A 57,671-nucleotide genomic window follows, 5' to 3' on the forward strand; every position below is an offset into this window, starting at 1 on the left:
GGCGACGGGAATGCGGTCGGCGCCGTCGGCGGCCAGGACGTCGAGGTAGGTCGTGGCCGCGTGCCGGGTCCAGGCCAGCAGCCCCTCGTGCGCGGGCGCCACCCACCCGCCCATGACGCGGGTGCCGCGATCCCCTCGCGCTGGCAGGTGGGCGCAGGCCTCGTCGACCGTCCACCCCTGGTGTTCGACCAGGTCGAGCACGGCCGTCAGGGGGCCCGGGGGCGAGTGGGCGAAGTAGGGCCGCCTGCCCGGGACGGCCCGGCCGAAGTCCTGCTCGGATCCGGTGCGCAGACGGGTGGGGCAGCGGCGGGCGTCGGGGCGCACGGCGTCGCTGTGGACACGGATGACGGGTGCGAGGTCGGCGGTGCCGGTGGTCCAGGGGGCCATATCTCCTCCTGGTCGCGAGTGTGGCACGTTTCGGAAATGCTGGCTGAGGGCCTGTGGACAACGGGGGACGGCCTTCCTTCGGGTTGGTAGAAAAGCCTCAGAGTTCACATGTGCTCCAAGACAACTATTCAGGCGTCCCCCATGCCATTTCGCCCGCGCGCGGCCCTGAGCGCGGCGGTGGCGGCGCCGACCCTCGCTGCCTGCGCTCCGCCCGGCGGCGTCCCGTGGGACTCCGTCGAGGACGTTCTCCACGACGCCGCCACGGACACGGCTCCGGCCGTCCCGGCCGTCGACCCGCCCGACCCGCGCTCCGGGGAGCCGCGCGGGCGGGGCCTTCTCCTGTTGAATGACGTGCATGATCGTGCGTCGAGTACAGCCCGAAGAGATGAGCGCCGTCAGCGAACTGCGCGTGACCGCCTACCTCGCCGACGGCCTGTTGGAGGCCAGCCCGGAGTACGCGGAGACGCTCCGGCTCCTGGGCGCGGACGGGACCGGGGAGGTCCTGGTGGCCGTGGACGGGGACACCCTCCTGGGGACGATCATGTTCGAGCCGTGGTCGCCCGACAGCGAGGTCGCGCGCGGCGCGGACGAGGCGGAGATCCGCGCGTTCGCCGTGGCCCCGCAGTCTCGCGGGCTCGGAGTGGGCCGCGCCCTGGTCAACGCCCTCGTGGAGCGGGCCAGGGAGGAGGGCGTGGTCCGGATCGTGCTGTCCACCCTGCCGCGGATGCGGGCCGCCCAGTTCGTCTACCGTGCCCGCGGGTTCACCCGGGTCCCGGAACGGGACTGGACACCCGTGCCGGGCGTCGACCTCCAGGTCTTCGAGCTGGAGCTCAAGGAGTAGGGTGCGCGGCCCGGTCCTGGCGGCCCGGGCCGCGCACCCGTCGGCTCCCGCCGTTCAGCAGCCGACCGGGCGCACCCGGCGGGCGGCCTCGGCCAGCGGTTCGCCCAGGGCGCCGTCGGCGAGACGGTCCAGCACGGCCCCGGCCGCCGGGTGACCTGTCAGCCACATCGTGCGCGTGAGCTGTTCGGCGCACGCCGCGTACCGGTCCCGGTCGCGGTCGGGGAGCGGGCTCCCGGCCTCGACCAGGATCGCGTAGCTGTCCAGGACGGCCCACACCACCTGGTGGGACGTGGGCACCTCGGTGTGCGTGCCGCGCAGGCGGCGCGCCCACCCGCCGAGCACCGGATGGTGCACGTACATGCGCAGCACCGGCGTCAGGTCGATGCCCAGCCCGGCCAGGGTCGCGGCGACCAGGTGGCGCCGGTGCCACGCCCGCGGATCGGCGGAGGCCTCCAGCAGTTCCCGGGCGGCGGTGTGCGGGTCGCGGGTGGTCAGCCACCGCGCCATGAGCTCCTCGGTGTCGACCGGGCGCCCCTGCTCCAGGAGCGTGAGGACGTGGTCGGCCCCCATGTCCCGCACGGGGGGCGTGAGCGGGACCTCGGCGCCCGAACGGCGCAGCTGCCGCACGACGAAGTGGTCCCCCAGCGGAGTCACGCGGTAGGAGTCCCCGCCGGTCCGTTCGACCGCTCCCAGTCCGACCAGCGCGTCCAGCACCGAGCGCACGTCGTCGCAGGGGCGGCCCGGGCACGGACCCAGCGCGACCCCGGCGCCGAACACCTCGACGAGCCGGTCCGGTGTGCGGGGCCGCCCGCTGACGAACAGGTCGGTCAGGATGAGGAAGGCCGTCATCCCGCGCGCTCCCGTCATCGCGAGCAGGGCGTCCGCCCACGCGTCGGCCGCCGCACCGGGCGTGCCCCGTTCCCAGGCGCGGGCGGCGCGACCGCGCAGCACGCGGGTGTAGGTGGTGCGCAGGAGCCCGGCCTCGCGGGCCACCCGCAGGACGCGGGGCACCGCGTCCGGAGGGATCCGCAGGACGTCGGCCGCGGTGTCGGTGTCGGGCCCGGTGAGGGCGTCGTGCGGGCGGTCCGGGTCCAGGGGCCGCCCCCCACCGACCCACGCTGTGAGCCTGGCCGCCTCGGACAGGGGGCGACACGGCCGTGCGGCGGCGTCCAGGTCGGCCGCGCGGGCGGGGGCGATCGGCGGGAGCGGTTCGGCCTCGCCGCCGTCTCCGACCCCGAGGCGGTCCAGGAGCGGCAGGGCGGCCTCGTCGATCGGATCGGCGGTCGCGGGTGGTCCGCCGGGGGTGAGGTCGACCGCCGAGATCGCCGCGCGCAGCCTGCGCGGACTCTCGCAGGAGAGCAGCCCGCCCCGTTCGACGAGGTGGTCGCACCAGGTCAGCCAGGTGTCCCTGAGGTTGTCGGGCACACGGTCCCAGTCGCGGACGGTGCCGGCGATGTCGTGGACGTCGGCGGTGGTCCAGTCCCCGGGGTCGGGCGCCCCCGCGTCCCGATGGGCGCCCAGGAGGAAGACCAGGGCGTTGACGTCCACGTCGACCGGGGGATCCAGGCCCCGGGCCCAGTCCAGACACTCGTCTACGGCGGACAGGATGCGTTCGGTCATGCTCAGCTCACCGACAGTGGAACCCTGGGACGGCACCAGGCTATATCCGTCGGCCCCCGTCGCGGGGAAGAACGGGAGAATCAGATCCGCCTGCGGCTCCCGACCCGTCCGCCCGACGCCCGTCCGCGCGTTCTCCGCCACGGCGGCGCGTTTTCCCGGGCTGCGCGGACGCACACGGTCAGGCACGCGAGGTTTGCCCGCACTCCCTGAGAGTACATATCCGAGCAAACGCGATATTCGCGTGTATTTCACGCGTGCTCTCGCCCCCAGGAGGACACCAGCGTGGCAAGGAGCGCCGACAACGCACGACCACTCAGCGGCGACGACACCCGGGCCCGGGGAGAATGGCCCGAGACGCTGGACGTCGAGGACCTGCTCGCCCTGGGGTGGCGCCCCACCCCCTTCCGCGAGTTCGTCCTCAAGGTGCACAGCAGGTGCAACCTCGCCTGCGACTACTGCTACATGTACGAGATGGCCGACCAGGGGTGGCGCGACCGGCCCCGCCGGATGGCCCGCCCCGTCGTCGAACGCGTGGCCGAGCGCGTCGCCGAGCACGCCCGGGCCCACGGCCGCTCCAGGGTCGACGTCATCCTGCACGGCGGCGAACCCCTGCTCGTCGGCCTCGACCACCTGCGCCACACCGCCCAGGCCCTGCGCAAGGCCAACGAACCCGACGTCCACGTCGACCTGCGCCTCCAGACCAACGGCGTCCTGCTCGACACCCACTTCCTCGACCTGTTCGACGAACTCGGCGTGCGCGTCGGGGTCAGCGTCGACGGCGCCGAGGACGACCACGACCGGCACCGCCGCCGCGCCAACGGACGCGGCACCCACGCCGAGGTCCGGGCCGGGCTCGAACTGCTCGGCTCCCCGCGCTACCGCCACCTGATGACCGGCCTCCTGGCCACCGTCGACCTGGAGTCGGACCCCGTGACCACCTACGAGGCGCTCCTGGAGTTCGACCCGCCCACCGTCGACCTCCTCCTGCCCCACGGCAACTGGGACGCCCCGCCGCCCGGGTGGACACCGGACGGCACCGCCTACGGCGCCTGGCTCACCGCCGCCTTCGACCGCTGGTACCACGCCCCCGAACGCGAGACCAACATCCGCCTCTTCACCGAGATCATCCGCCTCGTCCTGGGCGCCCCCTCACGCACCGAGAGCATCGGCCTCTCACCGGCCGCCCTCGTGGTCGTGGAGACCGACGGCTCCATCGAACAGGTCGACAGCCTCCGGTCCGCCTACGACGGCGCCGCCGCCACCCCCCTGCACACCCTCACCCACGCCTTCGACGAGGCCCTGTACCTGCCGTCCGTCGCCGCGCGCCAGATCGGCGCCCGCGCCCTGAGCCCCACGTGCGCGGACTGCTCACTGGCACGCGTGTGCGGCGGGGGCCTGTACCCGCACCGGTACCGGAGCGGGCGCGGGTTCCTCAACCCCTCGGTGTACTGCCAGGACCTCTTCCGACTCATCACGCACGTCCGGACGGCGGTGGCCGCGGACGTCGACCGCCTACGGGAAGGACGCTGAATGCCACCCGGGGCCCCGCTCCCGGACGCCGTCCTGGACGCGCTCGCCCGGGGCGGGGGCGGTCACGCGGCCACCGGACTCCTGCGCCGCACCCAGTACGCCAAGCACCTCCTGCTCGTGCGCCGCGTCCTGGACGCCGCCCTCGCCCGGCGCCACCCCGACGCGCCGCGCGCCCGAGCCGCCTACGACCTGCTCGCGTCCGCGGAGGAGGCCGACCCGGGCGCGGTGTCCGCGGTCCTGCGCCACCCGGCCGTCGGCGTGTGGGCCCGGCGCACGGTCCTGGCCCTGGACGACCGCCGCGACGAGAACCCCCGGGTGCGCGCGCTGTCGGCGCTGTCGGCCGCCGCCGCGCTGCGGGCCGGGCTGACCGCACGGGTCGAGGTGCCCCTGTTCGGCCCGACCGCGCCGCTGCCCGCCCTCGGCCGCGCCCTGGTCGGCCGGGGGGAGGGGGACGGGGCCGTCGTCGAGACGGAGGCCGGTCGGGCGCGGCTGTCGCGCGGGAACGTCCACGTGGAGGTCCCGCCCGACCCGCACGAGGACGCGCCGGGCTGGCACGCGCTGCGTCGGATGACGGCCGAGCACGCGGGGCGGCGGATCGACCTGGTTCTGGACGACCAGGACCCGGACCGGCTGCCCGGCGCCGGACTGCTCGCGCGTCGGCTGACGGGGGAGGAGGCCGCCCGGTGGCGGGAGAGCCTGCGCGAGGCGTGGGAACTCCTGGTGACCGACCACTGGACCATCGCCGAGGAGACCGCCGACACCGTCGTCGCGCTGACCCCCATGACCGCGCCCGGCGGGGCGCACACGAGCGCGACGGCCCAGCACGCCTTCGGCAACCTCGGGATGTCCGACCCGCCCAGCCCCGTGCTGTTCGCGCTCACCTTCGCGCACGAGGTGCAGCACGCCAAGCTCATGGCCCTGCTCGACCTGGTCCCCCTCACCCTGCCCGACGACGGGAGCACCTACTACGCGCCCTGGCGGCCGGACCCCAGGCCCGTGTCCGGGCTGCTCCAAGGGGTGTACGCCCACCTGGGGGTGGCCGGGTTCTGGCGCCGCCACCGCGGCACGGCCTCGGGAGCGGAGGCGCGCCGCGCGCACGCCGACTTCGCGCACTGGCGGGCGGCGGCCCACGAGGCCGCGCGCACGGCGGCCGGATCGGGGCGGCTCACCCCCGAGGGGGCGCGCTTCCTCGCCGCGACCGCCCGGACCCTGGCCTCCTGGATGGCGGAGGACGTGCCCGAGGACGCCGTCGCGGCGGCCGACGCCGCCGCCCACCGCCACCTGGACCGGTGGCACGCCCGGAACCGGGCCCGGGCGAACGCCGGACACGCCGCCCCGGGCCGCTCTCCGACGGTGTGAACGCGGTCGGGCGCCCGGCCTCACAGCAGCGGCGGGTCGAAGTCCGTGACCAGCCGACTCCCCTGGTGCGCGGCCATCGTGTAGTGGTGCTCCCGGCCCAGCGTCCGCACCAGGGCCGTCAGGGTGGTCTCCGCCAGGGTGTCCGCCTCCGCCGCCCCGTCCTCGGTCCGCAGGTCCAGCGCGAGGTTGGCCGCACACGCCAGCGTGTTGTGGTGGTCGTCGCCCAGCAGCGCGCGAAGCCTGCGCAGCGTCCCGCGGCCCAGGCGCACGGCGTTCTTCGTCTCGCCCAGCGCCGACAGGTCGCTGGCCAGGTTGGTCGCCACCCCCAGCGAGTAGTGGTGGTCGCGGCCCAGCTTGTCGTCCAGGGCCGCCAGCGCCGACTCGTTCATCGACCGCGCCCGCGAGGCGTCGCCCAGCAGCCGGTACAGCAGGGCCACGTTGCTCGTGCACCCGTGGTTGTAGGGGTGCTCGGGCCCGTACGCCCGCACGTACCGCAGGTCGGTGTCCTCGCCCAGCTCCAGCGCCCCCGTCAGCTCTCCGGTCACCCGCCAGATGTTGGTCAGGCACATGGCCGCGGCCAACGTCTCCGGGTGGTCGATCCCGTACAGCCGCAGGTACCGCGAGTGCACGTCCAGGGCCAGTTCGAGCGCCTCCTCGAACTCGCCGGACATGCGGCGGGCGATCGCCAGGTCCATCTGGGTGCGCAGCGTCCGCGGATGCTCGACACCCAGCTGCTCCCGGCCGTAGGACAGGGCGTCCTCGCCCAGGTCGCAGGCCTCGGTGAAGTCCCCCGACAGACGGACCGACAGCGCCAGTCCGTGCCAGAACGACAGCAGTACGGGCGATCCGGGCGCGGCGCTGCGCCGCTTGTACAGCATGTACGCGCGTTCGTGCCGCGCCTGGGCCCCGGCGAAGTCGCTGGTCAGCGCGTAGTCGATGCCGAGGTTGTGCAGCGCGCGCAGGGTCGCGGACTCGTTGGGGCCCAGCGTCTCCTCGTGCAGCCGGAGGGTCTCCTCGTCGTGCTCGCGGGCCTTCCAGAAGTCTCCGCGCGCACGGTAGTCGGCGCCCAGTCCCGACAGGACGTTCAGGGTCTCGCTGTGGGTGCGTCCCAGCGTCCGGCGCACCTTCGGCAGGAGGGCCCGGTTGAGGTCGTGGGCCTCCTGGTAGCGGCCCAGGTCGCGCAGCCGGTTGGCGTACAGGCGCTGCGCCTCCAGCACGTGCGGGTCCTCGTCCCCGGAGTCGGCCGCCCAGCGGTCGATGAACACACGCGCGTAACGGCTGGCCGTCTCGTAGTTGCCGACCACGAACAGGAAGCTGAGCATGCTCAGCGCGAACCTGCGCACCCGGGGGCTGGTGCTCTCGGCGACCCGGGCGGGGCCCACGTGCGGCAGCAGCTCCTGGTAGCGGGCCTGCGCGGCCGGATCGGTCCGGCTCTCCGGCGCCGACGCGCTCAGCAGGGACCACACCTCGGTGCGGATCGAGTCCTGTGTCGGCCGGTCGAGCTCCTCCCGCAGCAGGGCCTGGATGAGCCGGTGGACCTGGATGGTGCGGTTGGCGTTGTCCAGCCGCACCAGCGCGTACCGCCCCAGCTGTCCGATCGCCCGGCTCAGGCGGATGGGGTCGGCCATCAGCTCCGCGAGTTCGGACCGGACCGGGCCGTCCTCGACCGGGAAGAACAGGTCGCGCGGGATGGGGTCGGGGCCGAAGAACGCGCAGCAGCGCAGCAGCTCCATGGCCTCGGGCAGGTTCTCCTGGAGCTTGGCCACCGACAGCTGCCAGGCGGCGGTCATCGGTTCCGGGTACTCCGGCGGCTTGCCCTCGCGCAGGAGGGGGCCGGTGCGCTCGGAGAGCAGCGACAGGTACTCGCGCGCCGACATCCCGGTCTCGGACTGCAGCGCCCCGGCCTGTTCCAGCGCGAGGGGGAGGTGGCCCAGCGCCTCCGACAGCTCGACCGCGTCCTCGATGCTGATCCCCCGGGGGATGCGCCGCTTGAGGAACTCGACGCTCTCGTGGGACGGGAAGACGTTGACCGACACCGTCCGGGCCACCGACTCCCAACGGTGGTTGCGGGTGGTCACGATCACGTGGCCGGGGCCCTGGGGGATGACGTCGGTGAGGTCCTCGGGCTCGTCGGCGTTGTCGAAGACGAGCAGCCAGCGCGAGTACGGCTCGCCCCGGCGCAGGGCGTCGAGCACGCCGTTGGCCGCGTCCTCGACCCCGGTCAGGCCGGGCCCGGGCAGGTCCAGGTGCGGGGCGAGGTGGGCCAGCGCCGAGCGCACGAGGCCGGGCTGGTCGGCCATGATCCACCACACCAGGTCGTACTCCTCCCGGTAGCGGTGGGCGTACTCCACCGCCATCAGCGTCTTGCCGACGCCGCCGTAGCCCTGGAGGGTGTGGGGGACGACCGCCGTCACGTGGCCCCGCAACCCCTCGTACAGCTCCTGGAGCTGTTCCGAGCGGCCGGTGAAGTTCTTGTTCTGCGGCGGGATCCTCCCCCACACCTTGGGATAGCGCGGGGGGTGGTGGCCGGCGGCCCTCGTGGAAGCGCTCACGCGATGTCCTCCGGTTTCACATCGGCCCCACCAGGCATTCCGAACCGGTTTCGGAAGATTCCTGGTGTCGAGTCGAGGATTACGGTCAGCGGATGCGGAAGGGGTGTGAATATGCACTCAGGGTAGGCGAAGATGTTAGGGAAGGACAGGCCGGTGGTAGAAACTCCATGGGACAACCGAAGAAACGAAAAGGGAGGCGGCCGCCGCGCGATCGCGTCCGTTCCCTCCTTTATCGCTGGTCGGAAGGACGAAGCCGATGCCACAACAGCACCTCTCCGGAGGAGCCGCCCTGGTGGACGCCGACGGTCTGACCCTGCGTGACCTCGAGGGGTACGGGGAGACGGCGGTCATCCGGGCGCTGCGGTCGGTTCTGGAGCCGGGAGCGGGCGCCTCGGAGGCGATCGCGGCGTTCACGAGCGACGGGGACGAGGACGGCTAGGGCCGTGGCCGCCCCGGCGCGCCCGCCCCGGGAGCCACGGGCGCACCGCATCGCCGATCCGTTCGCGCAGGTGCGCCGCGGGTCCGTGATAAAGGGCTGGACAATGCCGGCCGATCCTGAACACACGCCATTCGCCGATTCGGGGTGTCGGCCGTTTTCCGATGGAACGGAACCCCTCCCAGACTCGGAGCTGATTTCATGCCGAGAATCGCCGCCGGTCACGCACGCCGAACGGGACCGTTCGTCGGTGCCCGGCCTTTCGGTTCCCGTGACCGCCATCTCTTCCGCGGCCGTACGAAAACGGTTCGGGACCTGGTCGACGCGTGGACCGGAGCCCGCCTGACCCTGCTGCACGGGGACGCGGGGGCGGGCAAGACCTCCCTCCTCCACGCGGGCGCCGTCCCCGCCCTCACCGACCGGGGCGCCCACGTCCTGCCCGTGGGGCGGCTCCTGATCGACCCCGCCTTCCCGAGCGCCGTCCTTCCCGAGCAGAACCCCTTCACCCGCGCCCTGCTCGCGTCGTGGAACCCGGGCGAGTTCCCCACCCACGGGCCGGGCCGGTCCGCCGGCGACTTCCTCGGCGACCTCGCGCGCGCCGACCGCTACGGCCGGGTGCGGCCCCTCTTCGCCGCCCTCGACCAGACCGAACCGCTGCTGCGCTCCCCGGCCCGTCCCGAACCGCACCGGGGCGACCTGGTCGACGAACTCCTGGTCGCGTTGGACGACCACCCCGGCCTTCACCTGCTGCTCACCGTCCGCACCGAGCACCTGGCCGACCTACGGCGCGCGATCGCCGCGCACGGGACCGGCCACGCCGAGGTGCGCCTCGGCCCGCTGCCGCCGGACGCCGCCGTCGGGGCCGCCGCCCACGCCCTGGACACCGTCGGCGTCCGACAGGCCCGAGCCGTCGCCGAGCGCCTGGTGGAGGAGGTACGCATCCTGCCCGGACAGCGCGCGAGGCGTACTGGCCCCACCGGTCCCACGGAGGCCGTCGACCCCCCGGATCCCACCGGCGCCCCCGACCTCGCCGCGACCGTCGACCCGTGTCTGCTCCAGACCGTCGGCGCCCTCCTGTACGCCGAGGGCTCCGAGGCCTTCGCCGCCGCCGACGTCGACCGCGCGCTCGCCGTCCACCTCTCCCTGCTCCTGGAGGAGGTCGCGGCCGAACACCTCGTCCCCCGCGACCTGCCGCACGCCTGGTTGCGCCGCGCCGCCGTCTCCGGCGCCGAGGGCGCCCCCGCCCCCGGCACGGACGACACCCGCCACACCGACCTCACCTGGGGCCTGGTCCACACCCTCCAGGACCGCCACCTGGTCGTCCCCACCGCGGACGGAGCCGCCTACCGCCTGCGCCACCCCCGCCTGACCCGCCCCCTCCTGGACCTGGCGGCCCACCCGCGCGGGTCCGCCCCGGAGCCCTGGACGACCGCGGACCGCATCGTCGTCGCCCGGCGCGCCCACACCCGGGGCGAACCCGACCTCGCCGGAGAGCACGCCCGGCGGGCCCTGCGGTCGACCCCGCCGCCCCGGCCGCGCGACCGCGCGACGCTCACCTCGCTCCTGGGCGACCTCGCCTTCGAACGCGGCGAGCCCGCTGTCGCGGCCGCGTACTACGCCGAGGCCGCGGAGCTGTCGGAGGCCGTCGGGGACACCGCCGGCGTGGCCAGGCTGCTCGTCGCCCAGTCGAGCAGCAGACTCCGGGCGGGCCAGCGCTCCGCCGCCCTGGACGGGCTCCGGGCGGCCGCCGGCCGCGTGCGCGGGGACTCCAGCCTGCGCACCGGGATCGGCCAGGCCCTGTGGCGGATCGGGCAGAGCCAGTCCGCGCTCGACGTCCTGGACGCGGTCCTGACCGGTGACGGGTCGGCCAGCGAGGCCCGACGCACCCGCAACAGGATCCGCGCCGAGCTGATGTCCGCGCGGGGCCTGGCCCCGCGCCGGGGCTGGTGACCCGACCGTATGGACTCCACCGTGTTCGTCGCGCTCATCACGGGCGCCATCACGGCCCTGAGCACGCTCGGAGCCACCGCGCTGGCCGCCCACCGGGCCGCGCGGACCGAGCGCTGGCGGGCGGAGCACGCCCTGGAGGTGGAGCGGACGCGGCACCTGTTCGAGCGGGAGCGCCGCCGGGACCAGGAGCTGCGGTCGCGCTTCGACGACGCGCGCAGGGCCGTGCTCCGGCTCGGTATGTCGGTGCGCGTGGTCACGCACATCCGCGCCGAGGGCCCGCCCCGCCCGGGTGACGAGGAACTGGGCGACCTGCTGCGCCAGGCCCGCACGGACAGCCTGGACGCGGTCGTGGCGGTCGAACGCCTGCGCGGTGTGCTCCCCGAGGGGCGCCGCGGGCCGGTCGACGACCTGCGCGATGCCGCCGACCGGGCGTTCAACCACGTCCAGACGAGGACAGGCCAGGTCGGCGACGCCCTGCGGATCCAGAGGATGCTCGACGCCGCCCTGCGGTCGGTGGGGGAGTCGCTGTTCCCGGTGGGGGAGCGGGGCGCGGCGCGGGCGGATCCCACACGGCGGCCCGGGCCAGGGTGAGCGGTACGGCGAGCAGGAGGATGAGCGCGGTGACCGACACGGCGGTCGCCTGGACACCGACGCTCTCCAGGACGTGGCCCCCGCACAGCACGCCGACGGGCAGCGCCCCGTTGGTGACCAGACGGACGGTGCCGGTGACGCGGCCCAGCAGCTCCGTCGGCACGCGCGTGGTGTGGTAGGTGGTGACGGTGACGTTCATGTGGGCCCCGACGAAGCCGATCCCGCCCCAGGTCAGGGGCAGGATCACCGCCAGGTGCCCCGGACCCGCCCACTCGGCCAGCGCCAGGGGCGCGGTGACCACCACCCACGCCCACAGGCACAGGGTGACCACGGTGCCGGGGCGCAGCCGCCGCACCAGGCGGGGGGAGGTCAGGGACCCGAGCAGGCCTCCGGCCCCCGTCGCGGCCAGCACCGCGCCGAGCAGGAAGGCCGACAGCCCCTGCTCGGTGGCCGTGACGATGATGACCAGCCACACCGTCTGGAACAGGGCGTTGGTGCAGGCGCAGACCGACGTCGCCAGGAGGAGGAAGCGGTCGCGGCGCACCCGGGTCAGGCCCGCCGACAGGTCGCGGCACAGGGTCGCCGCCCATCCCCGTCGCGGCGCGGAGCCGCCGTCGGCCGAGGGGGTGCGGAGCCGGGGCAGCCGTGCCACGAGGCACAGCCCCACTGCCGAGACCACCGCGTCGAACACCGCGGGCAGGCCCTGGCCCAGGCCGAACAGCGCGCCGCCCAGCGGCCGCCCGGTCATCTGCGTGGCGTGCGTCCGTGCCTCGTTGCGCGCGGCGGCCGTCGGCAGGTGGTCGCGGGGCACCAGGCGGGGCACGGCCGCCGTCGCGGCGGTCGCGTGGAGGGCCGCGCACACGCCGTGGACGGTGGCGGCCGCGGCCAGCAGCGCCACGGGGGCGTCGAGGACCAGGACCGGCCCGATCAGCAGCGCCACGCTCGCCAGCCGCACGCACTGGCTGGCGATCATGACCGAACGGGGGTCGTGCCGGTCGACCACCGCCCCGACGGGGACGTACAGCAGGGTGCGCGGCACCATCCCGGCGGCGGCGATCCACCCGGCCAGGGCGGGGGATCCGCTCTGGTGCAGGGCGAGCAGCGGCACGGCGAGGGTGAGGGTCATGGACCCCAGCCCCGACAGCGCGCCACCGGCCCACAGCAGACCGAACCGGCGCCGCCAGCGTCGGTCGTCCCGTGTGTTCGACAAGCGTTCTCACAACAATCGGGGAAGCTGACGTGGATGCCCGCGGGGCGGCCGTGCCGGTCGGCGAACGCGCCCCCGGGGGCCGTCGGTGGTCCCGCCGCCCCCGTGCCGTGTCCGGTGGATGTCCTCAGGCGCGGGTGGGCTGCGCACATCCTAGCGGGAGGGGTGTTCCGACGGTGGGCGGACGGAGAATCCGGAGGTTGGGGATCAACGGGACCCAGCGCGCTGCTTGGCGTGGAAGCGCGCCTTCTTCTGGCGGTTCCCGCACGTGTTCATGTCGCACCATCTGCGGGTGCGGCTCTGGCTGGTGTCGAAGAAGGCGGCCCGGCAGGTCGGTGACGCGCACAGGGCCAGTCTTCCGTCCCGTTCGCCCGCGATCACGCCGACCGCGTCGGCGGCGATCACGCTGAGGGCGTCTTCCACGCGGGAAGCCGAACCGAGCCGCCACCGCCGTCGACCCTCGGGCGTCAGGATCGCCGCGGCGCGGCCCTGGGCGCTGCGGTCGTTGATGACGCGGACGGCGGATGCGGGGAGAGCCTCCCCGGACGCGGCCGCTGTCGCGGCGGCGTGGATCGACTCCCTCAGCTCCCGGGCGAGGTCGAGCTGGGCGGTGGTGCAGGAGTCCACGGCGAGGCCGTTCACCGCCAGCCAGTCGACGAGCCGCTGCGGTGTGGGAATGCGCTCCACGGCGTCGCCCTGGCGCTCCGTCAGAGTGGCCGTGAAGCTGGTCGCCAGCACGTTGCCGAGGCGGAAGTCGGGGAACTCGGCGGGCATGGAACCACCTTAGCAGGTTGCGCACGGGAACGGAGGCGTGTTAGAACCGTCTTAGCCGGTTCCAACGTGGCCAGGAGGTCCCATGCCCCGTCCCACCAGCGATGTGCACGCATACGAAGCGCACGCGACCGACGCCGACCTCGAAGACCTGCGCGCGCGACTGGCCGCGGCCCGGCTGCCGGAGGCCGAGACGGTCCGTCGCGCGGCGCCCGACCCCCGCCGATGGGAACAGGGCGTGCCCCTGTCCGACCTCGTCGACGTCGTGGACTACTGGCGCACCGGGTACGACTGGCGGTCGTTCGAAGAGCGCCTCAACCGCATCGGCCAGTTCCGCACGACCGTCGACGGTCTGGGAATCCACTTCCTGCACCGCCGGTCCGCGCGCGCGGACGCCGCCCCCGTGATCCTCACGCACGGCTGGCCGGGGAGCATCGCCGAGTTCGTCCATGTCGTGGACGAACTGGCGGATCCCGACGACGCGGACGCGCCGGCGTTCCACGTCGTGGTCCCGTCGCTGCCAGGCTTCGGCTACAGCGACAAGCCGGCCGCCACCGGGTGGGGAACCGAGAGGATCGCGGCCGCGTGGGTGGAGCTGATGCGAAGGCTCGGCTACGGCGAGTTCGCGGCCCACGGCGGCGACTGGGGAGGCAACATCACCACGGTTCTCGGCGGCAGGTTCCCGGCGCACGTCCTCGGCATCCACACGACGTTCGCGGAGGGACTCCCCGGGGCGACGACGGACGGGCTGACGGCCGCCGAGCGCGCGTGGGCCGAGGAGACCCGCGACTTCTGGCGCCACCGCTCGGCGTACGCTAAGCAGCAGGCGACCCGGCCGCAGACCGTCGGCTACTCGCTCGTCGACTCACCGGTCGGGCTTCTCGCCTGGCTCCTGGACAAGTTCGCCGAGTGGTCGGACACCGAGGACAGCCCGTTCGAGACGATGTCCAGAGACAGGCTCCTCGACAACGTCACCCTGTACTGGCTGACGCGGAGCGGCGCGTCGTCGGCCCGCATCTACTACGAGAGCCACGACTCGCTGGACCCCGGACTCCGGGTCGACGTCCCGTCGGCGATCACCATGTATCCCCGGGACATCGAGAAGTGTCCGCGCGCCTGGGCGCGGGAGCGGTACCGGCGGATCGTCCGGTGGAGGTCGCCGGAGAAGGGGGGACACTTCCCGTCGCTGGAGGTGCCCGGGTACTTCGTCGAGGACCTGCGGGAGGGCCTCGCGGCAGTGCTGGCCGCCCGCCGGTGAGCGCGCTCAGACGCCGGACCTAGCCCCGCGGCCAGGCGATCCGCGAGATCCGGTGCGCCTCGGTCGGGTCGGGGTACTCCCAGCGCCGCACCAGGCGCTCGACGGCGGCGGCCGGAACCGGGTCGGCGCGGCGGTCCAGCCGGGACCTCAGCACCCCCGGCGGGGCCTCCAGGGACACGATCTCCACCCGGCCCCGGTACGCCGCGACCAGCCCGACGCACCGGTCGCGCACGTCGCGCGACAGGTTGGTGGCGTTCCACACGAAGGACCGTCCCGCCCGCAGGTGCTCCCTGGCCAGGTCGTGCGCGGCGGCGGCCACCCGCCCCTGGGGCTCGGTCGGGGCCACCCCCAACCGGGCGCGCAACGCGTCCAGGCTCACCACGGGCAGGTCCGCCCGGTGCGCGCCGATCCACGTGTCCTTGCCCGCCCCGGGCAGCCCGGACATGACGGTCACCGTCAGACGGGTGTCGTCGTGGGCCGCGTAGTCGGGGTCGCGGTCCGGCTTGCGGAAGAACCAGAACCGCGCGTGGTCGGAGGGAAAGTCACGGGGGCGGTCCAGACACCGCTGCTCGGCGCAGTACTCGCGGTACAGCGCGATGTTGTCCAGCACCTCGGCCGTGTCGCCGCACCGGCGTCCCAGGATGTCGGCGGCGGCCAGCAGCGCCAGATCGTCGTTGCGCGCCACCAGGCTCACCCGGTACGCGATCGTGCGCAGATCTGGGCGCTCCAGGGCCCAGAACGGCACCTGGTGGTGGCGGATCAGCGCGGCCACGTGCTCGCGCCACCCGACGTCGGCGCCGCCCTCCCACAGCAGTCGGCGCGCCATGAGCTCACCGCGCCGGGAGTGCCCGTGCGCCGTGATCCGGCCGTCCCCGTCCCGGCGCGTGCACGCGGCCTTGCCGACGTCGTGCAGGAGGACGGTCGCGAACAGCCGGACCCGCTCGTCGGCGGGACGCGCCCGCCACTCGGGCAGGTCCGCCAGCGCCTCGCAGGCCATGCGGGTGTGCGTCTCCACGTCGCCCTCGGCGTGGTGGACCGGGTCCTGCTCCACCCCCGCCATCTCCCGCACCCACGGCAGCGCCTCGCGGACCGCCGCCCAGTCCAGCGACCAGGCCGGGGGAGCGGGGCACAGCTCATCGAACGGTCGCATGGAGCACCTCCGGGTCGGCGAGGCCGTTGGCGATGAGCGGGCGGTCCAGCCAGTGCGTCCCCGAGTCCAGAACGGCCGTGGTGAACTCCGAGCGCACCCACTTGTACCGGTCGACGGTGCGGTCGCCCTCCTCGACCTTGACGTACAGTCCCTCCATCAGGTCGGATCCGTCGCTCTCGGCCAGGGCGCGGTCGGGGTCGGCGCCCCCGGCGCGCGCCGCCGCCTCCAACGCCCGCCGCCAGTGCGGGGTCCGGCAGGCGGAGGGACCCACGAAGCGGGTCAGGTCGGCCAGGTCGGACAGCGGGCCCGAGTACAGGACCGGGACCGACACCACCGGGGCGCCCTCCAGCAGCTCACGGCGGCGCGGCGTGGACAGGAACACGTTCTCCCGCGTGTCCAGGACGTCGAACGCGCAGAAGAAGTGCGGCAGCGCGTCGTAGAACACGGTGTGCTTGGCGTACAGCCACTCGCCGTAGAGCACGTACCGGTCGCCCAGCCGCGGCCACAGCTGGGGCGCGACCGTCGCCGCCCACGCCTTGAGCGGAGCGAACTGCCGCTCGCGCGGACCGCCGGTGAGGAAGTGGCCACGGCTCTGCAACCGGAGCCGTCCGTCGGAACCGAAGCTGATCCCCGCGTTCGCGCCGTCCAGCTTCTCCTCGACGACCAGGTGCCGCCCCGCCAGACCGCCGAAGGGCGCGGCGGCCAGGTCGTCGTCGCCCGGCCCGAGACGCGACCCCCGGATGTGCCGGGTCCGCGGGTACTTGTGCAACATGTGCCCGGTTCTATCCGGTGGACGCGGTGCGCGGCCACCGGTTTTTCCGTCGGACCGGGCGCCGCCTCCGGTCACTCCCCCCGGACCGGTCGGCGCCCGCCCAGGGAGGCGGAGTCGGCCGCCGCCCGGCCCTCGACCCAGCCGTCCTCGCTGTACGGGCCGCGCACGCGCGCGTGGGTCAACTCCCCGAACGCCTCCTCGACGGCGGCGCTCACCTCGCGCTCCCGGGCGGCGAACAACGGCACCAGATCGGCGCCCGTCTCCGCCGCCGCGGCCTCCTCCGCGGCCCGGGCCGACTCCGCGAGCCGCTCACCCACCCGCACCGCGAACGCGGAGAGGAACGACGCCCGAAAGTCCCGGCCCGCGGACCGCCCCGACCGGTCGCGCACCGCACCGCTGGCGCGCATCGCGCTCTCGGCCTGCACCAGCAGCGACGTGAACATCAGCTCGACCGCGTCGAGGTCGTCCTCGAACCCCATCACCGTGCACAGCTCCAGCTCCCGGTGCCAGACCGCCTGACAGCGGTTGGCCTCGGCGACCTCGTGCAGCAGGACGGCCTTGTGCTCGTCGTAGGGGGCGTCCACCGGCAGTCGCCGGGCCGCCGCGGCGTTCGACTCCCCCGGCTCCTCCGCCAACAGCGCCCGGTCGATGCTGTGCCGCGCCATCATCTCCTGGGCGCGGGCGCTCAACGCCTCCGCCTCGTGCGGGAACTCCGTCGACTCGGCCTTGGCCAGCAGGGCGCGCACCCGTTCCAGCCGGGAGCGGTCCACCGGCGACACCGCCCGCGCCGCCGCTCCGCGACCGGGGCGGAAGGCGCCCGGCGGCGGCCCCAGCGGACGCATGGGCGGCAGCACCCGCAGGGCGGCCAGCACCCGCAGCGCCAGTTCGACGACCTCGAACCGCGACAGCCCGTGCCGCGTCCCCGCCCGCGCGAGGTACCCCTCGCCCCATTCCGGCGCGGCCCCCAGCTCCCGCACCTGTGCGCTCCAGCGGGGGTCCACCGTGGCGGGGGAGTGCCGACCGTGCTCGGCCGCGACCGCGTCGGCGCATACGGCCGCGGCCGCGCGGCCGAGGTCCCGGCCGAGCCGGCGCACCGTCTCGGCGGGCTGCCAGCCGCGCGCCCACACCCCGGCCAGCCCCTGTGTCAGGGCGTCCGTCACCGCGGACCCGGCGGTCCGCGCCCAGGCCGGGTCCTCGGTGTCGGCCAGGCGTGCAGCAGCCAGGTCGACACCGCCGCCGTCGTCCCCCAGGACCAGCGCGTCGACGGCGCCCCTCACCACCTCGGCGGGGGAGTCCGCGGGCGCCGGGCCCGCCCAGTCCCCGGTCCGCGGGCCGGAGCCGTGCCGCCGCCGTCCGCGGCCTCTCTTGCCCACGGTGCTTTCTCCCCGGTCGTGGTGGTCGAGCCGACGGGCCATCCTAGCGCCAGGTCACCGCGTACGGAGCGGGCTGGTGGTGCCGCGCACCACCACGTGGGTGGGCAGCATCATGGTCGGCGGCGGCTTCCCCCCGGATTCGAGGAGGTCCAGCAGGATCTGGGCGACGAGGTTGCCCTGCTCCGCGACGGGCTGTTCGACGGTCGTCAGGTCCAGGACGTCGGCGAACTCGTGGTTGTCGAAGCCGATCACCGAGATGTCCTCGGGCACGCGCAGACCGCTGTGGCGGATGGCCCGCAGCGCCCCGAAGGCCATCTCGTCCGACTGGGCGAAGACGGCGGTGGGACGCGTGGCGCCGCTGAGCAACGCGCTCATGGCGCGCTCGCCGCCCGCCACCGTGTAGTCCCCGACGGCCTCCAGTTCGGGCCGGTACCCGATGCCCGCCTCCTCCAGGACGTCGTGGTAGGCACGGGCGCGGTCGCGCGGGGTGGTGAAACTGTGCGCGGCCGGGCCGCCTCCGCTGATGTGCGCGATGTCGCGGTGGCCCAGCATGGTCAGGTGCCGCACGGCGCTGGTGGCCCCCGCCACGTCGTCGATGCGCACGCACGCGAAGCCGTCCATCTCCGTGCCCACCAGCCCCAGCGGCACGTCCAGTCCGGTCAGCACCTGCGCCTGCTCCTTCGACAAGGGCATGCTCAGCACGGCCACCGCGTCCACCCGGCGCCGCAGCGGCATCACGTCGAAGAAGCGGTCGCGGCTGGAGGCGTCGGGGATGTTGTACAGCAGCAGGTCGAAACCCTTGGCCCGCAGGACCTCCTCGACACCGAAGATCACCTGTCCGAAGAACCACCGGTTGACGTAGGGCGCCACCAGACCGATCGTCCGGGTGCGCCCGCTCGCCAGATGCGAGGCGCTGGGCGTGATGGTGTAGTTGAGTTCGCGCGCGATGCGCACGATGCGCAGGCGCGTGCCCTCCGCCACGCTGGGCAGGCCGCGCAGGGCACGCGACACCGTCGCCGTGGAGACCCCGGCACGGTTCGCCACATCCGCAAGACTCGCTCCCACTGCTCTTCCTCCCAGGCGGGGCGACCGGCTCGGAGCGGCGCCCCGTCACGAGCCTAGTGTGCCTCCGCCGGGGCGTGGGGCCGGAGCGCTGCGGGCGGGACGGCCGGCCGCGGCGGGTCCTCGCCGGGCACGTCGGCGCGCAGGGCCACCGACGCGTCGTCGCGGTCCCGGTAGGGGTCCGCCACGGGGCGCACCTCCACGGGCAGGGGGCCGCGGTCGGGGCGACGGGCCCAGCAGCGGCCCGGCGCGCGCCCGTAGGACACGGCACAGGCCACGAGGACGCCGTCGGCGTACAACTCCAGGTACTCGCCGAACAGCAGCGCGCGCAGGTTCCGGACGGGTTCGGCCAGCGCGGTCGCCTGGACGGGGCCGGACGCCGCACACCGCACCCGCAGGCCGTCGGGCGCTACGTCCACGGTGAACCCCGACTCCTCGCCGCGCAGAACGACCCGGGCCGGTCCGCCGTCGACCGCGACGTCCACGACCGCGTTCCACACCGGGGCGCCGGGGTCCGCCGGCGCCCGCAGGTGGTTCTCCACGCCCCGCCACCAGCCGAGCCGGGGGCGGCCGGCCGCATCGGCCGCCAGGACCTTGGGTTGGGCGAGCATGCCCCGGCACGGTGCGCCGCCGTCGTCCAGTCCCGTCCGGCGCTGGACGGTGTGCAGCAGGAGCCGCTCGCCTCCGGGACCGTCCACGAGGCGGGGGGCGTAGGGGCCGGGCGGGGCGAGCGGTCCGAGCCGTTCCCATTCCCCGTCCAGCTTCTCGGCGCGCCACGCCTCGATGTGGTGCGAGGGGCCGACGGAGCCCAGGAGCAGCCATCCTCCCGGGACGCGTTCGAGGACGGGGCATTCCAGTTCGTCGATGTCACCGGGCACGAGGAGGGGAGGCCGCACGGTCCACCGGTGCAGGTCGTCGGAGACGGCGAGCCCCACGCAGCCGGAGCGCTCGACGGGGCCGTGCGCGGTCCGGGCGCAGACGAGCATGGCGTAGCGGGCCCCGAACAGTCCGCCTTCCGGCTCGACGATCCACGGGTCCCGCCAGGCCTCCTCCGCGCCGGTCCGGTACCACCGCTCGTCCGGACGCACGACGACCCCGCGGACGCGCGACCACGCGGAGGCGTCGTCGGCGACGGTCCGGGCCAGGCCCACGGCCTGCCTCTTGTGCCCGTCGTCGTGCACCCCCGTGTAGGCCATCACCCAGCCGTCCCCGTGGCGCAGCGGGTGCATCGTCCAGACACTGGTGTCGTCGAACCCCCCGGCCGGACCCACACCGAAGGCGGGGCCGAGCGGCTCCCAGCGGACCAGGTCGTGCGAGACCGCCCGCCCGTAGGACGTCTCCAACAGGCTGACGTCGGGGTGCTCGGTCCAGGGGGCCTGCAGGTGCAGGAGGACGTAGGGCGGGCCGTGGACGACCGCGAAGTCGTTGAGGCAGGCCCCCGGTGGTGCGTAGCGCATGGTCCTCGGTCCTCTCGGTGGTCGGTGCCGGACCGGAGTGGTCCTGCCGCGGGTCCGGGGCGTGTCCGGCTCCAGGAGCCACGACTGTATGCAATCGCTTACATTCTGGCAAGCCGAGGATGCTCGCGGCGGATGGGTGTGAACGTCTAGGTCGGTGGCGTGTCCCTCATGGGGCGCCGTCGTCTTCGCGTACTCGGCGCGCCGTTGGTAACGGCCAGGCAACAAGTCAATGTAAGCGATTGCATTTCTGTTTCCCATGACTAGCGTTGGGTGGCACAGCTCACAGGACACCGCCGATCCGGCGCGCGCCCCTTCCGTTCGGGACGGCACGGCCGTCGACCGCGGCTGGCAGGGCAGGTGTCCGCTAGGAGGAGATGACCGTGCGATCCACACGAACCCGACCACGCGGCGTCCTGCGCGCCGCGGCCGCTCTGGCGGCTCCGGCCCTCGTCCTCACCGCGTGCGGCACCGGGGGAGGGGGCGCCGAGACAGGCGACGGCGAGGGCACCATCACCGTCTGGGCGCACCAGGGCCAGGACCGGGAGGTCGTCGCCCTCCAGGACGCCGTGGAGGCCTTCGGCGCGCTCCACCCCGAGATCACGGTGGACCTCACCCTCATCCCCGAGGCCGACTACATGACCACCGTCACCGCGTCGAGCCCCGACGAACTGCCCGACGTGCTCGAATTCGACGGCCCCGCCATGGCCAGCCTGGTCTACAACAACAAGCTCTCACCGATCGGCGACTTCGTGTCGGAGGAGACCCGCGCCAACGCCACCGACTCCGTCCTCGCCCAGGGCACGCTCGACGGATCCCTCTACGGCCTGGGCATGTTCGACTCCGGACTCGGCGTCTACGGCAACGCGGCCCTCCTGGACGAGGCCGGGATCTCCTACCCGGAGGGCCTGGAGGACGCCTGGACGGCGGAGGAGTTCACCGCCGCTCTGGCGGTCCTGGCCGCCGAGGACGAGGACGGCCGCGTCCTGGACGTCAAGCAGAACTACGGCTTCGGAGAGTGGACGACCTACGCCTTCTCCCCCGTGATCTGGTCGGCGGGCGGCTCGCTGATCGAGGGAGGGAGCGCCGAGGGCGCCCTCGACACCCGCGCCGTCGTCGAGGCGCTGAGCCTGGTCCAGGAGTGGGCCCCCTACACCGATGCCAACACCGACGACAACGCCTTCGTCTCCGGGGACGTCGCACTGTCCCTCGTGGGGCACTGGGAGTACCCCAACTACTCCGAGGCGCTGGGCTCGGACCTGGTCGTGCTCCCCCTCCCGGACTTCGGCAACGGCGTCAAGACCGGCCAGGGCTCCTGGGCATGGGGCGTTTCCAGCACCTCCGCCAACGGCTCCGCGGCCGGAACGTTCATCGACTTCCTGATGGCCGACGAGCAGGTCGCCGACATGACGGCGGCCAACGGAGCCCCTCCCGGCACCCGCTCCGCCATCGCCACCAGCGACCTGTACGGCCCCGGAGGGGACCTCGAACTGTTCGCCGACCAACTGGCGGCGACCTGCGGAGACGGACCCGTCACCCCGGACTGCGTGTCCGTGCCCCGCCCGGTGACGGCCGGATACCCGGTCATCACGCGCCAGTTCTCCGACGCCGTCGCCACCATCTGGGACGGCGGCGACGTCGCCGAGGCACTCGACGGCGCGGTCACCGCGATCGACACCGACTTCGCGGACAACGACTTCTTCGCCGACTCCTAGCACCCGGGCTCCCGGAGGAGGGCGCCGCCCGTCCGCCCGCACCGCGTCCACCGGTGCGCGCTGTCCGGCGGCGCCCCGCCTGGAGCCGGTGCTGCCGAAGACCCCACGACCCTAAGGATCCGCCGTGACCGCTCCCGCTCCGCCGGGCGCTCCCCGAACCCGCCCGAAAGCCGGCCGAGAGGCATGGGCAGGGCCGCTGATGGCCCTGCCCGCCGTCACCGGGCTGGCGCTGTTCGTGGCCCTGCCCTTCGCCATGGCCATCGGGCTGTCCCTGTTCAACGTGCGGCTCGACTCCTTCCGGCCACCCGACTTCCTCGCCCTGGAGCAGTACCGCCGCATCCTCCTGTCATCGGAGTTCAGCGGCGACTTCTACCGGGCGCTGGGCAACAACGTCCTGTTCGCCGCCGTCATCGTGCCCGCGCAGACGGCGGCCGCGCTGGGGCTCGCGCTCCTGCTCAACCGCCCGCTGCGCGGCATGCCGGTGTTCCGGACGTTCTTCTTCATGCCGGTGGTCTTCCCGATGGCCCTGATCGCGACGGTCTGGCGGCTCGTCTTCGACCCCGGGCCGGACGGGATGCTCAACTCCGCGCTCGGGTTCGCCACCCTCGGCCTGTTCGCCCCGCACGACTGGCTCGGGGAGGCGAGCACCGCCATGCCGTCGATCATGCTGCTGTCACTGTGGCAGGGCGTCGGTTTCCAGATGGTCATCATCCTCGCCGGACTGCAGGGCATCCCCAAGGAGCTCTACGAGGCGGCCGAGGTCGACGGGGCCGGCCGCTGGCAGCGGTTTCGCGCCGTCACCCTGCCGGGACTGCGCAACACGCTCGTGTTCGTCGCCCTGGTCACCACGATCCTGTCGTTCCGCCTGTTCGACCAGGTCTACATCCTGACCCGCGGCGGCCCCGACGGGGCCACCAGCACCGTGATGCACCTGGCGGTGACCACGGCCTTCGCGGAGAGCAACGTCGGCCGCGCCGCGGCCATGACCGTCGTGCTCTTCGTCGTGGTCCTCGGCCTCACACTGCTGCAACGCCGCCTCGTCACCCAGGAACGGGAGATCTCATGACCGCGCTCACCGACCGGCCGACCGTACCCCGGCCGGGGCGACGGGTCCCGCACCGCGGACCGGCGCGCCGCTTCCCCCCGACCGTGCGGCGCGGGCTCGACTACCTGGTGACGGGCACGGTGACGCTGCTCTTCGCCTCGCCGATCCTGTACATGTTCATCGGCAGCCTCCAACCCGACGAACAGGTCCTCGGCGGCCTGTCCGGATTCGCCCCCGGCGACCTGTCCCTGGACAACTACGCCGACGTCTTCCGCACGTTCGACGATCCGAGCACGGGATACTTCCTGGACTTCCTCGCCACCTCGGTGATCGTCACCGGCGTGGTCGTCCTGGGCGGCCTGGTGGTCAACTCCATGGCCGCCTACGCCCTGGCCCGCCTCCGCTGGCGGGGGCGCGACGCCGTCCTCATCCTGGTCCTGGCCCTGACCGTGCTGCCCTTCGAGGCCATCGCGGTGCCGCTGTTCTACCTGCTCAACGACTTCCGCAACACCCTGGCGGTGCAGGCGGTCCCGCTGGTCGCCAACGCCTTCTCCGTCTTCCTCTTCTACTCCTTCTTCCTGAAGCTCCCGAAGGAGATCGAGGAGGCCGGCCGGATGGACGGCGCCGGGCCGCTGCGGATCTTCGTGCGGATCATCGTCCCGATGAGCAAGCCCGTCTTCGCGACCGTCGCCATCCTGTCCTTCCTCACCCAGTGGGGCATGTTCCTGTGGCCGGTGCTCATGGTCAGCGATCCGGCCGTGCGCCCGCTCCCGTTGGCCATCAGCGTCTACCAGGGGCAGCCGCCCTTCCAGTGGGGGGACATCATGGCCTTCGGCGTGATGATGGTGCTGCCCATGCTCGCGGTGTTCCTCGTCTTCCAGCGCTGGTTCGTGCGCAGCGTGGCCTCCAGCGGAATCAAGGGCTGACCCGGGGACCCCCGCCCGCGCGGAGGGGCCGCGCCGTGACGCGCCCGAAACGTCCCCGCAACCGACGCCGCCGGACAGTGACGGACCCGCCCTCCCCGGTCCGACTTGCGGGCCCGTGTCCCGCGCCGAAAGCCGGAGCTTTCGTTCCCGAAGCACGCCGGAAACATGCACGGCATAGCGTCGCGAGGCATCCACAGCCACCGAGGAGTCTCCATGCACCAGGGAACCGGATCCGGCGACCGCGACGGCGTCCCGGGCGGGCGGGGGGAGGGAGCCCGCTGCCCCGTCGGCGCGACACTCGCCCTGCACGAGCCCACCCCCGCCGACCTGCCCTGGGCGCGCCTGCGGGAGCAGTACGGGGGCCTGGCGCCGGTCGAGATCGCCCCCGGCGTGCCCGGCTGGCTCCTCCTCGGCTACAAGGAGAACCTCCAGGTCCTGCGCGACCACACCCACTTCTCCGCCGACCCCCGTCCGTGGAGCGCCTCGGGCACCGCGCCCGCGCGCACGGGTGCGCTCACCCACGACGGCGAGGAACACCGGCGGCTGCGCGCGCCCATCGTCGACGCGCTCGCTCCCGTGGGCACGCCCCAGCTCGTGCCGGTGGTCGAACGCGCGGCCGTGCGCCTGCTCGGCGCGGTCGCGGCGGACGGCCGCGCCGACCTCATCGGCCGGTTCGCCGCCCCGCTGCCCGCGCTCGTGCTCAACGAGCTCCTCGGCCTGCCCGACGCCTACGGGAGCCTGCTCGCCGACCTGACCGCACGGCTGTGGAGCGGCGACCCCGAACGCGCCGAACCCGCCGCGCTGGCCATCCGCGCCTACTTCACCGGACTGGTCGCCCGCAAGCGCGACGAGCCGGGCGACGACCTCACCAGCCGACTGCTGGACCACCCCCACGCCCTCACCGACGACGAGGCGGTCGAGGCCCTGTCCCTGCTCTGGGAGACCGGGCACGAACCCACCACCCACCTCATCGGCAACGCCCTGCTCAAGCTGTTGGAGGACCCCGACGTGTGGACCGCCTACCTGGGCGGCACCCTCACCCCGGAGGACTTCGTCGACTACGTCATGTGGACCGACTCGCCGATCCGCATGCTCGCCGGGCGCTACTCCGCCATGGACCTCCGCTTCTCCGGTGCGCGCATCCGCCAGGGGGATCCGATGCTGTTCGGGTTCGCCTCCGCGCACGGCGACCCGTCGGTGGTCCGGAACGGGGACGACGCGATGGCCATGGCGGGCAACCGCTCCCACCTCTCCTGGGGCGCGGGGGCGCACCGCTGCCCCGCCACCGGTTTCTCCCGCGACCTGGTGCGCACGGCGATCGACATGGTCGTCGACCGTCTGCGCGGCATGGCGCTGGCCGTCGACCCAGGCCAGCTGACCTGGCGCGCCTCCCTGGCCATCCACGGTCTGGAGCGGCTTCCGGTGACGTACACCCCCACGGGCGAGCGCGCCGAACCCGCGGCCGACGAGGCCGCGCCGACCGCGCGCGGGCGCTGGGTCCGCCGCAAGCGCCGCCCCACGCCGCGGGGCGCCCGCTACCAGGCGCCCCTGGCCCCCGAGCGCGACACCGCGGAGGCCGGGGACGACACGGGCGGCCCGCGCGCCGCACCGGCCCCGCGCGTCCGGGCGGCCGCACCGCGCGCCGCACCGGCCCCGCGCGTCCGGGCGGCCGCACCGCGCGCCGTCGGAGCGCGCTACCAGGCGCCGTTCGCCCCACCGGAGTCCGGCACGCCCGACCCCCTCGAACAGCTCCTGGCCACCTGGCGCCCGCGCGGGTAGGGACGTCCGCCCCCGCCGCGTCCGCGGCGGGGGCGCCGGGGTCAGGGGTCGACCACGACGAGTTCCGGGTACGCCTCAGCGGGGTCGTCCAGGAGGGGCTGCTCCCCGTCGCGCAGGTGGTGGTCGAAGAAGGCCACGCTGTAGGCGCGCACGGCCTCCAGTCCCCGCTCGACGGGGATGTCGCCGAACTGCGCCGCCCACTGCTCGGGGGTGAGGGCGTCGGCCAACCCCAGCTGTTCCATGAGCACGCCGCGGTCGGTGCCGTTGGAGTGCCCGGATCCCTCCAGCCGGATCCACTGCCGCCATCCCGTCAACCGGGGCCACATGTTCTCGACGCCGTCCCAGGCCTGCCCCTGGTCGTTCTCGATCAGGGCCAGCGGTTTGTCCAGACCCGCGTCCACCGCCGGCGCGTAGTAGGGGCCGTCGAGGTTGATGCCGGCGTCCACGCGCTCCTCCGCGAGCAGGGTCTCGGCCGTCGCCGTGCCGCCCCACGAGTGTCCGGCCATGCCGATCCGCTCGTCGTCGATCACCCGCGACCACCGCCAGACCGCATCGGACCCGGTGAGCCGGTCGAGGAGGAACGACACGTCCTCGGCCCGGTTGACCGCGCCCAGCGCCCACTCCCCGGACCGGCACCCCGCGCAGTCGGTGACCAGCCCGTCGGGGAACTCCACGGGTGCGGCCTCGTGGGCGTGGTCCACCCCGGCCACGACGAACCCGTGGCTGGCCAGGTCCTCCGCGAGCGCCGACGTCTGCGTCCGGCTCAACCCCGCGCCGGGGGAGAGCACGACCAGCGGGAACGGGCCTCGGCGGGAGGCGGGCGGCACGTCGAGGCGGGCGTTGGTGCGGATCCGGTGCAGGGTGTCGGCGGGCAGTTCCAGGCCCAGCGCGTCGATCGTGGCCGCCGACTCCGCCTCGGTCATGTAGGGCGCGGTCCGACCCGCGCCGGAGCGCGCCGGGTACCACAGGGTCACCATGAGTTCGCGGGGCCCGCCCACCCACACGTCCTCCCGCTCCCCGTCCACCAGGTGCAGGACCGTGGTGCCCACCGGGTGGTCGCCGGTGGGCGCGGGCAGGACGGCCGGCGGCGCGCCGTGGGGGCGGTCGGCCCCGGCGGCGGGGGAGGCGGTCGGCAGGACGAGGGCCGCGGTCAGGGTGAGCGCGGCTCCGGCGCGGATCGTGCCCGCGGTCGCCGCGCGGAGAGGGGTGGAGGAGGGCAAGGGGCGTTCCTTCGTGGTCGCCGTCGTGGACCCTGTCCACGCTAGGGACGGCCGGACCGCCGGACCATGGGGGCGACCGCCGACCCGCGCGGACGTCCTCCGCAGGAGCGGGGGTGGGGCCGACACCACCACGCCGACCGTGCGTGACCGTGCGTCGGCCGAGGCCCGGGCGTACGCACCACGTGCCTCATCAGCCCCGGGGCACACACGGGTCGGGGGGTGCTCTCCGGCCGCGCCGGGCTCGCGCCCGGATCAGTCCGTGCGGCGCCGCACCCTCTCGGCGAACTCCTCCGCCTTGAGCAGCCGGGTCAGTTCCTCGCGCCGGGGCGCGGACGAGCGGTCCTCGTCGGCGGCCAGGGCGGGGTCGGGGATCTCCTGACGGACCTCCGCCTCGATGCCGAGGACGTCGTGGTCCTCGATCTCCTCGATGCGGTGCCCGTAGGGGTGGTCGAGCAGGTACTCGGCCACGGCGCTGTCCTGGTCGGGCGCGCCCACGTCCATGACGGCGTCGACGTCGTCGATGCCGACTGAGCCGTCCACCGTGAAGTCCTCGGGTTGCTCCGTCACCGGCGGCCCCCTCGCGCTTGCTTCCCCTACCTCGATCATGCCTGGTCGGAGCGGGGGATTCCAGTCATGGCCCCGGAGAGATCGCCGCCGCCGGGGCGCCGGAGCGAGCCCGCGGCCGTGAAAGGCTAGGGAACGCCGCACGAGCGGCCCCGGCACGCCGACCCTCCGTGCCGGACCACGGATGACACGGACGACGAGGAGCGACCGGATGCCAGGCAGTACGACCTCCCACGGCGTGGACACCGGGGACCGGGCCCGAGCGGCCACTCCGCTGGACCGGCGGAGCGAGTGGACCGCCCTGGGCGAGCACCGTACCCGGTTCGGCGCATCGCACCTGCGCGACCTGTTCGCCGACGACCCCGGTCGCGCCGAGCGGTTCACGCTCGACGTCGGCGATCTGCACGTCGACTACTCCCGCAACCTGGTGACCGGGCAGACCCTGGACCTGCTCGCCGCACTCGCCGACGCGACCGGGGTGGCCGCGCTGCGCGACGCCATGCTGCGCGGGGACCACGTCAACCTGACCGAGGACCGCTCCGTCCTGCACACCGCACTGCGCGCGCCGCGCGGGGCGGTCATCGCCCCCGACGGCCACGACGTCGTCCCCGACGTGCACCGCGTCCTGGACCGGATGGCGGCCTTCGCCGAGCGCGTGCGCTCCCGGTCCTGGCTCGGGCACACCGGGCAGAGCGTCCGGCGCGTCGTCAACATCGGCATCGGCGGCTCCGACCTGGGCCCGGCCATGGCCTACGAGGCGCTGCGCCCCTACACCGACCGCGGCCTGGAGTTCCGGTTCGTCTCCAACGTGGACGGCACCGACCTGCACGAGGCGCTCATCGACGCCGATCCCGCCCGCACCCTGTTCGTCGTCGCCTCCAAGACGTTCACCACCGTCGAGACCATCGCCAACGCCACCGCCGCGCGCGCGTGGCTGGCCGACGGCCTCGGCGTGGGCACCGACAGCGAGGCCGTCGCCAGGCACTTCGTCGCGGTCTCCACCAACGCCGACGCCGTGTCCGCGTTCGGCATCGACCCCGAGAACATGTTCGGGTTCTGGGACTGGGTCGGCGGCCGGTACTCCTACGACTCGGCGATCGGCCTGTCCCTGATGGTCGCGCTGGGCCCGGAGCGGTTCCGCGAGATGCTGGCCGGTTTCCACCTCATGGACGAGCACTTCGCCACCGCGCCGCCCGCGCGCAACCTGCCCTTCCTGCTCGGCCTGCTGGGTGTCTGGTACGGCGCCTTCTTCGACGCCCACAGCCACGCGGTGCTGCCCTACAGCCACCACATGTCCCGGTTCACCGCCTACCTGCAGCAGCTGGACATGGAGTCCAACGGCAAGTCGGTGCAGCGCGACGGCCGGCCCGTCACCTGGCAGACCGGCCCGATCGTGTGGGGCACGCCCGGCACCAACGGCCAGCACGCCTACTTCCAGCTCCTGCACCAGGGCACCCGGTTCGTGCCCGCCGACCTCATCGGCTTCGCCGACCCGGCCCCGGACCTGCCCGACGCCCTGGTCCCCCAGCACGACCTGCTCATGGCCAACCTGTTCGCCCAGGGACAGGCGCTCGCCTTCGGCAGGACCGCGGAGGAGGTCGCCGCGGAGGGGGTGCCGGCCGAGCTGGTCCCGCACCGCACGTTCGCGGGAAACCGCCCCACCACCACGATCCTGGCCGACCGGTTGAGCCCGTCGGTGCTGGGCCAGCTGGTCGCCCTCTACGAGCACAAGGTGTTCGTGCAGGGCGCGGTGTGGAACGTCAACTCCTTCGACCAGTGGGGCGTCGAGCTGGGCAAGGTCCTGGCCAGGCGGGTCGAGCCCGCGCTGACCGGGGAGGCCGACGTGCCCGGCCTGGACGCCTCCACCGCCGCGCTGGTGGCGCGCTACCGGGAACTGCGCGGCCGTGGTTGACGTGCGCGCCGCGGGCCGGTGGGCCGGAGCCCTGTTCCTGGCCGGCGCGGTCGCGGGGTGCGCGTCGGCGCTCGGCGAGGGGAGGGGCTGCACGGAGATCGGCGTCCCGGTGGGCGTGTCCCTGGACGTCGCGCCCTCCGACGCCGCGGCGGTCCGGACCGCCGCGGTGGAGGTGTGCTGGGACGGGCGCTGCCGTGGCTCCGAGACCGCGCTGCAGGAGTCGACCGAGGCCGTCGGCGAGACGTGTGAGGAGGGGCCGGACGGGGCGTGCACCGCGAGCTTCGCGCCCACCGGGGGGCGGAGCGGCTTCGTCGCCGTCGAGGACCTGCCCACCGACCCCGTGGAGGTGCGCGTCGCGCTCCGGGGCGAGGACGGGGCGGAGCTCTTCGCCGACACGGTCACCGCGACCCCCGAGACGCTGGAGGCCAACGGCCCCGGCTGCGGGGAGGGCGGCCCGCAGACGGGCGTGGTGGTGGAGGACGGGGCCCTCCGCGAGCGGTGAGCGCACGAACGCCGCCGCCGGTCGTTCCCCCCGGGCGCGGCGCGGACCGGTGCCGCGCGTGAGGTGTCGCCGGTGCCGGTGTCCGCGGGGCGGGCGGGAAACTCCCTTGCCCGCCCGCGACCTCCCCGGTTAGCCTGCGATCGACATGCGCAACTGACATCGAGACCGACCGCCGGACGCGCGGGGCTCGCCCTCGGGGCTGGAGCCGACCCCGTCCGGCGCATCCACGTCCAGCCCGTGGTGCGGTCTCGATGCCGACGACCTCCGTCGTCCCCCGCGGCCGCCCCGGGCGTCGCCGCGCGCATCGAGGCCCACCCGAACGAAGGGTGGTCCCATGACCTTCGACGCGAAGTACCCGACACCCCCGCGCGACGCGGCTCCGCTCACCGCGCGCGACCTCGCGAAATCCTACGGGGACCGCGTGGTCCTCGACGGCGTCGGCCTCGACGTCGCCCCGGGCCGGCGGCTCGGCCTCGTGGGGGAGAACGGCGCGGGGAAGTCGACCCTGCTCCGCCTGCTCGGCGGTGTCGAGGACCCCGACGCCGGGACCGTGACCCGGCCGGCCGACACCGGGTTCCTGCACCAGGAGCTGCCGCACGCACCCGGCACCACCCTGGCCGAGGTGGTCGCGGAGGCGCTCGAACCCAGCCGGGAGGTCGAGCGCCGCCTGGCCGCCAGCACCGCCGCACTGGTCGCGGACCCGGCCGACGCCCAGGTCCTGCGCGCGTACGGCGAAGTCCTGGCCGAGGCCGAACGCCTCGACGTGTGGGACGCGGAGCGGCGGGCGCGGAGGGTCGTGGCGGGCCTGGGTCTGGACGGCGTCGAACCGGACCGGCCGGTGGGGCGGATGTCGGGGGGCCAGCGCGGCCGTCTGGGCCTGGCGGCCCTGCTGATCCGCCGCCCCGGCGCGCTCCTGCTCGACGAGCCGACCAACCACCTCGACGACCAGGCGCTGGAATTCCTGGAGGGGTACCTGCGCGGCCTGCCCGGCGTGGTCGTCCTGGCCAGCCACGACCGCGTGTTCCTGGACGCCGCGTGCACGGGTCTGATGGACCTGGACCCGGCCGTGGACGGCCCCGTCCTCCACGGCGGCGCCTACTCGTTCTACCTGCGTGAGAAGCGGCTGGAGCGGGAGCGCTGGGAGCAGCGCCACCAGTGGGAGCAGGGCGAGCTCAGGGCGCTGCGGGAGGCGGTGCGCACCACCGCGCGCAGGGTCGCGCACGGGCGCGGCCCCACGGACAACGAGAAGATGGGCTACGACTACAAGGGCGGCCGGGTGGACAGGCAGGTCTCGCGCCGTGTCCGCGACGCGCGCACCCGCCTGGAGACGCTGGAGCGCGACCAGGTGCGCAGACCGCCGCGTCCGCTGCGGTTCTCCGGGGCCCTGACCCGGGATCCCGGTGCGGCGGCCGACACCGCGGTCCGGGTCCGCGACCTGGTGGTCCCGGGCCGCCTGCGGCTGGACCGGCTGGACCTGCCCGGCGACGGCCGGCTCCTGGTCACCGGACCCAACGGGGCGGGCAAGTCCACGCTGCTGTACGCGCTGGCGGGGCGGCTGCGTCCGGGGGCGGGCCGGGTCGAGCGGCGGCGCGGCACGTCGGTGGCCCTGCTGGAGCAGGACGTGGCGTTCCCCGACCCTGCGCGCACACCCCGGTCCCTGTACCAGGAGCGGCACGGGGCCGCACCGGACGCGCCGCGCCTGGGCGAGCTGGGGCTGGTGGCCCCGCACGACCAGGACCGGCCGGTGGGGGAGCTGAGCGTCGGCCAGCGGCGTCGGCTGGCGCTGGCGCTGCTGGTCGGACGCGCCCCGGACGTGCTTCTGCTGGACGAGCCGACCAACCACCTCTCCCTGGCGTTGGCCGAGGAGCTGGAGGCGGCGCTGGGCACCGCGCCAGGGGCCGTGGTGGTGGCCACGCACGACCGGTGGCTGCGCCGCCGCTGGGAGGGGGAGCGGCTGCGGCTGGCCGACGGACGCCGAATGGAGGAATCTACGGTGTAAAGGTGGCGGACGGGCGGCGGCGTTGCGCCGCCGCCCTCCGCGACACTCCCGTCGGCGCGGACGCTGGAAAACGTCCGAGCGCCTCGGGCAGTCTGTGCGTAGTCGACTGACTACGCACAGAGAGCAAGGTGGGCATGGCCGCGCCGTTGGACGCGCCCGAGTCGTCCCAGCACGCCGACCCCGAGGAGATCGTCGCCCGGGGGACCGACACCGCGAGCAGATCCCTGCGGCGGATCGCCTGGCAGCGGTTCCGCCACGACAAGGTCGGCATGGCCGGGGGCGTCACCGTCGTCCTGCTCATCCTCGTCGCGGTCTTCGCGCCCCTTCTGACGGCCTGGTGGGGCTACCCGCCCAACCAGTTCAACCAGAGCCTGGTCGACCCGCTCACCGGCGGCGTCCTGCTCGACCCCGAGCACCCGGAACTGGGCCTGGACCCCTGGGGCGGGATCAGCCTCGACCACCTGCTCGGCGTCGAGCCCGTCAACGGCCGAGACCTGTTCAGCCGCATCGTCTACGGCGCGCGCACCTCACTCCTGGTCGCCACGGTCGCGACCGTGCTGTGCGTGCTCATCGGCACGGTCCTCGGCATCACCGCGGGGTACTTCGGCGGGTGGGTCGACACCGCCATCAGCCGGGCCATGGACATCTTCCTGGCCTTTCCCCTGCTGCTGTTCGCCATCGCGCTGGTCGGCGTCATCCCCGACGGCGCGTTCGGACTGACCGGCAACGGACTGCGGGTCGGCGTGCTGATCTTCATCATCGGGTTCTTCAACTGGCCCTACATCGGCCGCATCGTCCGCGGCCAGACCCTCACCCTCAGGGAACGCGAGTTCGTCGAGGCCTCCCGGAGCCTGGGAGCGGGCAGCGCGCACATCGTCTTCCGCGAGATCCTGCCCAACCTCGTCACCCCCATCCTCGTCTACTCCACGCTGCTCATCCCCACCAACATCCTCTTCGAGGCCGCCCTGAGCTTCCTCGGAGTCGGCATCAACCCGCCCACCCCCACCTGGGGCGGCATGCTCGACAACGCCCTGCGCTTCTACACCACCTCACCGCACTTCGTGATCGTGCCCGGCCTCGCCATCTTCGTCACCGTCCTGGCCTTCAACCTCTTCGGCGACGGACTCCGTGACGCCTTCGACCCCCGCTCCTCCGACTGACGGCCCCCGTCCCCTCTCCCCACCCGACCCCCGGGCCGTGCTCCCAGCGGGCCCGACAGGCAACCGACCAGGAGGCAAGGTGACCACGCACCACCGAAGGCCCGCGGAGCCGCACCGTAGGCGGCGCCGGCGGGCGAGCGCGCCCATGGCCGTCACGACGGCCGCGGCCCTGCTGCTGGCCGCGTGCGGCGGCGGAGACACCGGGGGAGGTCAGATGTCGGACGCCGAGTTCAACGCGGGCGAGACCAGCATCGTCAACCCCTCCGACGCCACCGGCGGCACACTGAGGTACGCGATCTCCTCCGACTTCGACTCACCCGACCCGGGCAACACCTACTACGCGTTCAGCTGGAACTTCTCCCGCTACTACGCGCGCACCCTGCTCACCTACACCGAGGCGCCGGGGGAGGAGGGCACCGAACTCCAGCCCGACCTGGCCGAGGCGATGCCGGAGCCCAACGCGGACGCCACCGAGTGGACCGTGCGCATCAAGCAGGGTCTACGGTACGAGGACGGTTCGGAGATCACCGCCCGCGACATCGAGTACGCCATCGCGCGGAGCAACTTCGGCCCCCAGGCCCTGCCCAACGGCCCCAAGTACTTCCAGGAGCTGCTGGCCGACAGCGAGGATTACGAGGGCCCCTACGCGACCGAGGGGGACCCGCTGGAGGGCTTCGACGGCATCGAGACCCCCGACGACCACACCCTCGTCTTCCACCTCAACACGAGCTTCTCCGAGTTCCCGTACGTGCTCATCCAGCCGCAGACGGCGCCGGTCCCGCCCGACGCCGACCGCGGTGAGCAGTACCAGAGCCACGTCGTCTCCTCCGGCCCCTACAGGTTCGAGGGGGACTACCGGCCCGGCGTGTCCCTCGACCTGGTCCGCAACGAGGAGTGGGAAGCCGCCTCCGACCCGACGCGCCGCGCCCTGCCCGACCGGATCGAGGTGCGCATCGGCGTCGACCAGAACGAGATCGACCAGCGCCTGGTCAACGGCGAACTCGACGTGGACCTGGCCGGTTCCGGTGTCGGGCCCGCGATGAAGGGCACGCTGATCACGGACGAGAACGAACGGCCCAACGTCGACAACCCGCAGACCAACACCCTGCGCTACGTCAACGTCAACACCGTCGTGGAGCCCCTGGACAACCTGGCCTGCCGCCAGGCGGTGCTCTACGCCGCGGACCGGGACTCCCTGCAACGCGCCTGGGGCGGGGACACCGGTGGCGACATCGCCACGCAGATCATGCCCGCCGCCCTGCCCGGGGCGGACCCGTCGATGGACCTGTACCCGTCCCAGGACGGCAAGGGCGACCTGGAGGCGGCGCGCGGGAAGCTGGCGGAGTGCGGGCAGCCCGACGGCTTCTCCACCGCGATCGGCGCCCGGGCCGACCGCCCCTCGGACGTGAGCACGGCCGAGGCGTTGCAGCAGTCCCTGGCCCGCGTGGGGATCGACGCCGAGATCAAGCAGTACCCCTCGGACACCTACACCAACACCCAGGCCGGATCGCCGGACTTCGTGCACGCCAACGACCTGGGGCTGACCGTCTACGGGTGGGCCCCGGACTGGGCCAGCGGGTACGGGTTCATGAGCAAGATCCTGGACGGCGCCGCGATCCGCGACGCGGGCAACGCCAACATCTCCGAGTTGAACGACCCGCGGATCAACGCGTGGTTCGACGAGGTCGTCACGGTCGAGGACCCCGACGAGCGCGCCGGGATCTACACGCGGATCGACCGGCGGGCGATGGAGCAGGCCGCGATCCTGCCCGCGGTGTTCGAGCGGACGGTGCTCTACCGGCCGCCGAACCTGACCAATGTGTACTACCACGCCGGGTACTCGATGTACGACTACATGTCCCTGGGCACCACGCGGGAGTGATCCCGGCGCCGTGACGAGCAGCGCCACCGCCCCGGCCGGAAGCGGCCGGGGCGGACACGGGCCCAGAGCCGGGACAGGCGCCGCACCGCGGGGTTCACCGCGCCGCCCGTCCGTCAGCGAGCCCCAGCAGGCCGGCGAGGTGCGCCACGTGCTGGGAGAAGGCGCTCTCCCGGCCCTCCAGCACCCCGTCGAACTGGCCGAAGACCTCGAAACCGACCCAGCCGTACAGCGCCGTCCAGGCGGACAGGGCACGGGCCACGACCTCCTCGGGGCAGTCGCCGAAGAGTTCCCGGACGACCGGGGACGGGCTGAGCGGTCCCGTGTCCGGGTGCGGCCGTCGCGCCGCACGCAGCGCACCCGCGCGGTGCGCCTCCGCCGCGATGCGCGCGAGCACGGCGGTGTTGCGGGCGGCGGGTCCGACGGTGTCCCGCGGGGCGCGGTAGTCGGGCACGGGTGAGCCGAAGAGCAGCGCGTACTCGTGCGGGTGGGCCAGGGCCCAGCCGCGTACCGCGTGGCACGCGGCCCGCCACCGTCCCGGGAAGTCGGCGGTGCCGCGGGCGGCGTCGGCCTCCTCCACCGCCTGTCCGAGCGCGTTGTAGCCGTCGATGATCAGCGTGGTGAGCAGGTCGTCCTTGGACGGGAAGTACCGGTAGACGGCGGAGGAGGCCATGCCGAGGTCGCGGGCGACGGCGCGCAGGGAGAGCCCGGCGGCGCCCTCGGTGGCGAGGCGGCGGCGTGCGGTCCGGGTGATCTCGCCGGCCAACTCGGCGCGGGCACGTTCTCGTGCGGTCTGGCTTGCCTTCATGGGGCGCAGCCTAACAGAGCGGCGATCACATTCGAGAGCACTGCTCTTGACTCCGTGCGCCATAAGCGAGAGCATTGCTCTCGAAAGAGATCACTGATCTCGTCGTTCGAGAGCGAAAGGACACGCCCATGGCGCGGCACGTCGTCGTCGGAGCTGGACAGATCGGATCCCCGCTGGCCAGCGCACTGCACCGCAAGGGGCACGAGGTCACCCTCGTCAGCCGTTCCGGGCGCGGGCCCGGGGAGGTCGAGCGGATCGCGGCCGACGCCTCCGACCGGACGCGTCTGACCGGGATCGTCCGGGGTGCCGACGTCCTGTACAACTGCGCGAACCCGGCCTACCACCGCTGGCCCACGGACTGGCCGCCGCTGGCCGCCTCCCTGCTGGGCGCGGCGGAGGACGCCGGAGCGGACTACGTCCTGCTCGGCAACCTCTACGTCTACGCGCCGCCGACCCGCCCGTTGCGCGAGTCCGACCCGCTCGACCCGCCCAGTGCCAAGGCCCGGACGCGCGTGCGGATGTGGCGGGACGCGCTCGCGGCCCACGAGGCGGGCCGGGTCCGCGTGACGGAGGTGCGGGCAGGGGACTTCTTCGGCCCGGGATGCGTCGACCAGACGCACTTCGGCGAACGGTTCTTCCCCCGCCTGCTCCAGGGCCGGGCGGCCAGCTTCGTCTACGACGCCGACCAGCCGCACACCTGGACCTACAACCTCGACGTGGCCGAGGCGCTGAGCGTCGCGGGCACCGACGACAGGTCCTTCGGCCGTGCCTGGCACGTGCCCTCCCCGTCCCCGGCCAGCGCACGCCAGATCGCCGAGGCGGTCGGGAGGGTCGCGGACCTGGACACGGCGGGGGTCGACGTCCTCCCGCGCTGGCTGGTGCGGACGCTCGGTCTCGCCTCGCCGATGCTGCGCGAACTGGAGGACGTCCGCTACCAGTTCACACGGCCGTTCGTGGCCGACTCCACCGACTTCCAGAACACGTTCGGCATGGCCCCGACGCCGCTGGAGACCGCCCTGAAGGAGACGGTGGCCTGGTGGCGAGAGCGCCTGGCCCGCTGAACCCGGCGCTCACCGCCCCACGGCGGAGGGCCGGTCAACGGGCGTGGTCGAGCCCCTCGGCGTGGAAGCAGACCGGACAGGTGATGTGGCGGGCCGGGTCGGGCATCTCGCTCTGTCCCGGGCTCGCGGCGCGGCGGACCTCCACCGCGCTCTCGTGCGCGTGCTCCACGCACACCCCCGCGCCGCACCTCATGCACACCGCGACGGCGGAGGCGGTGCGCCCCACCCGGATGCAGTCGTAGCACTCCACGTCCGCTCACCTCCTCCCTCGTCAGCCGCGTGACGGATCCCCTAGTTCCTCGCTTGCCCCCCTGGGCCCACGTCACACCTCCAACGGCCACGCGCGTGGATTCCGGCCGGTCCGCGGGCGGAGTGACATCGCCGCCCGCGGCGGCGAGGATGGGTGACAGGGGGTGGTTGGCATGGCCAGCACCGTCTGGAAGGGAACGCTGTCGGTCGGCCTGCTCTCGCTCGGGGTGGCGCTCTACAGCGCCCGCGAGCGGCACGGCCCCGTCATGCACCAGTTCGTGGCGGGAACCGGTCACCGGGTCCGTTACCGGCGTGTCGACGAGGAGACCGGTGACGAGGTCGCACCCGGCGACATCGTGAAGGGCGCCCAGGTCGACGGCGGCGACGACTACGTCATGATCGAGCCCGACGAGCTGCGGGACATCGCGCCGGGCCGCAGCAGGACCCTGGAGATCGACGCGTTCGTCCCGGAGGACGCCGTCGATCCCCTGTGGTACGCCACCACCTACTACCTCGGCCCGCAGGACAGGTCCGCGGCCAAGCCCTACCGCCTGTTGTGCGCGGCGCTGGAGAACAGGGGACGGCTGGGGTTGGCGCGGATGGTGATGCGCGACCGCGAGCACCTGGTGCTGATCGGCGCCCAGCAGGGGGTGCTGACCGCCGCGACCCTGTACTGGCACGACGAGATCCGCGCGCCGGAGGACGTGCTTCCGGCCGTTCCGGAGGCGGACCTGGCCGAGCGCGACCTGGAGTTGGCCGGTCAGCTCGTGGACGCGATGGCGGCCGAGTGGGAGCCGCAGGAGTACGAGGACGTCTACCAGCGCCGGTTGGAGGAGCTGATCGACGCCAAGGCGCAGGGCCGGACGGTCAGCTACGGTCCGGAGCCCGCGCCGAGCACCGGCACCGTCGTCGAGCTGACGGACGCGCTGCGGGAGTCGTTGAAGGAGCGCCGCCGCAGGCGCAGGGGCGGCGGCGCTCCGAAGCCGCGCCGGGAGGCGACCGCCGAGGAGCCGACGAAGAAGGAGCTGTTGGAGCGGGCCAGGGAGCTGGACGTGCCGGGCCGGTCGGCGATGACCAAACGGGAGCTGGCCGAGGCCGTCGCGCGGGGGTCCTCAGCCTGAGGCGGTCTCGATGTCCAGCCCGCGCGGCACGTCGTCCACGTCCAGCTCCGGGCGTGGCCGGACGTAGGGCACCAGGTGCCGCCACCGGCCCCCGGAGACCGCCGTGTCCGGGGCCACCTCCACCACGAGGGCGGGCTCCACCCGCGTGTACGTCCGCCGTTCGCCGCCGCCCCACGCCGCGGGCAGGGTGGGCCGCCAGGGATGCTCGGAGACCGTGGCCTTGCGGAGGCGGTCGACGATCTCCCGCGTCTGCCGGGGCGTGAGCGTCGCCGTGCGGCCGACCACCGCCAGCCGCCCCGCGTCGTCGCGGCGTCCGAGGATGAGCGCGATCGAGCGGGGATCCTCGCGCGTGAAGCCGCCGACGACGGCCTCCGTGGTGACCCGCCGCTTGTACTTGTCCCAGCCCCGCCTGCCGGGGCGGTACGCCCGCCGGGTGTCCTTGACGACGAGACCCTCCACCCCGGCGTCCGCCAGGTCCTCGAACCACACGCGCGCGGTGGCCGGGTCGCCGGTCTGCCAGCCGAGCGCCAGATGGGGGTCGGCGACGTCGGCGAACACCCTCTCCAACCGCCGCCTGCGGTAGCCCAGGGAGCGTCGCCCGATGTCGGCGCCCCCGTCGCGCAGCAGGTCGAAGGCGACGAAGTGCGCGGGTTCGTCGCGGGCCAGGCGCCGGGCCCGGAGCGCGGACGCGGTGTTGCGGCGCAGGAGGGCGTCGAAGTCCAGGCGCCGTCCCGACCAGCGGACGATCTCCCCGTCGAGGAGGAGTCCCTCCGGGAGCGTGTCGAGCGCCTCGGCGAGCTCGGGCCAGCTGCGGGTGGTGGGCCTGCCGGTCCTGGAGTAGAGCCTGCCCGGCCGGGTGGCCGCCAGAGCGCGGAACCCGTCCCACTTGGGTTCGTACACCAGGTGGGGGCCGACCGGCATCGTGGTGACGGTCCTGGCGAGCATCGGAGCGGGCAGGTCCACACCCAAGACCTGCCCTCACTCCCGACGGGATACTCCCAGGTCCGGGAGTCCGCGCGGGGCGTGCGGACGTTTCCCGCGGAGGGAGGCGGGGCACCGGCCGGGCGCGGAGGCCGGGCACCGGCGCCGGAGCGGCCGACGCGTCGGCGGTGCGCATACGTGATCGACCGAACACGTTCCGCTAGCGTGGCCATCGTGGACACGTCCCCGTCGAGGGCGGTCGCCGCGGCTCCGGCGGCACGCGCCGCGGTCGGCCCCCGCCCGAGCCCCTGCGGAGAGAGCGCGCCTTGCTGACCTACATCCTGCGCCGCCTGGGCGCCGGCCTCCTGTTGCTCGTCGTGGTCACCATGGTCACGTTCGGGATCTTCTACGTCGTCCCCCGATGGGCGGGGCGCACCACCGAGCAGCTGGCCACCATGTACGTCGGCCGCGCCCCCACGCCGGAGGCCGTCCAGGCGACCATCGTCCGCCTCGGCCTGGACCGGCCGGTCGCGGTCCAGTTCTGGGAGTTCGTCAAGGGGATCTTCGTCGGCGCCGAGTACCGGTTCGGCCGGGACGTCGTCGAGTGCCCCGCCCCGTGCCTGGGCTACTCCTTCCAGACCTACCAGCCGGTCTTCACCGAGATCGTCCACCGCCTGCCGGTCACCGTGTCGCTCGCCGTCGGCGCGGCCGTCGTCTGGCTGGTCGGCGGTATCGCGGTGGGGGTGGTCTCGGCGGTGTGGAAGGGCAGCCTCTTCGACCGGTTGGCCATGGGTGTGGCGCTCGCCGGGGTGTCCCTGCCGATCTTCTTCACCGGTCTCCTGGCACTCGCCTTCCCCGTGCACGCCTGGGACTGGTTCCCCACGCCGCGCTACATGCCGTTGGTCCAGGATCCGGCGGCGTGGGCGGCCGGGCTGTTCCTGCCCTGGGTGACCCTGGCGTTCCTGCACGCGGCCATGTACGCGCGCCAGACCCGCGCGGGCATGCTGGAGACCCTGGGCGAGGACTACGTCCGCACCGCCCGGGCCAAGGGGCTGAGCGAGCGCACGGTGGTGCTCAAGCACGCGCTGCGGCCCACGCTGACGCCGCTCGTCACCATCTTCGGCCTCGACTTGGGCCTGGTGCTCGGCGGTGCCGTCCTGACCGAGCAGGTGTTCTCGCTCAACGGCATCGGCCGGTACGCGGTCCAGGCCATCACCCAGAGCGACCTGCCGGTGATCCTCGGCGTGACCCTGGTCGGCGCGTTCTTCATCGTGGCCGCCAGCCTGGTGGTGGACCTGGTGTACCCGCTCATCGACCCCCGTGTCCGCATCCACGACTAGCACCCGCCCCGAGGAACGAGGAAGCCGCCCGATGAGCCAGACTCCGCCCGAACCCGCCGAGCCCGTCGTCCGGGTGGACGACCTGCGGGTGGCGTTCCCGACGATGGACGGTGACGTCCACGCGGTGAACGGGTTGTCCTTCGAGGTGGCGCGTGGTGGCGCGTTGGGGATCGTGGGGGAGTCGGGCTCGGGTAAGAGCGTGACCTCGCTGGCGTTGATGGGGTTGCACCGGGGGTCGCGGGCGCGGGTCTCGGGGGCGATCCGGGTCGCGGGCCAGGACGTGGTGGCGGCTTCGGACAGGCAGTTGCGGCGGATGCGCGGCAATGACATCGCGATGGTGTTCCAGGATCCGATGCAGTCGCTGCATCCGCAGTACACGATCGGGAACCAGTTGGTGGAGGCCTACCGGGTGCACCATCCCAAGGCGTCGCGGGCGCGGGCCCGGGCGCGGGCGGTGGAGTCGTTGGAGCGGGTGGGTATCCCGGACCCGGGTCGGCGGGTCAACTCCTACCCGCACGAGTTCTCCGGCGGTATGCGCCAGCGCGTGGTGATCGCGATGGGGTTGATGTGCGATCCGAAGGTGTTGTTGGCCGACGAGCCGACCACCGCGTTGGACGTGACGGTGCAGGCGCAGGTGTTGGACCTGTTGGACGAGTTGCGTCGGGATCTGGACATGGGGTTGATCCTGGTCTCGCACGACCTGGCGGTGGTGGCCGGGTCGGTGGACGAGGTCGTGGTGATGCGCCACGGTGTGGCGGTGGAGCGGGGGGACGTGCGCACGGTGCTGTCGGCGCCGGCGCATCCTTACACGCGGGGGTTGCTGGCGGCGGTGCCGCGGGTGGAGGTGTCCCGGGCCCAGCGCCGCGCCCACGACCGCGCCGCGAGGGAGAAGAAGGAGGAACCGCGGGTCCCCGCCGAGGCCGTCGCGCCACCCGGTGAGGCGGGTGAACTCCTGGCCCGGGTGGAGGATGTGGCGCAGTGTTTCAGGGTGCGTGGTGGTCTGTGGGGTCGGGCGTCGGATTTCTGGGCGGTCAAGGGTGTGTCCTTCGATCTGTACAAGGGGGAGACGCTGGGGATCGTGGGGGAGTCGGGGTCGGGTAAGTCGACTCTGTCGCGGATGGTGATGCGGTTGCTGGAGCCGACCCGGGGCCGGGTGGAGTTCGAGGGCCGTGACATCACGCACATGTCCGAGCGGGAGTTGCGTCCGTTGCGGCGGGATGTGCAGATGGTGTTCCAGAACCCGTACTCCTCGCTGAACCCGCGGGTGACGGTGGGGGACGCGATCGGCACCGCGTTGCGGGTGCAGGGGGAGAAGGACACGGGGCTGATCCGTGCCCGGGTGCGGGAGCTGTTGGAGCGGGTGGGGCTCTCGCCGGATCATTACAACCGGTTCCCGCACGCGTTCTCGGGGGGTCAGCGGCAGCGGATCGCGATCGCGCGGGCGTTGATCCTCAAGCCGAAGCTGATCGTGTGCGACGAGCCGGTGTCGGCGTTGGACGTGTCGACGCAGGATCAGGTGTTGAAGTTGTTGTCGGAGTTGCAGGACGACTTCGGGTTGACGTATATCTTCGTGGCGCATGATCTGGCGGTGGTGCGGCAGGTCTCGGACCGGGTCGCGGTGATGCGTCAGGGTGAGGTCGTGGAGATGGGTGACAGCGACAGTGTGTATGAGTCGCCGTCTTCGGAGTACACGCGTCAGTTGCTCGGGGCGGCGCCGGTGCTGGACCCGGACGAGGCCCGACGCCACCGCGCGAAACGGGCCCGACTCCGCGCGAACGGGCGCTGAGCGGCGTTCGGGCCGCGAGGCCTCCGGAAGCGGCCGGGCCCGGGGACGCTGGCCGCGTCCCCGGGCCCGCCCGGATCAGAACAGCCGCCTGCGGCCGGCCAACGAGTCGATCCACTGGTGCAGGAAGCCCGCCCAGTCGCGGCTGGCGCCCTCCTGGTGGGTGACGGTCACGTGGTGGTAGGAGTCGCTGCCCTCGGAGAAGAGCAGGCCGCGCTTCTTGTCGAGCTCCAGGACGACGTCCATTCCGTGGTGGTCGGCGACGAACGACAGTTCGAGCGCGTTGAGCCCCTCGTACTGCCTCGCGGCGTAGTACTCGATCTCCTGGTAGAAGGGCAGCGTCTGCCGTGTCCGGAGGATGCGTCCCTGCTCCAGGTCCGCGTGCTTGAACTGGAAGCCGATGGTGGCCAGCGCGTCCAGGAACGCCAGCTGCGCCGGCAGCGGCTCGATCGCCACCGGGTCCAGGTCACCGGGGTCCACGGCCCCGGCCAGGCTCAGCCGCGTGTTCACACCCACGTTCATCGGGAACAGGCGGCGGCCTCGGACACTCGTGAGCGGGGCCTCGAAGGGGACGTGGAGCTCGAACGGCACCTGGAAGCTCTGCCCCGGGGAGATCACCGCCTGACCGCCCACACGCACGCGCTGGAACTCCACGTTGCGCGAGTACTCGTGGTCACCGGACTCGACCTCGACACGGGACTCCAGGCCGACGGTGAGTTCGTCGATCCGCTGTTCGACGTCGCCCGCCTGGATGTGCACGGTCCCCCGGACGACGCCGCCGGGCTGGACGGCGGGCGTGTCCAGCGTCGTCTCCACCGAGGCTCCGCCGACGCCGATGCCGGCGAGAATGCGCTTGAAAACCATGGATGTGCTCTCTAGCCCGCTCGGCCGCGGGGCGACGGTCCGAGGAGCGTGGTTCGACGGCGTTGCACCCCTTGGTACAGACGACCGGCGGTCGCCCATGGTTCCACCTGGGATCACGCGTCCGGGTGGGCGAGCCCCCGCAGCAGGGCCCGGAGACCGAACCCGAACCGGACCTCGCGCTCGGCCGAGTCCGGGGCGTCCTCGTCGTCGCGGTGGCGCACCTCGTGGATCACCGCCCCGATGCAGTAGGAGTACAGGGCGTCGGCGGCGTGCTCCACGTCGGGGCCGCTCAGCCCCGCCTCCTCGAACGCGCCGCGCACGAGGGCGTGGGCGGTGTCCTGCACGGGCGTGCGCGGGGCACGGTGGACCAGCAGGGAAAGGGCGCCGGAGTGCTCCAGCAGGCGGGCGCGGTAGGTGTGGGCCCAGTCGGTGAGCCGGGCGTCCCACGGGCCGGCGCCGGGGTCCACCGCCTCGGACGCGTCGCGACCGCCGTCCTCCTCCGCCGTGTCGTCGGGGGGCGTGCCGGCGGGCGAGGTGACGTAGGCCGCGATGGCGTTGAACAGCTGGTCCTTGCCGAGCGGGAAGTGGTGGTAGACCGCCATGGCCTCGACCTCCAGGGCGTCGCCCAGGCGTCGCATGGACAGGCCGCCCAGCCCGCGCCCGCTGATGATGTGCAGCGCCTCGACGATGATGCGCTCCCGGCTGAGTCCGGCGTAGTTCCTGCTCACGGTTGTCCTTTCGGGGATGTGCACCGACAGCGTGGCGGTACGGCGCGCGGGTGGCCATCTTCGACGCGCGGAACCGGTCGCGAGATGATCCACGTCACTTTAGAGTGGCGGTTATCGACGGGAAACGTGTACGGAGCTGACACATGGCACTGACCGAGCAGACCAGGACGCAGGCGCGCAAGAGCCTCGAGCACGACCGGGAGGAGGCCGCGCGGCTGCCCGAACTCCTGGCGAGGGTCGCCGACGCCGAGGCGGCGCTGGCGGAGGCGCACGACCGGCGCGCCTCGGCGACGGAGCTGCGCCACCTCGGGCTGGTCCTGGACGGGGTGCTCACCGAGGCCATGCGCGCCGCCTACGCGCGCGAGCGGGTGCTCGTGGGCGTCCGGGGCTACCGTGACCGCATCCACCGCCGCAAGCGCCTGGCACGACCGGAGATCCGGGAGGCGACGCGCGTCGCCGAGCGCCTGCTCACCGCCCGTGAGGACCACCGCCTGCACGGCGTCCAGCGGATCCCGCGCCCGGTCGCCTGACCGCCGTCCCCGCCGATGAGGGTTGGTTCCGTCAGGCCGGGTAGGTTGGGCTGTGCCTGATCGAACACGACTCTCCCCGCGCAGGCGGGGACGGAGCCTGGTGGGGAGCGCAGAAGGAGATGGCGGAGTTCATCCGCATTGATCCGACGTCGAAGGTACCGCCCTACGAGCAGATTCGGACGGTCGTCGCGATCGCGGCGGCCAACGGCGACCTGCCCGTGGGGTACCGGCTGCCCACGGTGCGGGCACTGGCCGGACAGCTGTCCGTGGCGGTGAACACGGTGGCCCGCGCCTACCGGGAGCTGGAGCAGGCCGGTGTCGTCGAGACGCGCGGCCGGTCGGGGACCTTCGTGGCCGCGGCGGGTGACGACCAGCGCGCCGAGGCCCTGGCGGCGGCGCGCGCCTACGCCGAGGTGATCTCGCGGGTCGGGCTCGACCACGAGGAGGCGGTCGAGATCCTGCGCGCCGCCCTGGAGGGCTGAGCGGGCGCTCAGCCCGACCGGCCCGCCCCCGGCGCGTCGGTCAGCGGCTCAGGCCCCTGACGACCACGACGTAGAAGATGATCAGCCCCGCCCAGAGGAACGCCACGGCCTCGCCCGCGACCAGTGTGGCGGTCATGGCGGTCAGCGGGACGCTCAGGCCGAGGGTCACCAGGGCCAGGACGAAACGGGCGGTGTTGCCGGACATCCCGCGACGGGCCTGGGGCGCCTCGGCGAGCTGTTCGGTGACGTGGCGGCGCACCCGTTCGTCGATGGTGTCGTCGATCCGGTCCACCAGGGACGCGGCCAGGGCGTCGTCGTACTCGGGGCCGAGTTCGCGACCGGCGCGCAGGGCGGCCGCGATCTCGTCCTGCCGTCGTGAGGGAATGTCCGTCATGGCGTCCATCGTCGCATCGCGGCAGGACGTGTGGTCCGGATCGGGTGCCGAAGTCAGGGAGATCTCCGGGTTCTCCCTGACCGCGAGGAGGCTCCGGGCACACGACGGGGCCGCTCCCCGGTGGGGGAGCGGCCCCGATGCGTGTCTCCCGGTGGCGCGGGCCCGCTAGCTGGCGAAGTCCAGCAGCTGCTGCGCGCGGCTCGGGTGGCGCAGCTTGGACAGCGACTGCTTCTCCAGCTGGCGGATGCGCTCACGGGTCAGGCCCAGGTGCTTGCCGATCTCGTCCAGCGTGCGGGGCCGGCCGTCCATGAGGCCGAACCGCAGGGACATGATCGTCGCCTCGCGCGGCTCCAGGTCGGACAGGGCGTTGCGCAGCTGGTCGGCCATGAGCTGGCGGTCGACCACCTCGGAGGCCTCCGAGGCGTCCACGTCCTCGATGAGGTCCCCGATACGGGTCTCGCCGTCCTCGCCGATGGTCGAGTCCAGGCTGATCGGCTGGCGGGTGACCCGCAGCAGCTCCTCGATCTGCGCCGGGGTCTTGTCCAGCTCCAGCGCCAGCTCCTCCGGCGTGGGCTCGCGGCCCAGCGCCTGGTGCATGTCGCGCTCCAGGCGGCTGACCTTGCTCAGCAGCTCCAGGACGTGCACGGGAAGGCGGATGGTGCGGGCGGAGTCGGCGAAACCGCGCTGGATCGCCTGGCGGATCCACCACATGGCGTAGGTGGAGAACTTGAAGCCCTTGGTGTAGTCGAACTTCTCCACGGCCCGGATGAGGCCGAGGTTGCCCTCCTGCACCACGTCCAACAGGGACATCCCCCGGTCGCTGTACTTCTTGGCCACCGACACGACCAGGCGCAGGTTGGCCTCGAGCATGTGGGACTTGGCCTGGCGGCCGTCCTCGGCCACCCACTCCAGTTCCTCGATCTCGGCCTGGGCCATCTCCACCGAGCCGTCCACCTCGCCGTGCAGGCCCAGGCGGTACTCGGCGTACAGCCCGGCCTCCACACGCTTGGCCAGGTCGACCTCCTGCTCGGCCGTGAGCAGCTGGCGGCGGCCGATGGCCTTGAGGTAGGTGTGGACGGAGTCGCCCATGGCGGGCGACTGGTCGTCGAGGTCGGCCTCACCGGTCTCCGGATCGGTGGTGGCCTGGGTGGTCTCGGTCTTCTTGGCGCGCCGCGTGGCGCGGGTCTTCCTCCGGACGGAGGGGCCCTTGCCCTTGCGGGGCGCGACCTTGCCGGATGCGGCCTTGGGTGCCTCGTCGGTGTCGGGCACCGTCGCGATGAGAGTGTCTTCCAGCACGTCGTCCTCGGCGTCAGGATCGGCCACCGGCGCGGAGTCGTCGCCCCCGTTGGCGAGTCGGACTCCGTTCTCGGTGAGTTCACGCAGGATGGAGCGGCCGTCGGGAGCGGAGACCCCGGCCGCGGAGAAAGCGGTACGCAGTTCGGAGAGGGACAGGTGTCCCTGGGAGCGTCCGCGGGTGATCAGGTCGGACAGAGCCGCCTGTGCGGCGGTCTCCTGGTTCGGAGCGGTGCCTGCGGGGACTTCGGCGGCGGGGGCCGAAGCGGCTGAGGCAGTGCTCGTCATCTGGGCACCTCCCTCCCTTCCATGACGTGTGGCACGTGGCGGAGGGTTCCCGCCGACTGGACGCGCCAATATGTCCAACGTGTCGGGGAGTCAAATGTTCCCTGTCTCGATTGGATATCGAAGGGAGTGGCGTGGATCACGGTGCGATCGGTGGCCATGTGCGTCCGGGACCGGGTAAGAGGGCTCGCCTCCGGCGCGGAGCGACAGGGACCCCACGAGTCGGGCACGGGGGAGGGCGCAGGGCCGGGAACGAGTGGACCGATGGCTCTCGCCAACTGCGGACCTCCTTGGGAAAGAGGGGCCGGGGGACCGGATACACAGGTAGACGTCGGGACACGTCCGGAAGTTCCCTGACCTGTCCGGACACGGCGCGTGGGGCGCGCGCGGGTCCGGAGGGCGTGGTCCGGCCGTGTTCCCAGGTCCCACCTGGTGCGGGTGCCGTCGGCCTGGGCTGGGACACCCGCTGAGGTCAGGGTCCCATGTGTTCGGAGTGACCCGGTAACGCCGGTTCGGGTCGAGGCGGCCCGAGGGGGCGTTTCAGGACCGGGCGCGGTTCGCCGAGCGCGGGGTTCGGGTGGGCGGTGGGAGGCCCTCGTGGCATTTCTCTCCGATGGGTTTCCGTGCCTTTCGGGTGATCGGGGATTCCGCGGGGGCGGTGGGGCGGAGTGTGCCGTGTTCGCTTTCCTTCTGTTTGATCACGCTCTGGGGGAAATGCCGTGTGTGAAGGACCTCCCGGCTCCAGCGTGTGCACGCGTACGGCGCGTCCCCGGTGGGGGTGCGGTGTGTCGCCGGTCGACATCGCCCACGTCATGGGCGCTCTGGGCGCCCTGTCGGCCGCGTGTCGGCCTGCGGGTGGGGTGACGGTACGCGAAAGGTCGGGAAAATCCGACAAGAGCCGATCATTCTTCGCCACGAGGACCGGCGTTTCACCGCCGAATTGATCAGCATTCCGTGTGCCGGTACGCTGAGCCGTGAATTCGGATAACCCCAAGCCCCTCTCTGTGGCCGCCCGGAATTCCAGCCGCGTGCGAACAGGGTCGGGAACCGCCACACGTCGCGCGTGCCGCGCACGAGGGAGAGTGCATGACCCAGTCGCTGACGGGCCCGGTGTGTTCGGACCGCGCGGAGGGAGGGGAGTCGCCCGACATCGCGGCCCTGGAGATCCCGCGTCAGTCCACCGGACTGGAGTGGTGGTGGTTCAACGCGCACCTGGACGGCGATGACGGCGGGTCCGGACTGGTCTTCTACTTCGTCCGGCACCGTGCTCCGACCACCGACGGATCGCCCCTGGACTCGCACGCCGTCGCCTGGTTCCGCAGCGACCCCGGCACCGCCGCACACGTCGGCGAGTCGTGGTTGGACGAGGGAGCCGTGCGGCAGGTCCGCGACGCGGTGGCCACGGACCGGAGCATGGACGCCCGTGTGCGGCGCGCGCTCACCGAGGCTCTGGAACAGGGGCGCGGGTTCCAGCCCGACCGCGTGCTGCCCGGTCCCGTGCGCGTCGACCCGACCCGGCTCGACCTCGACTACGGCGTCGCCCGGCTCAGCAAGGACGGCGACGCCTACCTGGTCGAGGCGGACGGGGCCGAGACGGGCTTCGCCCTGCGTCTGACGCCCCTCAAGCCCGCCGTCCACGTATCGTGCCCCCACACCCGTCTCGGTTCCGGCAGCGGCATCACGCACGCCTCCTTCGTGCCACGCCTGGCGGTGAGCGGCACGGTCCGTACCGGTGGGCGCACGGAGCCGGTACGCGGCGACGGCTGGTACGAGCACGCCTTCGGCGACACCTGGTACCGCGCGGACGGCCCCCGACCGGCGGAGGAACCGGAGTGGACGTGGGCGGGGCTGCGACTGGACAACGGCTGGGAGGTGTCCGCCTGCGAACGGGGGCGCCCCGACGCGTCCGGCGGCCGTTCCCGCGGAGTGGACACCTGGGCCGTCGCGGTCGCCCCCGACGGGCGGAGCACCGAGGCGCCCGCGCGGCTGGCCTCGACGGAGTCGTGGACGTCCCTGGCCACCCTGAACACCTACGGCACCGCCTGGGAGGTCGAGGTCCCCGGGCTGGAGCTGCGCCTGCGCGCACGGGCGTGGTTCCCCCACCAGGAGGTCCGCTCCCTGTTCCTCCTGTCGGGCATGGTGGAGGCGCACGTCCGCGTGGAGGGGACCATGGCGGGTCGGCCCGTGCGCGGGCGCGGGCTCTGCGAGGTCTTCCCGTCCAGCCGCGTCGCGGACTTCGAGCGGTACGTCACCCGGGTCCGCGACGTGACCCTGGACGAGATCGACCGGCTGTATCCCGCACGCCCCGACCGCACACTGGTCGGCGTCGCCGGGTCCGAGGACCGTCCCGAACGGTTGGACGCCGTCGTCGTGGACGACCTGCACCGATCGCTCGTGGAGCCGATGCGCCACGCGACCCGCGGACTGGGCCGGAGCTGGCGCTCCTACGTCGTCGCCGCGGTTATCGAGATCTGCGGCGGCGACAGCGAGCGGTACCGGCCCCTCCTGGCCGCCACCGAGCTGATGCACACGGGCTGCCTGGTCGTCGACGACGTCCAGGACGCGTCGCCGGTGCGCCGGGGACGCGAGTCCGTGCACACCGTCTTCGGGGAGCCCACCGCGATCAACGCGGGCACCAACGCCTACTTCGCCTTCGACCGCGTCCTGCGCGAGGTCCTGCCCGACGACGACCGCCTCCGGCTGCGCGTGTACCAGACGTACCTGCGCGTGCTCCGGGCCGGGCACGCCGGGCAGGCGCTCGACATCGCCGGGCACGCCGCCGCGATGGACACCGCGGTGGCCACCGGTGACCCGTCCACGCTCCTGCGCCGCCTGCACACCGTGCACCGCTTCAAGACCGGAGTCCCGGTCGCGGGACTGGCGGAGATGGGCGCCCTGATCACCGGGGCCGACGAACACGCGATCGCGGCCATGGGCGACTACTTCGAGACGGTCGGCCTGGCCTACCAGATCAGCGACGACGTCATGGACCTGCGCGGTGTCACCGTCCGCGGCTCGTCCGGGGAGCGGCGACGCACCAAGCACACCGCCGAGGACCTGCACGCGGGCAAGGTCACCATGCCCCTGGCGCACGCCGTGGGCCGCGTTCCCGCTCCTCGCCTGAGGGAGATCTGGCACGCGATCAGGGGCGGCGACGCCGACACCGCGACCGTCGCCGCCGCCGTGGCGGACCTGGAGGCCCACGGCGCCGTGGACGCGTGCACCGACGAGGCGCGCCTGCTGGTCGACGAGGCCTGGAAACCCCTCCAGGACCTCGTCGCGCCCAGTTGGCACACGGTCATGATGCGCGCACTCGGCCACTACTGCGCCCAGCGCGAAGCCGAGTAGCCCCGTGCCGCTCCTCCCGTCCACCCCGCCGAACCAGGAGGCCCCCGACGTGCCCGGCACCACACCGCACCTCGTCGCCGCCGACGTGCACAAGTCCTACGGCGCACACCGCGTGCTGCGCGGCGTCTGCCTGGAGCTGCCGCCCGGATGCCTGGCCGGAGTGGTCGGGGAGAACGGCTCCGGCAAGTCCACGCTGCTGCGCATCCTCGCCGGACGCCTCTCACCCGACCACGGCGCCGTCGACCACCCCGGCGGGCTCGGCTACTGCCCCCAGCACACGGTGCTCAACCCCGCCTTCACCGTCGCCCAGCACCTGCGCCTGTTCCAGGTCGCCTACGACCTGCCCGCGCTGGACCGCGCCCACGAGCTGATGGACGTGCTGCACTTCGCCGAGTACCTCCACCACCGGGTCGGCACGCTCAGCGGAGGCACCCGGCAGAAGCTCAACCTCACCCTCGCGCTCATGCACGATCCGCCGCTGCTCCTGCTGGACGAGCCCTACCAGGGATTCGACTGGGACACCTACGAGCGGTTCTGGGCGCTGGCCGCCGAGCTGAGCCGTCGGGGCCGCTCGGTCCTGGTCGTCTCGCACATCGCGTTCGACACCGCCCGCTTCGACACCCTGTGGCGGCTGGAGGGCGGCGTCCTGGTCGCGGGCGATCGCGGGGCCGCGCACACGGGCGCGGACGGTCCGGGCGGCGTGACCGTTCCCGGCGGCGTGACCGTGGCGGGGGGCTGACGTGCGACGCGCCTGGACCCGCTACGCCACGGCGGCCCGCCACGCCCTGCTGGAGCACCTGCGCAACCGGCTGGCACTGGTCCTCGTGGTGTTCTTCATCCCCGTCTGGATCACCCTCGTCTACCTGGTGATCGCCGACGCCGACGTGCCCTTCCTGCTGCGCGCGACCGGGGAGACCGTGGTCGTGCACGGCAACCACGTCAGCAAGATCTCCGGTGCGATCAACGCCGTGACGCTCATCGTCGGCTTCATGATGTTCATCGTCACCTTCCGGTCCGCGGACTTCGACGCGCGCCTGGCCATGGCCGGGTATCCCCGCACCCACCTGCTCGCGGCCAAGCTCACCGCGCTCCTGGCCGCCGCCGCGCTGGTGTGCGCCTACGCCGTGGCGGTGATCTGCGTCTACTGGGTGCCGGAGCGGCCGGTGATGCTGTGGCTGTCGCTGCTGGGCGCCGCGCTGGCCTTCGGCGGCATCGGGGTGATGCTGGCGGCGGTGCTGCGGGGCGAGCTGGAGGGGATGTTCTGCATCATCATGCTGTCGATCATCGACATGGGCCTGCAGAACCCGGTGTCCAACCCGGCCTCCGACAGCGACGTCGTCAGGTTCCTGCCCACCTACGGCACCATGCAGACCGCGGTCGCGGCCGGCTTCCTGGACTCCGTGCCTGTGTCCCACCTGTTCCTGGGACCGCTGTGGTTCGTCGCCGCGGTGCTCGTGGCGGCGGTCGCGTTCCAGGTGAGCACGCGCGACCGGACCAGATCCCCGTTCCGGCGCCCTCGGCTGGCCCGGCGTGCTCAGGCGATCGGTGAGCGCAGCGCCACCAGGTCGGGCTTGCCCGACGCCAGCATCGGCAGCGCGTCGCGCACCTCCAGCTCGCGCGGCCCCGCGTAGGCGGGCAGGCGCTCGCGCACCCACGCGCGCAGCTCCTCCAGCGTCGGCGGGTCGGCCGGGTCGGCGGGGACCACCACCGCGCACACGCGCTGGCCCCACTCCGGGTCCGGGCGGCCCACGACCACCGACTCGGCCACCGCCGGGTGCGCCAGGAGCAGGTCGTTGACTTGGGCGGGCACCACCTTGTGGCCGCCGGTGTTGACGACCTCGTCCGCCCGGCCCAGCACGCTCAGGCGCCCGCGGCCGTCGACGCGGCCCAGGTCGTTGGTACGCAGCCACCGGCGGCCGTCCGGACCGGTGACCAGCGCGCCGGGATCGGGCGCCGCGCCCGGGGCGAGCCGGTAGGCGGTCAGCAGCATCGGGCCCGACAGCAGGATCCGGCCGGGCGCGCCGGGACCGTCGCCGTCCACGCGCACGCGCGCCCCGTCCAGGGCGAGGCCGTCGTACACGCAGCCGCCGCAGGTCTCGGTCATGCCGTAGGTGGTGACCACCCGTCCCCCGGCGCCGCGGGCCGCGGTGAGGAGCGCGGGTTCGGCGGCGGCCCCGCCCAGCAGGATGGCGCCGAACGCCGACAGGTCCACCCCGGCCGACAGCAGGCGGCGCAGCTGGGTCGGGACCAGGGACACGTGCGGGCGCAGGCGGGACGCCAGGTCCGCCACGGTGCCGACGTCGAACGGGGCGTGGACGGCCTCGCTGCCGGTGGCCAGCGCCCGCAGGATGACCTGGAGGCCGGAGACGTGGCCGGCGGGCAGGACGCACAGCCACGCGTCGCCGGGAGCCGCGCCGATGCGCTCGACCGACGCGCGGGACGAGGCGCGCAGCGCGGCGGCCGACAGCTCCACGCCCTTGGGCACGCCGGTCGAACCGGACGTGGTGACGACCAGCGCGGTCTCGGCGTGGACCGGCGACCCGCCGCGGAGGCCGGTGACGCCGTCGGGCGTGAGCAGGGACGAGGGGCGCATCGCGGCCAGGAGTTCGCCCACGCGGGCGTCGGGCGTCCCGTCGGGGACGGGCAGCAGGGCGGGGCCGTCCCCGTCCAGCGCGCGTGCCACCAGGTCTCCCAGGCGTCCGGGGTCCAGGCCCCTGACGGCGCGGAGCGGGCGGCCGTCCTCGGACGGATCCGTCGGTCCGGGGAATATTCCTGGTGTCTCGTCTACCACGCGGGACAGCCTACGCCCGGGTAGCTTGTCCCGGGCCCAACGGGGCGAGGAACAGGGGGTGTGCCCGCGCGTCCCCGCTCGCCTGGCAGAATGCGTAGGGTCGACGCGTGGACGCGGCCCCCCGTGTCCACACCGTCCCAGTGTCCCCGTGAGGAGAAGCAGAAGCCGTGAGCAGCGTGATCGACTGGCAGCGGTCGGGCGAGTATTCCGACATCATCTACGAGACCGCGGAGGGCATCGCCAAGATCACGATCAACCGCCCAGAGGTCCACAACGCCTTCCGCCCGCAGACGCTGTTCGAGCTCCAGGACGCCTTCAACATCGCGCGGGACGACTCCGAGGTCGGTGTGATCATCTTCACCGGCGCCGGTGACCAGGCGTTCTGCTCCGGCGGTGACCAGAAGATCCGCGGCGACGACGGCTACATGGGCGACGACGCCGTGGCCAAGCAGGGCATCGGCCGCCTCAACGTGCTCGACCTCCAGGTGCAGATCCGCCGCCTGCCCAAGCCGGTGATCTGCATGGTCGCCGGGTGGTCCATCGGCGGCGGCAACGTCCTCCAGGTCTGCTGCGACCTCACCATCGCCGCGGACAACGCCAAGTTCGGGCAGACCGGTCCCCAGGTCGGCTCCTTCGACGGCGGGTACGGCTCCTGGTTGCTGGCCGAGACCGTCGGCCTGAAGAAGGCGCGCGAGATCTGGTACCTGTGCCGCCAGTACAGCGCCCAGGAGGCCCTGGACATGGGCATGGTCAACACCGTCGTGCCGCTGGCGGACCTGGAGAAGGAGACCGTCCAGTGGGCGCGTGAGATGCTCACCAAGTCGCCGCTGGCCCTGCGCATGGTCAAGGGCGCGATCAACGCCGTCAGCGACGGCGCCGCGGGCATGCAGCAGTTCGCCGGGGACGCGACGATGCTCTACTACATGAGCGAGGAGGCCCAGGAGGGCCGGGACGCGTTCAAGGAGAAGCGCCGTCCGGAGTTCGACAAGTTCCCGCGCCGCCCGTGACCGCCGACCCCGGGTCGGTGGACGGTCCCGCCGGGGGGCGCTCCTTCGCGATCGGCCTGCGCGACCGCTTCCGCGGCATCACCGTGCGCGAGGGCATGCTCGTGCGCGGAGCGGCCGGGTGGGGTGAGTTCTCGCCCTTCGCCGAGTACGGTCCGGGCGAGTGCTCGCGCTGGTGGGCGGCCTGCCACGAGGCCGCCCACCAGGGCTGGCCCGCACCCGTGCGCGACCGCGTGCCGGTCAACGTCACGGTGCCCGCCGTGGACCCCGAGCGGGCCGCCGCGATCGTCCGCGCCGGGGGCTGCGCCACCGCCAAGGTCAAGGTGGCCGAACGCGGCCAGGCCCCGGGCGATGACATCGCCCGCGTCGAGGCCGTGCGCGACGCCATCGGCCCCTCGGGGCGCGTGCGCGTGGACGCCAACGGGGCCTGGGACGTCGACACGGCCGTGCGGATGGTCAGGGAACTGGACCGGTTCGGTCTGGAGTACGTCGAGCAGCCGTGCGCGACCCTGGACGACCTCGGCCGGGTGCGGCGTCGGGTCGACGTGCCGGTCGCCGCCGACGAGTCGGTGCGCCGGGCCGAGGACCCGATGCGCGTCCGCGCCGCCGGGGCCGCCGACATCGTCGTGCTCAAGGTGCAGCCGCTCGGCGGCGTGCGCGCGGCCCTGCGGGTCGCCGAGGCGTGCGGACTGCCGGTGGTGGTCTCCAGCGCCGTCGAGACCTCCGTCGGACTGGCCGCCGGGGTGGCGTTGGCGGCCGCTCTGCCGGATCTTCCGTACGCGTGCGGGTTGGCGACCGCGCAGATGCTGACCGGCGACGTCACCGCCGACCCGCTGCTGCCGGTGGGCGGGAGCCTGCCGGTACGCGCGGTGTCGGTGGACGAGGAGCGCCTGCGCGCGGTCGAGACCGATCCGTCGGACTGGCGGTCCCGCGCCGAGGCCGCCCGCACGGCGGGAGGCCCGGCCGGACCCTGACCGCGTCCGGGAGGGGCGGGGCGCAGATCACAGCCGTGACCTGCCGCCGTACCCTCGTGAACGGGGTTCACTGGACAGACGGGGTCCCACCGAACCCGCACGACCAGCACGAGTCAGGAGCCAGGCAGGAGGTGACCGACGTGGCGACGTCCGGTCGCGCCGTCCGGCCCCCGGCCCGCGCCGTCGGACACCTCGACACCGCCGCCCACGGCACCGACGACCGGTACCCCCGCACCCGCGAGCGGGCTGACGGCCACCGTGACACCACCCGCAAGGAGGCAGGGGCGTCCCTCCCGGACAGAGCAGTCCCGGGAACCGGCCCCGAGAACCCCATGAATCCGTCTACCGCCCTGGCCCGGGTCCTCGTCGACGAGCTGGTCCGGTGCGGCCTGGAGGAGGCCGTGGTCGCGCCGGGGTCGCGCTCGACGCCGCTCGCGCTCGCCCTGGTCGCCCACCCCGACGTGCGTGTCCACGTGCGGGTCGACGAACGCTCGGCGTCCTTCCTCGCACTCGGTCTGGCGCGGGCCTCCCGGCTTCCGGTGGCGGTGGTGTGCACCTCGGGGACGGCGGCCGCGAACTTCCACCCGTCGGTCATGGAGGCCGACGAGAGCGGGGTGCCGCTGCTGGTCCTCACCGCGGACCGGCCGCCCGAACTCCGGGGCACGGGAGCCAACCAGACGGTCGACCAGATCGGCCTGTACGGGGGCGCCGTGCGCATGTTCGCGGAGGTGGGCACGCCCGACCAGGTACCGGGCATGGTGCCGTACTGGCGGTCGCTGGTCTGTCGCGCGTGGAGCTCCGCGGTCGACCGCCGTCCCGGTCCGGTCCACCTCAACGTCGCCTTCCGCGACCCGCTGACCCCCGACGGACCCTCGCCCGTGGCGTGGACCGCGCCGCTGGACGGCCGCGAGGGCGACCGCCCGTGGATCAACCGGCCCGGTCCGCCGGCCGAGCCCGCCCCGTACGTGCTGCCCGGCGTCGAGCGGGGCGTGATCGTGTGCGGTGACGGCGACTACGACCCGGTGCCGTTCCTGGCCCTGTCCGAGTCGACCGGGTGGCCGCTGCTCGCCGAACCCACCTCTAACGCCCGCCGGACCGGTGCGCTGTCCACCCACCGACAGCTGCTGGCCTCGCCGCGCTTCTCCGCCGCGCACACGCCGGAGCTGGTGGTCAGCGTCGGCCGCCCGAACCTGTCCCGCCAGGTCCTGGCCTACCTCCGGCGAGCGCCCCGGCACGTCGTGGTGACCGCCTCAGCGGTCGGTGATCCCGCCGCCGGGCTGGCCAACGCCTTCTCCGACCCGGCGCGCACCGCCACCGACGTCGTCGCCGCCGTCGCGCCTCCGGCCGGGGCGTCGTGGGAGGAGCCCGCGCGCACCGACTGGTCGCGCTCGTGGTGGCGGGCGGAGGAGGCGGCCCGCGTCGCGCTCGACCGGGTGCTGGACGCCGACGAGATGCTCAGCGAGCCGCGCCTGGCCCGCGACCTGGCCTCGCAGCTGTCCGCGGGGTCGCTGCTGTTCGCGGGGGCGAGCATGCCCATCCGCGACCTGGACGCGACGATGCGCGCCCGCTGCGGGCTGCGGCTCGTCGGCAACCGGGGTGTGAGCGGGATCGACGGGACGGTCTCCACGGCCGTCGGGGCGGCGCTCGCGCACCAGCACGACGGCGGTGGCCGGGCCTACGCCCTGTTGGGCGACCTGGCGATGCTGCACGACCAGAACGGCCTGATCATCGGGCCGGGGGAGCCGCGCCCGGATCTGGCCGTGGTGGTGGTCAACAACGACGGCGGGGGGATCTTCTCCGGCCTCGAACAGGCCGGGCATCCGGACTTCGAGCGGGTCTTCGGGACGCCGCACGGGGTCTCGATGGAGCGTGTCGCGGCCGTGGCCGACCTGCCGTACACGCGTCTGGAGTGGGCGGCCGACCTGCCCAAGGCACTCATGGGCGAGGGGCTGCGCGTGGTCGAGGTGCGTACCGGTCGGTCCGACAGCGCCGCGCTGCGCCGCCGGATGCAGGCGGTCGTCGACGAGGCGGTCGACGCGTTGGCGTGAGGCGGCGTCCCAGGGTTGGGGGCGGGCCGTGGGGGGAAGGAGGCCCACAAGGGACCGGCGGGACACCTGATCCCCGGGGGGCGTGCGTGGCGGGGTCGATCACGATGAACTACGTGCTGCACATGACCGAGCTGGCCCGTTGGCGTGGCGGCCAGGGTGATCTGGAACCGGACAGCCTGCACACCGACGGGTTCGTCCACGCCTCGCCCAACGAGCACGCCATGCTGGCGGTGGCCAACTCCCTGCACCGGTCCGCGACCGAGCCGTTCTGCGTCCTGGTGGTCGACACCGCGCGCCTGACCTGCGAGGTCCGCTGGGAGGACCCCTGCTCCCACATCACGTTGGACGAGCGGTTCGGTGCGGCTCTGGCCGAGGACCTCCTCTTCCCCCACATCTACGGCGCGATCCCGCGCGAGGCCGTCGTGGGCGTGCGCTACCTGCGACGCGAGCCTCCGGGGGTGTTCACGGCCGTCGACCAACGCGGATCGACGGCCGAGACGCTCGACCTGTTCCCGCACCCCGAGGGCGGCTGGTTCCGGGCCACGTGGCGCAGCGGGGTGTACGTGCGGCCGGAGGGCTATGACGCCGAACGCGAGACCGCGTCGGCGTTGCAGTACCTGCTGTGCCCGGGGG

48 protein-coding genes (2 of these 48 cut by a window edge) are annotated in these 57,671 nt (G+C 73.5%); 28 read left to right on the plus strand and 20 right to left on the minus strand.

The features are described from left to right. Positions 1–387, minus strand: partial view of a PD-(D/E)XK nuclease family protein gene (locus ACIBFB_RS08450; RefSeq protein WP_397227735.1) — the beginning only. 1,371 nt of this gene lie to the left of the window's left edge; the window shows 387 of its 1,758 coding nt (coding positions 1–387); it begins with the start codon at positions 385–387; the stop codon falls past the left edge of the window. A 385-nt stretch (positions 388–772) separates the two neighbouring features. Between ACIBFB_RS08450 and ACIBFB_RS08455 the strand changes: the two genes are divergently transcribed. Further along, positions 773–1,228 (plus strand): GNAT family N-acetyltransferase, encoded by a 456-nt coding sequence (locus ACIBFB_RS08455; protein WP_397228427.1) that lies wholly within the window; start codon positions 773–775, stop codon positions 1,226–1,228. Positions 1,229–1,282: 54 nt separating this feature from the next. Here ACIBFB_RS08455 and ACIBFB_RS08460 read toward each other — a convergent pair whose 3' ends face one another. Continuing rightward, a complete protein-coding gene (locus ACIBFB_RS08460) occupies positions 1,283–2,848 on the minus strand; it encodes a hypothetical protein (RefSeq protein WP_397227737.1) in 1,566 nt (521 codons plus the stop codon). Positions 2,849–3,205: 357 nt separating this feature from the next. Here ACIBFB_RS08460 and ACIBFB_RS08465 point away from each other — a divergent pair, with 357 nt between their 5' ends. Both ACIBFB_RS08465 and ACIBFB_RS08470 read left to right on the plus strand, forming a co-directional pair. Next, positions 3,206–4,378, plus strand: coding sequence for an FxsB family cyclophane-forming radical SAM/SPASM peptide maturase (locus ACIBFB_RS08465; protein ID WP_397228429.1), 1,173 nt, complete (start codon positions 3,206–3,208; stop codon positions 4,376–4,378). Then, positions 4,379–5,737 (plus strand): HEXXH motif domain-containing protein, encoded by a 1,359-nt coding sequence (locus ACIBFB_RS08470; RefSeq protein ID WP_397227739.1) that lies wholly within the window; start codon positions 4,379–4,381, stop codon positions 5,735–5,737. A 20-nt stretch (positions 5,738–5,757) separates the two neighbouring features. Here ACIBFB_RS08470 and fxsT read toward each other — a convergent pair whose 3' ends face one another. Then, positions 5,758–8,289, minus strand: coding sequence for an FxSxx-COOH system tetratricopeptide repeat protein (fxsT, locus tag ACIBFB_RS08475; RefSeq protein ID WP_397227741.1), 2,532 nt, complete (start codon positions 8,287–8,289; stop codon positions 5,758–5,760). Between the two features lie 256 nt (positions 8,290–8,545). Between fxsT and ACIBFB_RS08480 the strand changes: the two genes are divergently transcribed. Both ACIBFB_RS08480 and ACIBFB_RS08485 read left to right on the plus strand, forming a co-directional pair. Further along, positions 8,546–8,728 (plus strand): FXSXX-COOH protein, encoded by a 183-nt coding sequence (locus tag ACIBFB_RS08480; RefSeq protein WP_397227743.1) that lies wholly within the window; start codon positions 8,546–8,548, stop codon positions 8,726–8,728. A gap of 198 nt (positions 8,729–8,926) precedes the next feature. Continuing rightward, a complete protein-coding gene (locus tag ACIBFB_RS08485) occupies positions 8,927–10,675 on the plus strand; it encodes an ATP-binding protein (protein WP_397227745.1) in 1,749 nt (582 codons plus the stop codon). Between the two features lie 433 nt (positions 10,676–11,108). Here ACIBFB_RS08485 and ACIBFB_RS08490 read toward each other — a convergent pair whose 3' ends face one another. Continuing rightward, positions 11,109–12,476, minus strand: a complete 1,368-nt coding sequence (locus tag ACIBFB_RS08490) for an MFS transporter (protein WP_397227747.1) — start codon at positions 12,474–12,476, stop codon at positions 11,109–11,111. 204 nt (positions 12,477–12,680) lie between these two features. Further along, positions 12,681–13,247 carry a CGNR zinc finger domain-containing protein gene (locus ACIBFB_RS08495; RefSeq protein ID WP_397227749.1) on the minus strand — a complete coding sequence of 189 codons (567 nt, stop codon included), beginning with the start codon at positions 13,245–13,247 and terminating at the stop codon, positions 12,681–12,683. Between the two features lie 82 nt (positions 13,248–13,329). Here ACIBFB_RS08495 and ACIBFB_RS08500 point away from each other — a divergent pair, with 82 nt between their 5' ends. Continuing rightward, the gene (locus ACIBFB_RS08500) at positions 13,330–14,502 is read left to right on the plus strand and encodes an epoxide hydrolase family protein (RefSeq protein ID WP_397227751.1); all 1,173 of its coding nucleotides are present in this window, start codon (positions 13,330–13,332) and stop codon (positions 14,500–14,502) included. A gap of 19 nt (positions 14,503–14,521) precedes the next feature. On the opposite strand, the gene ACIBFB_RS08505 is transcribed toward ACIBFB_RS08500, so the two are convergent. The 5 genes from ACIBFB_RS08505 to ACIBFB_RS08525 form a co-directional block, all read right to left on the minus strand. Beyond that, on the minus strand, positions 14,522–15,652 hold the full coding sequence (locus ACIBFB_RS08505; RefSeq protein WP_397227753.1) for an AAA family ATPase: 1,131 nt from the start codon (positions 15,650–15,652) through the stop codon (positions 14,522–14,524). After that, positions 15,636–16,424, minus strand: a complete 789-nt coding sequence (locus ACIBFB_RS08510; RefSeq protein ID WP_397227755.1) for an RNA ligase family protein — start codon at positions 16,422–16,424, stop codon at positions 15,636–15,638. Before ACIBFB_RS08510 ends, ACIBFB_RS08505 begins: the two co-directional genes overlap by 17 nt. 71 nt (positions 16,425–16,495) lie before the next feature. Then, positions 16,496–17,797, minus strand: coding sequence for a DUF2786 domain-containing protein (locus ACIBFB_RS08515; RefSeq protein ID WP_397227757.1), 1,302 nt, complete (start codon positions 17,795–17,797; stop codon positions 16,496–16,498). Positions 17,798–17,851: 54 nt separating this feature from the next. After that, positions 17,852–18,841: a LacI family DNA-binding transcriptional regulator gene (locus tag ACIBFB_RS08520; RefSeq protein WP_397227759.1), complete on the minus strand. Its 990-nt coding sequence runs from the start codon at positions 18,839–18,841 to the stop codon at positions 17,852–17,854. A 74-nt stretch (positions 18,842–18,915) separates the two neighbouring features. Beyond that, complete coding sequence (locus ACIBFB_RS08525) at positions 18,916–20,316, minus strand: hypothetical protein (protein WP_397227761.1); 1,401 nt, start codon at positions 20,314–20,316, stop codon at positions 18,916–18,918. A 374-nt stretch (positions 20,317–20,690) separates the two neighbouring features. On the opposite strand from ACIBFB_RS08525, the gene ACIBFB_RS08530 reads away from it, so the two are divergent. From ACIBFB_RS08530 to ACIBFB_RS08545, 4 genes are all read left to right on the plus strand, one after another. Beyond that, entirely contained in the window at positions 20,691–22,028 is a 1,338-nt protein-coding gene (locus tag ACIBFB_RS08530) for an ABC transporter substrate-binding protein (protein WP_397227763.1), read from the plus strand. 199 nt (positions 22,029–22,227) lie between these two features. Continuing rightward, the gene (locus tag ACIBFB_RS08535) at positions 22,228–23,094 is read left to right on the plus strand and encodes a carbohydrate ABC transporter permease (protein WP_397227765.1); all 867 of its coding nucleotides are present in this window, start codon (positions 22,228–22,230) and stop codon (positions 23,092–23,094) included. Beyond that, the gene (locus tag ACIBFB_RS08540) at positions 23,091–23,999 is read left to right on the plus strand and encodes a carbohydrate ABC transporter permease (RefSeq protein ID WP_397227767.1); all 909 of its coding nucleotides are present in this window, start codon (positions 23,091–23,093) and stop codon (positions 23,997–23,999) included. Before ACIBFB_RS08535 ends, ACIBFB_RS08540 begins: the two co-directional genes overlap by 4 nt. Before the next feature lie 213 nt (positions 24,000–24,212). Then, positions 24,213–25,778 (plus strand): cytochrome P450, encoded by a 1,566-nt coding sequence (locus ACIBFB_RS08545; RefSeq protein ID WP_397227769.1) that lies wholly within the window; start codon positions 24,213–24,215, stop codon positions 25,776–25,778. Positions 25,779–25,819: 41 nt separating this feature from the next. Here the strand turns inward: ACIBFB_RS08545 and ACIBFB_RS08550 are convergent, their stop codons facing one another. Together ACIBFB_RS08550 and ACIBFB_RS08555 are read right to left on the minus strand one after the other, a co-directional pair. Further along, positions 25,820–26,998 carry an alpha/beta hydrolase family protein gene (locus tag ACIBFB_RS08550; RefSeq protein WP_397227771.1) on the minus strand — a complete coding sequence of 393 codons (1,179 nt, stop codon included), beginning with the start codon at positions 26,996–26,998 and terminating at the stop codon, positions 25,820–25,822. 252 nt (positions 26,999–27,250) lie between these two features. After that, positions 27,251–27,565, minus strand: a complete 315-nt coding sequence (locus ACIBFB_RS08555) for a hypothetical protein (RefSeq protein WP_397227773.1) — start codon at positions 27,563–27,565, stop codon at positions 27,251–27,253. A 208-nt stretch (positions 27,566–27,773) separates the two neighbouring features. On the opposite strand from ACIBFB_RS08555, the gene pgi reads away from it, so the two are divergent. The 5 genes from pgi (at position 27,774) to ACIBFB_RS08580 (ending at position 35,017) form a co-directional block, all read left to right on the plus strand. Then, positions 27,774–29,474 (plus strand): glucose-6-phosphate isomerase, encoded by a 1,701-nt coding sequence (gene pgi / locus ACIBFB_RS08560; RefSeq protein WP_397227775.1) that lies wholly within the window; start codon positions 27,774–27,776, stop codon positions 29,472–29,474. After that, entirely contained in the window at positions 29,467–29,976 is a 510-nt protein-coding gene (locus tag ACIBFB_RS08565; RefSeq protein ID WP_397227777.1) for a hypothetical protein, read from the plus strand. Before pgi ends, ACIBFB_RS08565 begins: the two co-directional genes overlap by 8 nt. Positions 29,977–30,310: 334 nt before the next feature. Continuing rightward, positions 30,311–31,975 (plus strand): ABC-F family ATP-binding cassette domain-containing protein, encoded by a 1,665-nt coding sequence (locus ACIBFB_RS08570; protein ID WP_397227779.1) that lies wholly within the window; start codon positions 30,311–30,313, stop codon positions 31,973–31,975. A gap of 134 nt (positions 31,976–32,109) precedes the next feature. Continuing rightward, positions 32,110–33,135, plus strand: a complete 1,026-nt coding sequence (locus ACIBFB_RS08575; RefSeq protein WP_397227781.1) for an ABC transporter permease — start codon at positions 32,110–32,112, stop codon at positions 33,133–33,135. A 145-nt stretch (positions 33,136–33,280) separates the two neighbouring features. Then, positions 33,281–35,017: an ABC transporter substrate-binding protein gene (locus ACIBFB_RS08580; protein ID WP_397227783.1), complete on the plus strand. Its 1,737-nt coding sequence runs from the start codon at positions 33,281–33,283 to the stop codon at positions 35,015–35,017. A 94-nt stretch (positions 35,018–35,111) separates the two neighbouring features. On the opposite strand, the gene ACIBFB_RS08585 is transcribed toward ACIBFB_RS08580, so the two are convergent. Then, positions 35,112–35,822 (minus strand): TetR/AcrR family transcriptional regulator, encoded by a 711-nt coding sequence (locus ACIBFB_RS08585; RefSeq protein WP_397227785.1) that lies wholly within the window; start codon positions 35,820–35,822, stop codon positions 35,112–35,114. 128 nt (positions 35,823–35,950) lie between these two features. On the opposite strand from ACIBFB_RS08585, the gene ACIBFB_RS08590 reads away from it, so the two are divergent. Continuing rightward, positions 35,951–36,883 (plus strand): NAD-dependent epimerase/dehydratase family protein, encoded by a 933-nt coding sequence (locus tag ACIBFB_RS08590; protein ID WP_397227787.1) that lies wholly within the window; start codon positions 35,951–35,953, stop codon positions 36,881–36,883. 34 nt (positions 36,884–36,917) lie between these two features. Here ACIBFB_RS08590 and ACIBFB_RS08595 read toward each other — a convergent pair whose 3' ends face one another. After that, a complete protein-coding gene (locus ACIBFB_RS08595) occupies positions 36,918–37,133 on the minus strand; it encodes a DUF2180 family protein (RefSeq protein WP_397227789.1) in 216 nt (71 codons plus the stop codon). A 172-nt stretch (positions 37,134–37,305) separates the two neighbouring features. On the opposite strand from ACIBFB_RS08595, the gene ACIBFB_RS08600 reads away from it, so the two are divergent. Continuing rightward, positions 37,306–38,253 carry a Ku protein gene (locus tag ACIBFB_RS08600; protein WP_397227791.1) on the plus strand — a complete coding sequence of 316 codons (948 nt, stop codon included), beginning with the start codon at positions 37,306–37,308 and terminating at the stop codon, positions 38,251–38,253. Here the strand turns inward: ACIBFB_RS08600 and ACIBFB_RS08605 are convergent. Further along, positions 38,245–39,216 carry an ATP-dependent DNA ligase gene (locus tag ACIBFB_RS08605; RefSeq protein WP_397227793.1) on the minus strand — a complete coding sequence of 324 codons (972 nt, stop codon included), beginning with the start codon at positions 39,214–39,216 and terminating at the stop codon, positions 38,245–38,247. The two genes, ACIBFB_RS08600 and ACIBFB_RS08605, sit on opposite strands and share 9 nt — an antisense overlap. A gap of 284 nt (positions 39,217–39,500) precedes the next feature. On the opposite strand from ACIBFB_RS08605, the gene ACIBFB_RS08610 reads away from it, so the two are divergent. Both ACIBFB_RS08610 and ACIBFB_RS08615 read left to right on the plus strand, forming a co-directional pair. Beyond that, the gene (locus ACIBFB_RS08610) at positions 39,501–40,514 is read left to right on the plus strand and encodes an ABC transporter permease (protein WP_397227795.1); all 1,014 of its coding nucleotides are present in this window, start codon (positions 39,501–39,503) and stop codon (positions 40,512–40,514) included. A 31-nt stretch (positions 40,515–40,545) separates the two neighbouring features. After that, positions 40,546–42,300, plus strand: a complete 1,755-nt coding sequence (locus ACIBFB_RS08615) for an ABC transporter ATP-binding protein (RefSeq protein WP_397227797.1) — start codon at positions 40,546–40,548, stop codon at positions 42,298–42,300. Positions 42,301–42,375: 75 nt separating this feature from the next. Here ACIBFB_RS08615 and ACIBFB_RS08620 read toward each other — a convergent pair whose 3' ends face one another. Further along, complete coding sequence (locus tag ACIBFB_RS08620; protein WP_397227799.1) at positions 42,376–43,161, minus strand: sporulation protein; 786 nt, start codon at positions 43,159–43,161, stop codon at positions 42,376–42,378. Positions 43,162–43,274: 113 nt separating this feature from the next. Then, complete coding sequence (locus ACIBFB_RS08625; RefSeq protein ID WP_397227801.1) at positions 43,275–43,889, minus strand: TetR/AcrR family transcriptional regulator; 615 nt, start codon at positions 43,887–43,889, stop codon at positions 43,275–43,277. Positions 43,890–44,032: 143 nt separating this feature from the next. Here ACIBFB_RS08625 and ACIBFB_RS08630 point away from each other — a divergent pair, with 143 nt between their 5' ends. Both ACIBFB_RS08630 and ACIBFB_RS08635 read left to right on the plus strand, forming a co-directional pair. Then, positions 44,033–44,419 (plus strand): hypothetical protein, encoded by a 387-nt coding sequence (locus ACIBFB_RS08630; protein WP_397227803.1) that lies wholly within the window; start codon positions 44,033–44,035, stop codon positions 44,417–44,419. Between the two features lie 119 nt (positions 44,420–44,538). Next, positions 44,539–44,901, plus strand: a complete 363-nt coding sequence (locus ACIBFB_RS08635; protein WP_397227805.1) for a GntR family transcriptional regulator — start codon at positions 44,539–44,541, stop codon at positions 44,899–44,901. A gap of 40 nt (positions 44,902–44,941) precedes the next feature. Here ACIBFB_RS08635 and ACIBFB_RS08640 read toward each other — a convergent pair whose 3' ends face one another. Both ACIBFB_RS08640 and ACIBFB_RS08645 read right to left on the minus strand, forming a co-directional pair. Then, positions 44,942–45,304: a hypothetical protein gene (locus ACIBFB_RS08640; RefSeq protein ID WP_397227807.1), complete on the minus strand. Its 363-nt coding sequence runs from the start codon at positions 45,302–45,304 to the stop codon at positions 44,942–44,944. 156 nt (positions 45,305–45,460) lie between these two features. Next, on the minus strand, positions 45,461–46,876 hold the full coding sequence (locus tag ACIBFB_RS08645; RefSeq protein WP_397227809.1) for an RNA polymerase sigma factor: 1,416 nt from the start codon (positions 46,874–46,876) through the stop codon (positions 45,461–45,463). Between the two features lie 1,083 nt (positions 46,877–47,959). Between ACIBFB_RS08645 and ACIBFB_RS08650 the strand changes: the two genes are divergently transcribed. From ACIBFB_RS08650 to ACIBFB_RS08660, 3 genes are read left to right on the plus strand one after another with little or no spacing between them, the layout of a single operon-like run. Then, a complete protein-coding gene (locus ACIBFB_RS08650) occupies positions 47,960–50,221 on the plus strand; it encodes a polyprenyl synthetase family protein (protein WP_397227811.1) in 2,262 nt (753 codons plus the stop codon). A gap of 4 nt (positions 50,222–50,225) precedes the next feature. After that, complete coding sequence (locus ACIBFB_RS08655) at positions 50,226–50,960, plus strand: ATP-binding cassette domain-containing protein (RefSeq protein WP_397227813.1); 735 nt, start codon at positions 50,226–50,228, stop codon at positions 50,958–50,960. A gap of 1 nt (position 50,961) precedes the next feature. Next, the gene (locus tag ACIBFB_RS08660; RefSeq protein ID WP_397227815.1) at positions 50,962–51,852 is read left to right on the plus strand and encodes an ABC transporter permease; all 891 of its coding nucleotides are present in this window, start codon (positions 50,962–50,964) and stop codon (positions 51,850–51,852) included. On the opposite strand, the gene ACIBFB_RS08665 is transcribed toward ACIBFB_RS08660, so the two are convergent. Beyond that, positions 51,756–52,904: an AMP-binding protein gene (locus ACIBFB_RS08665; protein ID WP_397227817.1), complete on the minus strand. Its 1,149-nt coding sequence runs from the start codon at positions 52,902–52,904 to the stop codon at positions 51,756–51,758. The genes ACIBFB_RS08660 and ACIBFB_RS08665 overlap by 97 nt on opposite strands. Positions 52,905–53,179: 275 nt before the next feature. Here ACIBFB_RS08665 and menB point away from each other — a divergent pair, with 275 nt between their 5' ends. From menB to ACIBFB_RS08685, 4 genes are all read left to right on the plus strand, one after another. Beyond that, positions 53,180–54,019, plus strand: coding sequence for a 1,4-dihydroxy-2-naphthoyl-CoA synthase (menB, locus tag ACIBFB_RS08670; protein ID WP_397227819.1), 840 nt, complete (start codon positions 53,180–53,182; stop codon positions 54,017–54,019). After that, entirely contained in the window at positions 54,016–54,990 is a 975-nt protein-coding gene (locus tag ACIBFB_RS08675) for an o-succinylbenzoate synthase (RefSeq protein ID WP_397227821.1), read from the plus strand. Before menB ends, ACIBFB_RS08675 begins: the two co-directional genes overlap by 4 nt. A 332-nt stretch (positions 54,991–55,322) precedes the next feature. Beyond that, entirely contained in the window at positions 55,323–57,038 is a 1,716-nt protein-coding gene (gene menD / locus ACIBFB_RS08680; protein ID WP_397228431.1) for a 2-succinyl-5-enolpyruvyl-6-hydroxy-3-cyclohexene-1-carboxylic-acid synthase, read from the plus strand. A gap of 86 nt (positions 57,039–57,124) precedes the next feature. Then, positions 57,125–57,671, plus strand: partial view of a cupin domain-containing protein gene (locus ACIBFB_RS08685; RefSeq protein ID WP_397227823.1) — the 5' portion only. The gene runs 314 nt beyond the window's last position; 547 of the gene's 861 nt are visible here — the first part of the coding sequence; the start codon lies at positions 57,125–57,127; its stop codon lies beyond the right edge, outside the window.

The organism is Nocardiopsis sp. NPDC050513 (assembly GCF_044457925.1).
Classification (GTDB): domain Bacteria; phylum Actinomycetota; class Actinomycetes; order Streptosporangiales; family Streptosporangiaceae; genus Nocardiopsis.

Bases quoted from the DNA above. Each gene is read 5' to 3' on its own strand.
- ACIBFB_RS08455 (WP_397228427.1), top strand. From the start codon at position 773: ATGAGCGCCGTCAGCGAACTGCGCGTGACCGCCTACCTCGCCGACGGC.
- ACIBFB_RS08460 (WP_397227737.1), bottom strand. From the start codon at position 2,848: ATGACCGAACGCATCCTGTCCGCCGTAGACGAGTGTCTGGACTGGGCC.
- ACIBFB_RS08470 (WP_397227739.1), top strand. From the start codon at position 4,379: ATGCCACCCGGGGCCCCGCTCCCGGACGCCGTCCTGGACGCGCTCGCC.
- ACIBFB_RS08480 (WP_397227743.1), top strand. From the start codon at position 8,546: ATGCCACAACAGCACCTCTCCGGAGGAGCCGCCCTGGTGGACGCCGAC.
- ACIBFB_RS08485 (WP_397227745.1), top strand. From the start codon at position 8,927: ATGCCGAGAATCGCCGCCGGTCACGCACGCCGAACGGGACCGTTCGTC.
- ACIBFB_RS08495 (WP_397227749.1), bottom strand. From the start codon at position 13,247: ATGCCCGCCGAGTTCCCCGACTTCCGCCTCGGCAACGTGCTGGCGACC.
- ACIBFB_RS08500 (WP_397227751.1), top strand. From the start codon at position 13,330: ATGCCCCGTCCCACCAGCGATGTGCACGCATACGAAGCGCACGCGACC.
- ACIBFB_RS08505 (WP_397227753.1), bottom strand. From the start codon at position 15,652: ATGCGACCGTTCGATGAGCTGTGCCCCGCTCCCCCGGCCTGGTCGCTG.
- ACIBFB_RS08510 (WP_397227755.1), bottom strand. From the start codon at position 16,424: ATGTTGCACAAGTACCCGCGGACCCGGCACATCCGGGGGTCGCGTCTC.
- ACIBFB_RS08525 (WP_397227761.1), bottom strand. From the start codon at position 20,316: ATGCGCTACGCACCACCGGGGGCCTGCCTCAACGACTTCGCGGTCGTC.
- ACIBFB_RS08530 (WP_397227763.1), top strand. From the start codon at position 20,691: ATGACCGTGCGATCCACACGAACCCGACCACGCGGCGTCCTGCGCGCC.
- ACIBFB_RS08535 (WP_397227765.1), top strand. From the start codon at position 22,228: ATGGCCCTGCCCGCCGTCACCGGGCTGGCGCTGTTCGTGGCCCTGCCC.
- ACIBFB_RS08540 (WP_397227767.1), top strand. From the start codon at position 23,091: ATGACCGCGCTCACCGACCGGCCGACCGTACCCCGGCCGGGGCGACGG.
- ACIBFB_RS08545 (WP_397227769.1), top strand. From the start codon at position 24,213: ATGCACCAGGGAACCGGATCCGGCGACCGCGACGGCGTCCCGGGCGGG.
- pgi (WP_397227775.1), top strand. From the start codon at position 27,774: ATGCCAGGCAGTACGACCTCCCACGGCGTGGACACCGGGGACCGGGCC.
- ACIBFB_RS08570 (WP_397227779.1), top strand. From the start codon at position 30,311: ATGACCTTCGACGCGAAGTACCCGACACCCCCGCGCGACGCGGCTCCG.
- ACIBFB_RS08575 (WP_397227781.1), top strand. From the start codon at position 32,110: ATGGCCGCGCCGTTGGACGCGCCCGAGTCGTCCCAGCACGCCGACCCC.
- ACIBFB_RS08580 (WP_397227783.1), top strand. From the start codon at position 33,281: ATGGCCGTCACGACGGCCGCGGCCCTGCTGCTGGCCGCGTGCGGCGGC.
- ACIBFB_RS08585 (WP_397227785.1), bottom strand. From the start codon at position 35,822: ATGAAGGCAAGCCAGACCGCACGAGAACGTGCCCGCGCCGAGTTGGCC.
- ACIBFB_RS08590 (WP_397227787.1), top strand. From the start codon at position 35,951: ATGGCGCGGCACGTCGTCGTCGGAGCTGGACAGATCGGATCCCCGCTG.
- ACIBFB_RS08600 (WP_397227791.1), top strand. From the start codon at position 37,306: ATGGCCAGCACCGTCTGGAAGGGAACGCTGTCGGTCGGCCTGCTCTCG.
- ACIBFB_RS08615 (WP_397227797.1), top strand. From the start codon at position 40,546: ATGAGCCAGACTCCGCCCGAACCCGCCGAGCCCGTCGTCCGGGTGGAC.
- ACIBFB_RS08620 (WP_397227799.1), bottom strand. From the start codon at position 43,161: ATGGTTTTCAAGCGCATTCTCGCCGGCATCGGCGTCGGCGGAGCCTCG.
- ACIBFB_RS08630 (WP_397227803.1), top strand. From the start codon at position 44,033: ATGGCACTGACCGAGCAGACCAGGACGCAGGCGCGCAAGAGCCTCGAG.
- ACIBFB_RS08635 (WP_397227805.1), top strand. From the start codon at position 44,539: ATGGCGGAGTTCATCCGCATTGATCCGACGTCGAAGGTACCGCCCTAC.
- ACIBFB_RS08640 (WP_397227807.1), bottom strand. From the start codon at position 45,304: ATGGACGCCATGACGGACATTCCCTCACGACGGCAGGACGAGATCGCG.
- ACIBFB_RS08645 (WP_397227809.1), bottom strand. From the start codon at position 46,876: ATGACGAGCACTGCCTCAGCCGCTTCGGCCCCCGCCGCCGAAGTCCCC.
- ACIBFB_RS08650 (WP_397227811.1), top strand. From the start codon at position 47,960: ATGACCCAGTCGCTGACGGGCCCGGTGTGTTCGGACCGCGCGGAGGGA.
- menD (WP_397228431.1), top strand. From the start codon at position 55,323: ATGAATCCGTCTACCGCCCTGGCCCGGGTCCTCGTCGACGAGCTGGTC.